Here is a 57,671-nt window from a genome sequence, read left to right on the forward strand (position 1 = left end):
CGAGTGGTCGGACCGCATCCTTCAGCGCGAGATGTCGGCGCTGTACGAGGCGTTCAGGTCCGGGGATCCGGACCCGCTGCCGCCGCTCCGGCTTCAGTACGCCGACTTCGCCGCCTGGCAGCGGACCTGGCTCTCCGGGGATGTCCTGGACAGCCAAGTCGGCTACTGGCGAGAGAAGTTGGCGGACGTCCCGGCCCTGGACCTGCCGACCGACCGGCCCCGCCGGCCCGTGCGTTCCACCGATGGCTCGGTGGCGAGGTTCAGCGTCCCGGCGGAGACCGCCGACGCCCTGCGGGCACTGTCGCGCGAACACGGCACCACGATGTTCATGACGCTGCTGGCCGCCTTCGACGTCCTCGTGGGTCGTTACGGCGGTACGGAGGACGTCGCGGTCGGTACACCGGTGGCGAACCGGAACCGGGCCGAGACGGAGGACCTGATCGGGTTCTTCGTCAACACCCTGGTCATGCGGACGGACCTGTCCGGCGACCCGTCCTTCACCGAGGTGCTGCGCCGGGTGCGCGAGACGGCGCTGGGTGCCTACGCACACCAGGACCTGCCGTTCGAGCAGCTGGTGGACGATCTGGTCGTGGAGCGCGACCGGTCGCGTACGCCGCTGTTCCAGGCACTCTTCAGCTACACCGCCGAAGAGAGGGGTGGCTCGCGCGCGACCACCGGCGCGGACGGCGGTGCGGCGTCCGTTCCCGGATCCCTGCCGGTGAAGTTCGACCTGATGCTGAACCTGGGTGAGAACGAGGGCGCGCTGGCCGGTGAGATCCAGTACAGCACCGGCCTGTTCGACGCCGCCACGATCGAGCGGATGGCGGGGCACCTGGTCACGCTGCTCCGGGCCGTCGCCACCGACGCGGACCGGAGCGTGGGCGAGCTGCCGCTGCTGACCGCGGCCGAGCAGGACCAGCTGCTGCACGAGTGGACCGACACCGTCGTCGAGCTGCCCGCGGCGGCCGGCATGCACGAGCTGATTGCCGGGCGGGCGGCCGTGACCCCGGACGCGGTGGCCGTCGTGTCGGGTGAACTGACGCTCACGTACGGCGAGTTGATGTGCCGGGCGAATCGGCTCACGCACCACCTGCGGGACGCGGGGGTGGGGACCGAGTCGGTGGTGGCGCTGTGCCTGGAGCGTGGTCCGGACATGGTGGCGGCGGTACTGGCCGTGTGGCAGGCGGGTGGCGCGTACCTCCCGCTGGATCCCGAATACCCGCGGGAGCGCCTGGAGTTCATGCTCGCCGACAGCGGCGCGTCGACACTGGTCGGTCACCGGGCGGTGGCCGCCGACCTGGCCGACGGCGCCGCGCTGGACACCGTCGTGTGGCTGGACGACCCGGGGACGCGGACGGCCCTCGCGGCGCTGCCGTCCACGTCGGCGCGGGTGCCGGTGCACCCGCAGCAACTCGCGTACGTCATCTACACCTCGGGCTCGACCGGACGTCCGAAGGGTGTCCAGATCACCCACCGGGGTGTCCTCAACCGTGTGTCGTGGATGCAGGACCGGCACCGGCTGGACGCGTCGGAGCGAGTGCTGCACAAGACGCCGCTGACGTTCGACGCGTCGGTGTGGGAGCTGTTCTGGCCGTTGGCGAACGGCGCCGAGCTGGTGATCGCCGAGCCGGGACGCCACGGTGACCTGGACTATCTGGTGGGGCTGCTGGAGGCCCGGCAGATCGCGGTGGTGCAGTTCGTGCCCTCGCTGTTCAAACTGTTCGTGTCTCATACGTGGCCGACGTCGCTGCCCTCGCTGCGTGCCGTGTTCTGCGGTGGCGAGGCGCTGTCCGCTGCCGATGTGGCCCGTTTCTACGCCAGGAACGACACGGCCGTTGTGGCGAACCTGTACGGCCCGACGGAGAACACCGTCGATGCGGCCAGCACGGTGTGCCCGCGTCCGGCTGGTACGGCGGACTGGTCGCCGGGCGGCCTGGTCCCCATCGGCCAACCCCTCACCAACGTACGGCTGCTGGTGCTGGACGACCGCCTGAACCCGGTGCCGGTCGGTGTCGCGGGAGAACTGTTCATCGCCGGGGCGAGCCTGGCCCGGGCGTACGGGGGCCGACCCGCGCTGACGGCGGAGCGGTTCGTGGCGGATCCGTTCGCCGGTGACGGGTCCCGGGCGTACCGTTCCGGCGACCAGGTGCGCTGGCGGGCCGACGGACGTCTGGAATTCCTCAGCCGCGTCGACCACCAGGTGAAGGTGCGCGGGTTCCGCATCGAGCCCGGCGAGGTCGAGGCGGTCCTCGCCGCTCACCCCGCCGTACGGTCGGCGGTCGTGACGACGTGGGGCGAGGCGGCGGACCGGGCGCTGGTGGCCCATCTGGTGCCGGACGACCCGGCCGAGGGCATCCCGGCCACCGCCGACCTGCGCGAGCACGTCCGGCGCAGCGTCCCCGAGTTCATGGTCCCGTCGGTCTTCGTCGAAGTGGCGGCCCTGCCGCTGACTCCCAACGGGAAGCTGGACCGGGCCGCCCTGCCGGCTCCGGAGACCGTCCGCACCGACGCGAACGGGTTCGTCGCTCCCTCGGGTGTGGTGGAGGAACTGCTCGCGGGGATCTGGGACCGGCTGCTGCCCGTGGACCGGGTCGGTGCCGAGGACAACTTCTTCGAACTGGGCGGGCACTCGCTGCTGGCCACCCAGATCGTCTCCCGCGTCCGGGACGTCCTCGGGGCGGAACTCCCGCTCTCCACGCTGTTCGACCACCCGACGGTGCGCGGACTGGCGACGGCGATCACGGAGTCGTCGGAGGGGGTCGACGCACGACCGGTGACGCCGGTCGTGCGGGACCGCGAACTACCGCTGTCCTTCGCCCAGCAGCGCCTGTGGTTCCTCGACCGACTGGAGCCCGGATCGCTGGAATACAGCCTTCCGATGCGGGTTCGGATGGGCCCGGACCTGGACGTCCCCGCCCTCCAGGACGCGCTGAGCGCGATCGTCGCCCGGCACGAGGTGCTGCGGACCCGGCTCGTGGCCGGTCCGGACGGAGTGGCGTACCAGCTGATCGATCCGCCGTCGGTCTTCCCGCTCCCGCTGATCGACGTCTCGACCGAGGGTGACCCCCTGCACGCGGCCGGGAAGCTGGTCGCGGCCGACGAGGCGACACCGTTCGACCTGGCCGACGGCCCGCTGATCCGAGCCATGCTCATCCGCGTGGCGCCCGACGAGCACGTGCTGGCGCTGTCGATGCACCATGTCGTGTCCGACGAATGGTCCACGCGGATCTTCCAGCGCGAACTGGCGTACCTGTACGACGAGTTGCGCGCGGGCCGGACACCGGCGCTGCCCGCACTGGCCGTGCAGTACGCGGACTTCGCGGTCTGGCAGCGACAGTGGCTGACCGGTGACGTCCTGGACCGCCAACTGTCCTACTGGCGCGACCAGTTGTCGGGTACCCCGGTACTGGAGCTGCCTTCGGACCGCCCGCGCCCCGCGGTGTGGTCACCGGCCGGGGCGTACACCCGGTTCACCGTCGCGGCGGAGACGACGGAGTCGCTGCGCGCGCTGTCCCGGCGCGGCGGTACGACGATGTTCATGACGCTGCTGGCCGCCTTCGACGTCCTGTTGAGCCGGTACGCCGGCACGGACGACGTCGTCGTGGGCACACCGGTGGCGAACCGGAACCGCGCCGAGACCGAGGAGCTGATCGGGTTCTTCGTCAACACCCTGGTGATGCGGGCCGACCTGTCCGGCGATCCGACGTTCACGGAGCTGCTCGGTCGCGTCCGTTCCATGGCGCTCGACGCGTATGCGCACCAGGATCTCCCGTTCGAGCAGCTGGTCGACGAGCTGGTCGTCGAGCGGGACCGGTCCCGCAGCCCGCTGTTCCAGGTGTTGTTCAACTACTTCACCGAGGACGGGCAGGCGCCTGCCGACGACGACCTGGACGGCGGGCCGGACGCCGACTCGTTCCTCGGTGACACCGGCAGCGGCATGACCACCCGCTTCGATCTGCGGCTGGTGCTGACGGATGCGGGCGGTGCTCTGAACGGGCAGATCGAGTACAGCACCGCGCTGTTCGACCCCGGCACGGTCGAGCGGATGGCGGCGCACCTCGGCACCTTGCTGAGCGCGGTGGCCAGGGACGCCGAACAGCGGCTCGGCGAGCTGCCGTTGCTGGACGGCCCCACGCACGACGTGCTGGTCCGCGGCTGGAACGACACGGCCCAGGACCTGCCCGCGGTGGGCGGCGTGCACGAGCTGATCGTGGCTGCCGCGGCCGAGGAGCCGGGTGCGACCGCTGTGATGTTCGGTGGGACGTCGGTCGGCTACGGCGAGCTGTTGGAACGCTCGGGGCGGCTGGCGCACTATCTGCGCGGTGCGGGCGTCGGCGACGAGACCGTGGTCGCGGTGTGCCTGCCGCGCGGCGTCGACATGATCGTGGCCGTCCTCGCGGTCTGGCAGGCAGGCGGTGCCTATCTGCCGCTGGATCCCGAATACCCGGTGGACCGGCTGGAGTTCATGCTCGCCGACAGCGGAGCGGGTGTGCTGCTGGGCACTGAAGAGGTGATCGACGACCTGCCCGTGGGCAGGCTGCGGACGGTCGTCATGGACGATCCGGCGCTGCGAAGCTCCCTGCGGGTACTGCCCTCGACCCCGCCCGAAGTGACTGTCCACACCGACCAGTCGGCGTATGTGATCTACACGTCCGGATCCACGGGGCGGCCGAAGGGCGTGCAGGTCACCCATGCGGGAGCGGTCAGTCTGGTGACGGCCCAACGGGAGGCGCTCGGCACCGGCCGGGGCGATGTGGTCCTGCAGTTCGCGCCGTTCGGGTTCGACGCGTCGGTGTGGGAGCTGCTGATGGCGCTGGCGACCGGGGGCACCCTGGTTGTCGCCGAGGCGGCGGACCGTGCCGAACCCGGCCGCCTGGCGGCGCTCGCCACCCGTACCGGAGTGAGCGTGGCCACCGTGCCTCCGTCCCTGCTGGATGCCCTGAGCCCTGCCGAGTTCAGCGGTGTGTCCACCCTGATCACGGCGGGCGAGCGGCTTGAGGGGCGGTTGGCCGCCCAGTGGGCTGCCGGCCGGCGGCTGTTCAACGCGTACGGTCCGACCGAGACGACGGTGTGCGCGACGGTCGCCCTCTGCGAGGGGGACGGCGGGCAGGCGCCGCCGATCGGCGGGCCGATCGCGAACACCCGGGTGTACGTGCTGGATTCGCGGCTGCGCCCGGTGCCGGTAGGCGTGGCGGGGGAGCTGTTCATCGCGGGTGCGCAGCTGGCGCGCGGCTACCTCGGTCGTGCGGCGCTCACCGCGGAACGCTTTCTGCCCGACCCCTTGATGGGCGACGGCACGCGGATGTACCGCTCCGGCGACCGGGTGCGGTGGCTGCCGGACGGGCAGCTGGAGTTCCTCGGCCGCGCCGACGACCAGGTCAAGGTCCGCGGCTTCCGGATCGAGCCGGGGGAGGTGGAGGCGCTGCTCGCCGCCCATCCGATGGTGCGGACGGCCGTCGTCACCGCGAGCGGTCAGGACACCGACCGGCGGCTGCTCGCCTACCTGGTCCCCGCCGACCAGTCCGACGGCATTCCCTCCGTCGAGGAACTGAGGGCCTACGCGGGCGATCGTCTGCCGGCGTTCATGGTGCCGTCGGTGTTCGTCGAACTGGCCGAGCTGCCCCTCACCACGAACGGCAAGGTGGACCGGGCGGCGCTCCCGGAGCCGGACGGCGGGCCGCGGGCCGCGACGGCACAGGCGTATGTCGCACCCCGTACCGGGACCGAGCGGATCCTCTGCGAGACGTGGACCGAACTCCTGGGCGTGGAACGCGTCGGCGTCGAGGACAACTTCTTCGACCTCGGCGGGCATTCGCTCCTGGCCACCCGGCTGGTCTCCCGCATCCGTGACGTCTTCGGAGTGGACCTGACGCTCGCCGCTGTCTTCGAAGAGCCCACCGTCGCGGCGATCGCGGCCGCCCTCGGAGCCGACGACGGCGAGGAGTACGAGGCGTTCGAACTGTAGGTGTCATCCTCAGGTAGGACTCCGCCCGTCCCTCTTGCGAGGGACGGGCGGTCCGCGCTCTGGCTCCTGTGGGTGGCGCAGAACATGGCTCTTCGCCGTGACGACCGGACCACCCCCTTCTCCCTAGGCTTCCGGTATGGAGAAAACGATCGATGGGTCGGACGCGACGATCGAAGTCACGGACGTGCGCAAGCGCTTCGGAAGCACCCAGGCGCTGGATGGAATGACGTTCAACGTCAGGCCGGGGCAGGTCACCGGCTTCGTCGGTCCGAACGGCGCCGGCAAGTCCACGACCATGCGCGTCATCCTCGGCCTGGACAAGCCCGACAAAGGGACCGCACGGGTCGGCGGACACCGATACCAGGATCTGCGGACCCCGCTCACCCACATCGGGGCGCTGCTGGACGCCGCGGCTGTGCAGCCGAGCCGTACCGCCCGCCACCATCTGCTGTGGCTGGCCCACTCCCAGGGGCTGAGCGCCGGGCGGGTCGACGAGGTGATCCGGCAGGTCGGCCTCCAGGACGTGGCTCAGCGCAAGGCGGGCGGCTTCTCGCTGGGCATGAGGCAGCGCCTCGGTATCGCGGCCGCCCTGCTCGGCAACCCCCCGGTGATCATGCTCGACGAGCCCTTCAACGGCCTGGATCCCGAGGGGTTCATGTGGATGCGCGGCTTCCTCGCCTCGCTGGCCGAACAGGGGCGGGCCGTGCTGGTCTCCAGCCATCTGATGAGCGAACTGCAGGACAGCGCCGACCACGTGGTGGTCGTCGGGCGCGGCAAGGTCGTCGCCGACATGAGCGTGCGCGACCTGCTGGCGTCCATGTCCCAGGGACGGGTGACCCTGCGGACGTCCGCGCTCGCCCAGGCCATGGAGGTCCTGGCGCGCTCGGGCGCGACCGTGAGCTCCACCGGCGCCGACACGATCAGCGTGACCGGGCTGCCCGCGGAGAATGTGGTGGCGCTGCTCAGCCAGAACGCGGTGCCGTTCTCGGAGATCTCCGAGCACCGCGCCTCGCTGGAAGAGGCGTACATGGAGCTCACCCGGGATGCCGTGCAGTACCGCGGCGTCGTTCCCGAGGAGGCCGGCCGATGACGTCCACGATGACGCCGCCTCGCGCGACCGCGCGGCCGGGACGGGGCGGTTTCGGGCAGTTGCTGCACGCGGAATGGACCAAGTTCCGTACGGTGCGGGGCTGGGTGCAGAGCACGGTCGGCGCGGTGCTCATCATCTGCCTGGTGGGCCTGCTCGCCACGGCAGCGGGCAACAAGGGCGGTGCGGACGGCAGTTCCGCGCTGCCCGTCGGCCCCGGCGGCCAAGCGGTCAACGACAGCTTCTACTTCGTACACCAGAAGCTCCAGGGCGACGGCAGCATCACCGTCTCGGTGTCCTCGCTGGCCGGTGTCGTCTCGACGAGCCCGAACGACAGCAAAGGCGGCCTCGCCCCGTGGGCGAAGGCAGGCATCATCGTGAAGGACAGCCTGGACCAAGGGTCGTCGTACGCGGCGATGATGGTCACCGGCAGCCATGGCGTGCGGATGCAGTACGACTACACGCATGACACCGCCGGGATGGCCGGCGCGACCTCCCAGGCGTCGCCGCGCTGGCTGCGCCTCCAGCGCACCGGCGACACACTCACCGGATACCAGTCGGCCGACGGGTCCAAGTGGACCGAGGTGGGCCACGCGGATCTCTCCGGGCTGTCGGAGACACCGCAGGTCGGGCTGTTCGTGACCTCGCCGTCCATCAAGGACGAGACCGGAACCGGAACGGGCTTCGCCCCGGCCGTCGCCACCGGCACCTTCGACCAGATCGCCCTGGGCGGCCAGTGGACCGGCGGCTCCTGGGCAAGCGATCAGGTCGGCAAGGACGCCGGCACCTCCGCCAGCTACAGCCAGGACACCAAGGGCGGGGCCACCCCCTCCGGCAGCGGCTTCAAGGTGACCGGCGCGGGTGACATCGCGCCCGTCGTCGGCGGCCCCGCCACCAGCGGTGTACGGACCATCGAGAACTTCCTTGTCGGCGCGTTCGCCGGGCTGATCATCATGGTCGTCGTGAGCGCGGGCTACATCACCGTCGAGTACCGGCGGGGCATGATCGGCCTGACCCTGGCGGCCAGCCCGCGCCGGGGCCGCGTCCTGGTGGCCAAGGGCCTCGTGGTCGGCTCCGTCGCCTTCGCCGTCGGAGTGGTCTCCGCCGCGATCATGGTCCCCTTGGGGGGAAGCCGGTCGGAGTCCAACGGCTTCCCCGTGCTGACGGTACCGACGGCCACCGAGCTGCGCGTCATCGTCGGTACGGGCCTGCTGCTCGCCGCCGCGAGCGTCTTCGCCCTCGCCGTCGGCACCATCCTGCGGCGCAGCGCCGTGGCCATCACCGTGGTCGTCGTCGGCATGGTGCTGCCCTACCTCCTCGCGACCGCGTCCGTACTGCCCGACGGGGCCTCGCAGTGGCTGCTGAGGGTCACTCCCGCCGCCGGATTCGCCATCCAGCAGAGCATCGCGCACTACGACCAGGTCGTCACCGTCTACTCGCCCTCGTCCGGGTACTTCCCGCTGAGCCCCTGGGCCGGCCTCGCGGTCCTGTGCGCCTATGCCGCGGTCTCGTTCGCCGCCGCCGTGGTCCTGCTCCGCCGGAGGGACGTATGAAATTCGCCGGACGTGCGGAATGGACGAAGCTGCGGACCGACGCGAGCAACACCTGGCTGACGCTCGGGGTGGTCGCGCTGACCCTCGCGGTCGGTGCCGCGGTGGCCATGACGTCCAGGTGTGACGCCAGCGGCTGCGGCGGGGACCCGACGCGGCTCAGTCTCACCGGCGTGCTGGTCGGCCAGGTCGTCGTCGCCATCGTGGCGGTGCTGATGGTCGGCAACGAGTACAGCACCGGCATGATGCACACCACGCTCACCGCGGTGCCGCGCCGGCTGACGGTCCTCTTCTCGAAGTCCGCCGTACTCACCGCGGTGATGCTGGTGGCGGGAACGGTCTCCGTCCTCGGCTCCCTGCTGATCGGAGGCCTTGTGCAGCCCGGGCGCGGCTTCACGAAGGCACACGGTTTCGCACCCCTGTCGTTGACCGACGGGGCGACGCTGCGGGCCGCGGTGGGCTCGGTCCTCTACCTCGTGCTGATCGGTCTCCTCAGCCTCGGTATCGCCCTGGTCGTACGGAACTCGGCGACCGCCATCGGCATCGTTCTCGCCCTGCTGTTCATCTTCCCGATCCTCGCCCAGGTGGTCGCCGATCCCGACTGGCAGCGCCATCTCCAGCAGATCTCCCCGATGACGGCGGGCCTTGCCGTCCAGACGACCGTCCATGTCGACGATCTGCCCATCGGCCCCTGGCAGGGCCTCGGCGTCCTGGCCCTGTGGGCGCTGGGCGCGATGGCGGCCGGAGGCTGGTTGCTCCGCGCACGGGACGCGTAAGCGACGACGAGCGAGGACCGTCGTCCGCAAACCTCCCCCGGGGCAGGATATTCGGCGGTCTGCGCGTTCAACCGGCGCACAGGCGCAGTTGAACGCGCAGACCGCCGTTCCTGTCACCGTGCACTCATAGATCAGCAGGCATGCTTGTCGTACTCTGAGAGCGCCTAATAACGCGACACCACGTTTCGCGGCATTCCGACGGACCGTTTCTGTTCGGTTCGTCCGACGCTGCACGTGGTCGATTTCGCCGTCGGCCCGCTTTCGGAGGTTCCGGTGAGGAAGTACTGCAAGTCCTACCTGCTGGGTGAATTGCGTCGCTTTCCGGGCTGGTCGGCCGGCGCGCGACCGGAAGAGCGTGAACTGACCGACAACACGACGGTGTTCCTCTGTGACGAATTCACCGTCATGATCAGTCCTGTCGGAGTCGACAAGGACAAAAGGCTGTTCACGGAGGACACTCCGGAGTGGCGGGAATTCTGCGAGACCACGCTGAAGTTCCGAATACCGGAAGACCTGGCTTTCGCGTATGCCGAGTCCGAGTAGAACCGAGCCCCCGAGAGGTGACCCATGGATGAACTGACCCAGCGGTTGAGCGACGAACAGCCGGTGGTGGTCGGCGGCCCCAAGCCCACCCTGGAGGAGCTGCGCGTCCGCCTGGAGGACATCGGGACGGTGTTCGTCAAGTTCACCGGTACCCGCGGTGGCACCGACCTGGGCATACGCCTGGACCGCGAGGCGTCCGTCTTCGCCGGGGCGGACTTCGACAAGGGCAGCGGCACCGTCCACGTGGAGGGAACGCTGATCCTCAACGACGACCCCGTTCGCTGCGTCGCCGACATTGATCTGGCGACGCTTGAGGGAACGGGCCGCCTGGTGGTCGTGGAACTGTCCGAGGTTGCCGGCTGACCGTTTTCCATCCGGCGCTTCGGGGGCCGTGAGGAGATCCGTCACGAGCACTCAAGAAGATCGGATGTGACTGGTACATGGGAGCTGCAGGCTCTCCCGGACCGATAGGAAAACCGCTCGTCAGGGAAACCCGGATCTCCGAAACCACCCCGATCGTCGATCTGTACGTCAAGGTCGGCGGAATCGACAGGCGACTGCGGCTGAAACTCGAATCCGCCAATCCCTTCGGTTCGTTGAAGGACCGGATCGCCGCCTCCCTCATCGATCGCGTGGCCGACAGGATCGACAAGGAAATCGGCATCATCGAATCGACATCGGGAAATCTCGGTGTCGCGATGTCGGCCGAGTGCGGTGCTCGTGGAATTCCCTTGAACGCTGTCGTCGACCCCCGGACGAGCTCGTTCTTCATCGACCGTATGCGCGGGCTCGGCGCCCGGGTGACGGTCGTCGACGAGCCGGATCTCTCCGGGGGTTTTCTGCTGAACCGTATTCGGTACGTGAGGGAACAGCTGCGCGCCCGCCCCGGTCTGGTCTGGACGAACCAGTACCGGAGCGAGGCGAATCCTGACGCCCACTTCAGGACCACGGCGCCCGAACTGCGCGCGCAGGTGCCCGGCCCCGCGACGGTACTGGTGCCGGTCTCCACCGGCGGCACCCTCGCCGGCCTGTCGAGATTCGTCGCGTCGACGGGTGCGCCCTGGCGGCTCGTCGGGGTCGACGTGCACGGCTCCGCGGCACTCGGCGGGGACCCCGGCCGACGGCTCCTGTCCGGGATCGGGGCCAGCTGCCCGTCCAACTTCCTTGATCCCGACACGACCGAGGCTCTGCACGTCGACGTCACCGAGGCCATCGCCACCTGTCTGTGGCTGTCCGGGCAGGCCGGGATCGGCGTCGGCGGCAGTTCCGGCGCGACCGTCGCCGCCGCGCTGCGCATGTTCCGGCAGAACCCGCGGACGGATGAACTGATCTGCCTGTGCCCCGACGGCGCGGACCGCTATCGGAGCACGATCTACCGGGCCGACTGGCGGGCGGCCCACGGCATCACGGATGCCGGGATCGGCGCCGGCGTCGAGCTGACACGCGGCCGGTGTCCCGAGCCCGCCGAACCGTACGGGAAGCGCCCTCTCCGAACGAGAACGGGGGATCATGTTCGCACCGCAGCGCGGGCTGTTGACGTTGTCCGATCTGACCAGGGAGGACCTGGAACGCCTGGCGGCCCGGTCCCGTGACCTGTACCACGACCCGAGTGCGCACGACCGGCCCCTGCGGGACAAGGTCGTCGGGGTCCTCTTCACCAAGACGTCGACCCGGACCAGGACCGCCTTCAGCGTCGGCACCGTACGACTGGGCGGATTCCCCCTGATGTACGGGCCGGGCGATCTGCAGACGGCCACGGGGGAGTCCCTCCACGACACCGGGCGCGTGTTCGGGTCCATGCTGGACGCGCTCGTCGTCCGCACCGCCGGACCCGTCGATGAACTGCGGGAGATATCCCGGGCCGGTGATCTGCCCGTCGTCAACGCGATGGCCGCGGAAGAACACCCGACCCAGGGGATCTGCGACCTGGCGACGATGCTCATGGAATTCGGCTCGCTCGACGGACTGTCGCTGCTCTATCTCGGCGAGGGAAACAACACGGCGTCGGCGCTGGCGTACGGGCTCTCCCGTATGCCGAACTGCCACCTCACCTTTGCCACCCCGCCCGGATACGGGCTCGATTCCCAGGTCCTGGACGACACCGCGAAACGGGCGGCGGCGGTGGGCGGGACCGTCACCCAGATCCACGACCTCGACGACCTGCCGGCCGAGGCGCACGTCGTCTACACGACCCGCTGGCAGACGACGGGCACCGTCAAGGCCGACCCGAACTGGCGGGAGAAGTTCCGGCCGTTCCACGTCGATGAGCGCCTCATGAGGCGCTGGCCCGACGCGAAGTTCATGCACGACCTGCCCGCACACCGCGGCGAGGAGGTGGCGGGCGCCGTACTCGAAGGGCCGCGCTCGATCGCCTGGGCGCAGGCCAGGATGAAACTCACCAGCGCCATGGCGGTCCTGGAGCGGAGCGTCGCCGACGGCCCCGGCCGCGCCTGACGTACTCCCCGGCGGATCCGGTCGTGGAACGTCCCGGCATGTCCAAGAAACCAGCACGCACAAGGAACTCCTTTTCGTTCGGAATGCCTGGAGGGGCGGAAGTCTGATGGCTGATGAGCAGTTGTTTCTGCGGCCGAAGGTCATAATCGAGCCGCTTGTGGACAGGTTCTACGTCTGGCCGCACACGCTGGCTCCGATTCAGGCGGCGATGAACCTGGCGTTCCTTCAGGTTCCGCTGCTGGAGTCGTATCTCCAGTCCCCGAAGGTGCATGTCGCGGCCAGCCACAACCCCGAACTGCGCGGCGGCTATTTCATCAACATCCCGGAGGAACGCGCCGACGAGGTGCGCGACCTGCTCGCCACGATCAAACGTGAGCGTGCCGAGATGCTGCGGTTCGCCGAAGCCATCGCCGAGGGACAGGAACTGCTGAGGGCCAACGCGTCCGGCTTCGATCTGACCCCGCTGTACTCGAAGCTGCCGCAGGAACTCGGCGGCCTGGTGGAGCTGGCGTACGACACCGACAACCAGGCGCAGATGCGCTTCCTGGAACCGCTGGCCTATCACAGCGGCATCTACCAGGAGGAGCGCCAGTCGGTGCAGCTGTCCTTCGAGACCGGCATCGAGCGCCCCTTCATCCTCAGCACCCCGCGCCTGCCCTCCCCGGACGTGCTGGAGCTGGCGATCCCCTTCCGCCACGCGGGCCTGGAAGAGCTGTTCACGTCCCGGATACGGCCCACCACCCTGTCCCACCTGCGGGAGTCCCTGGGACTCGACGACGCCCAGGCCGCACGGCTGTCCGGGATGCTGAGCGAGCAGCCGAGCCTGGCCGAGGACCGGCACATCGACGCCGGCGGCCGGATCCGCTACTTCGGACACGCCTGCCTGGTGCTGCAGACCCCCGAAGCCGCCATCGTCACCGACCCGTTCATCAGCGCGGACAACACGGCGGGCGACCGGTACACCCTGGACGACCTGCCCGACTTCATCGACCTCGTGGTGATCACCCACGGCCACCAGGACCACATCGTGCTGGAGACGCTGCTCCAGTTGCGCGGCCGCGTCGGATCGGTCGTGGTGCCGCGCGCCTCGCGCGGCAACCTGGCCGACCCGTCGATCGCGCTGATGCTCAGGCACCAGGGCTTTCCGGTCATCGAGGTCGACGACTTCGACGAGGTGGAGTTCCCCGGCGGCAAGGTCACCGCCACCCCGTTCCTCGGTGAGCACTGCGACCTCGACATCCGCGGCAAGTCCACGTACTGGGCGGAACTCGCGGGCAAGAAGATCTTCATCGGAGCGGACTCCTCGGGCATCGACCCGCTGCTCTACCGCTACGTCAAGCGACACCTGGGCACCGCCGACATCGCCTTCCTGGGCATGGAGTGCGACGGCGCCCCACTCACCTGGCTCTACCAGGCGCTGCTCACCAAGCCGGTGACGAAGAAGATGAGCAACTCCCGCAAGCTGTCCGGTTCCAACGCCGCGCAGGCCGCCGACATCATGGTCGAACTCGGTGCCAAGGAGGCGTACGTGTACGCCATGGGCGAGGAGCCCTGGCTGGGCCACGTCATGGCGACCACGTACACCGAGGACACGTACCAGATCAAGCAGATCGACGAGTTCATGACCTGGTGCAAGGACCGCGGCGTCAAGGCCGGACACCTCTACGGCCAGCAGGAATGGCGCTGGTAGCCCAACGACAGCCGGGCCGTCGGTCCTTGAGGAGGTACCCCCATGACAGTGCACGACATGGCGCACATCGAGCTGTACACCGGTCATGCTCCGCCCACCATCGACTACTTCGTCTCGGGAATGGGCTTCACGCGGGTCGCGGACCGCGTGGAGGCCGACCGGAGCTCCATCCTGCTGCGGCAGGGGGAGACCCGGCTGATCGTCACCTCGGGCCGGGGCATCTGGAAGTTTCTCGATCGGCACGGGGACGGCATCGCCGACATCGCGCTGACCTGTGACGACGTGACAGAGACCCGGGACGCGGCCCTCGCGGCGGGCGCCGAGTCGTTCGCCCCCGCCTACGGCAACCCGGTCGTGTCCGGTTTCGGCAGCGTCACCCACACACTGGTGCCGCACCCCCGGGACCCCGACGCCTGGCCCGCCGGGCGCGCCTGGGAGTCCGCACCAACGGCGCGGAACGTCGACACCGGTCGTGTCCGGCTGCTCGACCACGTCGCGGTCTGCGTCGAGGGAAGCGCGCTGAAGGACTACGCCGGCTACTACGGGGCCGCCTTCGGGATGTCCCCCTACTCCTCCGAGTACGTCGCGGTCGGCGATCAGGCGATGGACTCGATCGTCGTGCGCACCGCGTCCGGCCGGGTCACCTTCACCCTGGTCGCGCCGGACCCGACGAAGAGCCCCGGACAACTGGACGCGTTCCTCGACCGCAACGGCGGTCCCGGTGTCCAGCACCTGGCCTTCCTGGTCGACGAGATCATCCCGGCGGTACGCGAATTCCGGGACCGGGGTGTGGAGTTCCTCAGCACGCCGGACACCTACTACGAGATGCTCGCCGACCGGTTCACCGGAATGCGCGAGAGGATCGCGGAGCTGCGTGCCACCCAGATACTCGCCGACCGCGACGAATGGGGTTATCTGCTCCAGCTGTTCAGCCGGTCGCCGTACGAGCGCAACACCCTCTTCTTCGAGCTCATCCAGCGCCAGGGCTCCCGAGGCTTCGGCAGCGCCAACATCCGGGCCCTGTACGAGGCCGTCGAACGCGACAGGCTGGCCGCCGGGTGAGCGAGCGGCCGGGCGGGGGCCCGCGGGGACCGCACACCCTGGGCGACTACGCCGCCCTGGCCCGTGCGGAACTGGCGCCCGACGTCTGGGACTTCATCGAGGGCGGCGCAGGCCGGGAGCGGACCCTCGCCGCCAACGAGGAGGCCTTCGACCGGGTACGGCTGCGGCCGCGAGTACTCACCGGTGTGCACCGGCCCGAGACCGGCACCCGGATCCTGGGGCGCGACTGGGCGGCACCGGTCGGCATCGCACCCCTCGCCTACCACACGCTCGCCGACCCGGCGGGTGAGGTCGCCACCGCCCGGGCCGCGGGTCTGGCCGGCCTGCCGCTGATCGTCAGTACCTTCGCCGGGCGGACCTTCGAGGACATCGCCCGGGCCGGCACCGCCCCGCTCTGGCTCCAGGTGTACTGCTTCCGGGACCGCGCTGTGACACGAGGTCTCGTCGAGCGTGCCGAGCGGGCCGGCTTCGAGGCACTGGTCCTCACCGCCGATGCGCCCCGCCTCGGCCGTCGGCTGCGTGACATCCGTAACGGCTTCCAACTGCCGGAGGGCATCGCGCCGGCCAACTTGGCCGGGGACGGCTTCGCCTCACCCGGCGACCACGCGCTGGCCGAGTTCGATCCGGCCCTCGACTGGTCGGTGGTCGAGTGGCTGCACTCCGTCAGTTCGCTCCCGGTACTGGTCAAGGGCGTACTCACGGCGTCCGACGCGCGGCGCGCCCTGGCGGCCGGGGCCGACGGCATCGTCGTGTCGAACCATGGCGGAAGACAGCTGGACGGCGCCCCGGCCACGCTGGACGTGCTGCCCGAGATCGCGGCGGCGGTGGCCGGCGCCCGCCCGCTCCTGATGGACGGCGGGATCCGCCGCGGTGGTGACGTGCTGGCGGCCCTGGCCCTGGGCGCCGACGCGGTGTTCCTGGGCCGACCGGTGCTGCACGGCCTGGCCGTGGGACAGGCCGAGGGCGTGCGGCGGGTGCTGGGCATCGTCGTCGACGAGCTCAAGGAGGCGATGCTGCTCACCGGTACGGCGACGGTCGCGGACGCGGTCCCTCAACGGGTGGGCACGCCTCCGGGTGGCGAGCTGCCGGCGGGCGAGTTCCCGGTGGATGAGCTTCTGGTGAGTCAGTCACCGGTGGGTGAACCGCCGATGAGCGGGCATTCGGCGACCGGATCCGGGCAGACCGGGGCACCGGCCATGACACCGTCGTACACCCGGGAGACACTCGGCCGGGCGACGACAGGGGCCGACGGACCGTCGTTCCCCGTCCCGGCCACGGCATGGGACGACCGCCCTGCCTCCGCACTGCGCAAGCAGGACCTGCACGGCAGCGTGTCCGACCCCGTGCTGGACACGATGAACTTCCTGAACGAGATCACGCACCGCTACCCCGACGCGATCTCGTTCGCGCCCGGCCGCCCCTACGACGGCTTCTTCGAGACCGAGCAGATCTTCACCTACCTCCGCCGGTACATGGACCACCTGGAGGAGGGCGGTGCGTCACCGGCCGAGATCCGCTCCGCCCTCTTCCAGTACGGCCCCACCGGCGGCCAGATCCGGGAACTGATCGCCGACTCGCTGCGCAAGGACGAGAACATCGACGTGCCGGCCGAGTCCATCGTGGTCACGGTCGGCTGTCAGGAGGCGATGTTCCTCACGGTACGGGCGCTCATCTCCGGACCCGACGACGTCCTGCTGGTATCCAGCCCCTGCTACGTCGGCATCACCGGCGCGGCCCGGCTGCTGGACGTCGAGGTACGCGCGGTCGAGGAGGGCGAGAAGGGGTTCCGGTGCGCCGATCTGGAGGTGGCGCTCCTCGCCGAGAGGGCGCGCGGCAGACGCCCTCGCGCCTTCTACGTCATCCCCGACCACTCGAACCCGTCCGGCACCACCATGCCCCTGAGTACGCGGCAGGAGCTGCTCGACCTGGCGGAGCGGCACGACATCCTGATCCTGGAGGACAGCCCCTACCGGATGGTCAGCCCCGGAGACCAGCTGCCGACCCTCAAGTCCCTGGACCACGGACGCAGGGTCGTCCACCTGGGCTCGTACTCCAAGACGCTCTTCCCCGGTGCCCGTGTGGGCTTCGTCGTGGCCGACCAGCCCGTCGTCGACGGTGCGCAGGACGGCGGGCTGCTGGCGGACGAGCTCACCAAGATCAAGAGCATGGTGACCGTCAACACCTCCCCGGTCAGCCAGGCCGTCACGGCAGGCATGCTCCTGTCCGTGGACGGGCGGACCTCGGAGCTCAACACCCGTACCGCCGCGTACTACGGGGACGCGATGCGAGTCACCCTCCGTGAGCTCGAACGGAACTTCCCGGAGGACGAGCGGACCGCGCTCGGTATTCGGTGGAACGAGCCCAGCGGAGGATTCTTCCTGGCGGTCGACATGCCGTTCAGCGTCGACAACGCGGCACTGATTCGCTCGGCAGAGGAATTCGGGGTCATCTGGACACCCATGTCGTACTTCCATCTCGGGGACGGCGGCGACAACAGCCTTCGCCTGTCCGTCAGTTATCTTTCGCATCAGGAGATCGAAGAGGGGATGGAGCGGCTGGCCCGCTTTGTGAAAGCGCAGACGGGCCGGCCGTGATCACTGATCCCCGAATGTTCTGACCGTCATCACCGATCTCCAGGTGTTCAGCCTTTGTCGAGGACTTCCCATTTCTCGGCGGACAGGGTGAACATCTGGAGATCGGTCCATTCCCGTTTTCCCCGTACGAAGACGGCCCGCTGCGAATCGAACTCGAAACCGATCCGCTTCAGCAGCCGCGCGGACCGTTGATTCCGTACGTCGCACTCCGCCGACACCGTCCGCAGGCCGGCGCCGAACAGGTCCCGCAGCACAGCACGTACGGCCTCGCTCGCGTACCCGTGTCCCTGCCGGTCACGGGCGAGACTGAATCCGATCTCGGCCTCACCGCCGCCGGGCTCCCGGTGCACCGCGACATCTCCCAGCAGGCATCCGTCGGCCTTCAGCTCGACCGCGTACTGGAACCATCCGGGCCCGGCGGGATCGCTCCGGGCGTATCTGCGCACGAGTCGTCCCGCCGATTCGAGGGACAGCGGAAAGTCCCATTCCTGATAACGGGCGACCTCGGGGTCCGAGCGATAGGCCGCGAACGCCGGTATGTCGGCAGACTGGAAACGTCGAAGTCGAAGACGCGCAGTGTCAATCAGCACAGATAGAGGATCCCATGATTTCAACGTGTGCGTTCAGTCCGGGATTTCCGCAGTTGAACACTCTCCTATTTCCCTGCCGCCGGGTCATAGTTACTAGTTGCCAGTGGTGGCCCTTCAACGCACCGGAAGGAGCAGCGGTGTTCACAGCGAAATATCTCATCCACAGCAAAACCCGTATGTGGGGGTGGACTTTCCGATGACCATCACAACGATTCTTCCGGGCATCGCGGTTCTGGACCGTCCGGATCTCGCGGCGAAACCCACGACGGGCTCCGCCCGGATCGCGGGCGTCGGCACCGCGACCACGGAGCGTTCGTACAGTCAGCTGGAACTGCTCGACCTCTTCCGCATCACGGACCCCAAGGTACGCTCCGTCTTCCTCAACAGCGCCATCGAGCGGCGCCATCTCACCATCCCGCCCGAGGCCGCCGACGGCACACGTGTTCCGGAAGCCCAGGGCGCGCTCCTCGCCAAGCACAAGCGAGTCGCCCTCGACATGGGGGCCAGGGCCGTGAAGGCATGTCTGGAGAACTCCGGCATCGAGCTGTCGGACATCGACTACCTGTGCTGCGTGACCACTACGGGCTTCCTCACCCCCGGTATCAGCGCCCTGCTCATCCGGGACATGGGAATCAGCGCCGCGACCAGCCGCGTGGACGTCGTGGGCATGGGCTGCAACGCCGGACTCAACGCGCTCAACGCCACCGCCGGCTGGGCCGTCGCCAACCCCGGCAAGGTCGCCGTCATGCTCTGCACCGAGGCCTGCTCGGCGGCTTACGTCATGGACTCGACGCTGCGCACCGCCGTCGTGAACAGCCTGTTCGGCGACGGCGCGGCCGCCATCGCCCTGATCGCCGACACCCCGGACACCGCGTACGTCACCTCCGTGGCGCCCGGCGGCCCGCCCTCCGCAGCGGGCAGTCCCCGCATCCTCGGCTTCGCCAGCCACCTCATCACCGAGGCGATCGACGCGATGCGCTACGACTGGGACGACGACCAGGGGAAGTTCAGCTTCTACCTGGACCCCCAGGTCCCCTACGTCGTCGGCGCCAACGCGGAGCAGGTGGTCGACCGGTTGCTGGACGGTGCGGGACTGCGCCGCAGCGACATCGCGCACTGGCTGGTGCACTCGGGCGGCAAGAAGGTCATCGACGCCGTACGCGTCAACCTCGGCCTGACCCGCCACGACGTACGGCACACCACCGGCGTCCTGCGCGACTACGGCAACCTGTCGAGTTCCTCTTTCCTGTTCTCCTACGAACGGCTCCTCACCGAGCGGGTGACCCGGGCAGGGGAGTACGGCGTACTGATGACCATGGGCCCTGGCTCGACCATCGAGACTGCCCTGGTGCAGTGGTGACGGAGAAGCGGATGAGCAGCACCACAGGTACGGCGGACACCTCGGAGCGCGTCCTGTGCGTCGACGGACGGCGCCCCCTGTCCACCGAGACGATCGCGGCCGTCGGCGCCTTCTGCGACCGCGTCGAGGACCTCGCCGGCCACGGCAACGCGACCATCCACGTCTCCGGCGTACCCGAGGGGTCCTGGGCGCGCGAGTTGACGGTGCCGTTGGTGAACAAGTGGGAGCGGGTGCTGCGCCGCCTGGAGCGGTTGCCGGCGACCACCATCGCGGTCGCCGACGGCAACTGCGGCGGAGCGGCTCTGGACGCGCTGCTGACCACCGACTACCGCATCGCGACGCGCTCGGCGCGCCTGGTGGTGTCCGTGGAGGACGGCGCGACCTGGCCCGGCATGGCCCTCTACCGGCTCGCCCGGTACGGGGCGAGCGCCGCCGCCATCCGCCGGGCGGTGCTCTTCGGCACTCCGGTCGAGGCGGCCGACGCGCTGGCACTGCAACTCGTCGACGAACTGGCGGACGACCCGGTGGCCGCGGCGACCACCGCGGAGGAACGCGCCGGTGCCGTCTCCGGCACCGAACTCGCCATCCGCCGACAGCTGTTGCTCGACGCGCCCACGACCACCTTCGAGGAGGCCCTGGGCGTGCACCTCGCGGCCTGTGACCGAGCGCTGCGTCGTGCCGCCACTGTCGGAGCGGGCTCGTGAGCGCGGACCACGGTGCGATGGAGGCCGGGAACGACCTCCGGGACGTACGGGCCGAGCCGGCGCAGGCCCGCGAAGCGCTCGCCAAGGCCGGCGCGCGGACCGACGACCTGCTCGCCGCGCTGCCCGATCCGGCCCTCAGGACACCCGGACAACGTGTCGCCGCGGCGTCGGCGACGGACGCCGCCCGGACCCTGCGCGCCGCGTTCATGGACGCGCACGCGGACGCCGTCTACGACGAGCTCACCGATGGCCGGACCCACTACGTGCGGCTGGACCAACTCGCGTCGAGTGCGGCCACCGCCTTTCCCGGCCTGGTGCCCACCGCCGAGCGGCTGGCGACCGAGCGGGGCCGGCCGCAGGCGGAAAAGGAAGGAGACGAGATCGACCAGGGAATCTTCTTCCGGGCGATCCTGAACTCTCCGTCGGCCGGCCGGCACCTGCTCGACGCCATGCTGCGTCCCACCTCGCGCGCCCTCGGGCTGCTGCCCGGCTTCCTCGCCACCGGCACGGCCGACCTGGGCTCCGTGCGGTTGGAGCGGACCGATGGTGCGGCGCGTCTGACCATGTGCCGCACCGACTGTCTGAACGCGGAGGACGAGCGGCAGATCGACGACATGGAGACCGCCGTCGACCTCGCCCTGCTGGACCCCTCGGTGGAGGTCTGTCTGCTGCGTGGCGGCGAGATGATCCACCCCCGCTACCGGGGCCGAAGGGTCTTCAGCGCGGGAGTGAACCTCAAGTCCCTGCACGGCGGCGGCATCTCGCTGGTCGACTTCCTGCTGCGGCGTGAACTGGGCTACATCCACAAGATCCTTCGTGGGGTCCTCGTCGAGGACGGCGCGACCCGGTGGTCCCGCACGGTCGAGAAGCCCTGGGTTGCCGCGGTGGACACGTTCGCCATCGGTGGCGGTGCGCAGATCCTCCTGGTGTTCGACCAGGTGCTGGCGGCGTCGGACGCCTTCTTCAGTCTCCCGGCGGCGAAGGAGGGGATCATTCCCGGCGCCTCCGACTTCCGGCTGATCAGGGCCGTCGGCCCCCGCCTCGCCCGGCAGTTGATCCTGGGCGGGCGACGCCTGCGGGCGACCGAACCGGAGGCGCGGCTGGTGTTCGACGAGGTCCACGAGGGCGAGGAACTCGACATCGCGGTCGAACGGAGCCTCGATCGACTGCGCGGTTCCGCCGTCCTCGCCAACCGGCACATGCTGAACCTCGCCGAGGAGTCCGTCGACGACTTCCGGTGCTACATGGCGGAGTTCGCCCTCCAGCAGGCGCTCCGCCTCTACAGCCCCGACGTCATCGACAAGGTCGGCGGCTTCACCGCCGCGAAGAGGACCGCGGTGTTCAACTGAGGCAGTGCTGCGGTTGAACACCCGCACATTCGAACCAGTGCTTCAACGGCCCCGCGCGGAACCGCAGTTCACGCTTCCACGGTCCCGCGCGGGGCTTCGGCACGTGCTCCGACGGGCTGGCCGCGGCTGACGACCGGGCGTACTCTCAGCGACCCGCGCGGCTCAGGAACTGAGGGAAGCGGAACGCGCGGCATTCTCCGGCGAGGACGCCTCGGAGGGCACGAGGGTGACGGCCCACCCGTCCGCGGTCAGCAGCCGGGACAGCTCGGCGGCGGACGTCCGCCGTACGAACAGGGAGACCTCTCCGTACGGCAGCTCCTGGGCCTGCTCCAGCCGTACGTCCTCGATACGGCCCCCGAACGTGTCGACGGCGGTGAACAGCCTTGTCAGCGTGCCGGGTCGGTCCGACACGGTCACGGAGAGCCGGGCGATCTCCGCCGATGGCGTACCCGACCCGCCCGCCACTCGGGCGCGCCCGCGACTGCCGTGTTCAAGGAGCGCGTCGAGGCCGGCCTCGGCCCGCTTGCGCAGCACCGGGTCCGAACCGCCCAGTGCGCGCAGCGCATCGACGGCCAGGGTCAGATCGGTGGCGAAGGCGTCGAGGACGTCCGCCAGCGCGTCCGCGTTCGCCTCGTGGATGTTCCGCCACAGCGCGGGATCGCCGCCCGCGATGCTGGTGACGTTCCGCAGCCCCTGACCCGACACCCGGATGTCGGCCTCCGGCGCCTGTGCCAGCTGGGCCGCCATGAGGGTGGAAATCAGATGGGGGGCGTGCGAGGTGAGGGCGATCGTGCGGTCGTGGACGGCGGCGTCCATGATGACCGGCACACCCGAGCACAGGAAGACGAGCTCCAGGGCCCGGTTCAGCACGGACTGGTCGGTGCGCGCGGACGGCGTGAGGATCCACGGCCGAGCCGCGAAAAGGTCGGCGCGCCCGGCGAGCGGTCCCGAGCGTTCGGCGGACGCGAGGGGGTGGCCGCCGATGAAGGTCGACGGATCGGCACCGGCCGACTCGATCTCGGCGTACGGCTGCGCCTTCACGCTGGCGACATCGGTGTAGGCGCGGGCGAGGCCACGGCGTTGGGCGTCCGCGAGCACCGCGCCGGTGTGTGCCGGAGGCACGGCGATCAGGGCGAGATCCACCCGCCCGTCCGGCGCGCGTACCGAACCCGCTCCCATGGCTTCGGCGGTCCTGGCGGCGGTCGCGCTCACGTCTTCCAGGTGCACTGTGATGCCCCGACGGGTCAGGGCCAGTGCGACGGAGGTGCCGATGGCACCCGTTCCGATGACGCTGACAGCCTTCATCGAGTCGCGTCAGCCCTCGGTCCAGCCGTGGTTCTTGGCGAACTGCGTCAGCCCGCCACGGATCTGCAGAATCTGCTCACCGGTCAGTGACGGTGCCTCCGCCAGCAGGATCTCGGTGACCTCCCGGGCGAACTCCTCGGTGCCGAGCACATCGCACAGGGAGTCGTCCTCGTCCGCCGCGCGGGGGCTCGGCGGACCCTCGACCGGGTCCTGGACGAGCCGTACGCCGGTTGCCTTGAGGCCGCGCTCGCCGTCTTCGATTTCGAATTCAACCATCATGCCGGAACGTAGATAGGGCTCGGAAAACAGCAAGTCGTTCACGTGCAGAAAGACATCCTCCCCGCCGTGAGCGGGTGCAATGAATCCATAACCTCGCGAGCTGTCGAAGCGCACCACGCGACCAGCGACCATGCCAACCCCCTGCGGACCCGGGCCCCTTGCCCGAAAACCTGGAGCGAATCGTAGTCAGAGCCGCGCCGATCGAGCGACTGCGCAACTTCGCCGATACGGAGAATCCACCGCGCCGGTTCCGGCGGGTCATCACGGGACGCGAAGGGCCGGAGAAGCGGAAGGAATGTTAAATTCCGCTAAATATCTCAGGGGCTCCGGCCCATTGAATCAGGAGTTCCGTTACCGGCCGCGTTCCCCGCTTGTGCCGGTCCGGCCTCCATGCTCGGACGATGCGCGGTCGGACGGTTCAGGTCGCATAAGTCAAGGCTTGGTCGACACTTTTTTTCTTCGCTCGTGCGGTCGACAGCGCGCAGTGGAAACCGGACGATGTCAGAGGACCGGTGCACTGTGGCCGTGGGGATGCGGCGGGCTGTGTGAGGTGCGTGTCGTTCGGCCGCACCCGTGGACCGCGTGGGCCGGTTCTGAATGGGAGCGAACGGGACGGACGCTTGGGGGAGTGATAGGCCGAAGGTGGTGAACGCGCCCGTAGCGGGCGACAGGCATACGGCAAGCCGAAATGCAACGGGGTGAATACATTGATTCAGTCAGTCCGTGTACTGGAGTCAAATTCCGAAAGCCCTGCCGTACAAAGCGGCTCGATATGGGATCCAGTCGAACGAAAGGGGAATTCATTCCCTGTTCCGATCGAATCACTCAGGCCCGCAGATTCTCCCCGTTCTCAGGGGCAGGATGAAGAACACGTAACGCGACTCGCAGAGCTCGACTCGCCCATTCCTGCAATTCTTGTCGACCGACACACCATGAGGGTCGTCGATGGAATGCACCGATTGCTGGCCGCCCGGTTGCGCGGTCAGCACACCATAGACGTCGAGTTCTTCGACGGATCACCCGAGGACGCGTTCCTGCGCTCCGTCGCGTCGAACGTCTCGCACGGCCTTCCCCTGTCGCTGGCCGATCGACGCACCGCCGCCGCTCGGATCATCGCCTCGCATCCGCAGATGTCGGACCGCGCGATCGCCCGCGCGGCCGGCCTCGGCGCCAAGGCTGTCGCGGCGATCCGGCGCCGTACGAGCGGCATCGTCCCCCAACTCGACGCGCGCGTCGGCAGGGACGGGAAGGTGCGCCCTCTGAGCAGCGTGGAAGGCAGGCGACGGGCCGCCGAACTGATAGCCGAGCGCCCGCAGGCCTCTCTGCGCGAGGTGGCACGGTACGCGGGTATCTCGCCCGCGACGGTCAGCGACGTCCGTAAACGGCTCGAATCCGGTCGGGCCCCGGTCGCCGAGCGCCACGAGACCACCGATGGACAGGCGCGACCCGAGGCGATGGCACACATACCCAGGCCCCGGTCGGACCGTTTCCCGAACCAGGCTCCGGCGGACACCGCCTCCGTGGTGGAAAAGCTGTTGAGAGATCCTTCCCTACGGCACAAGGAGGAGGGGCGTCATCTTCTGCGCCTGCTGCAGCAGAACGAGATTGCGACGAGGGAGTGGGCGGACCTGACGGCCGCCGTACCGAGTCATTGCGGAGCCCTGGTTGTGGATCTCGCCCTGCAATACGCCGAGATCTGGGCGAATTTCGCCAAGCTGTTGGACGAGCGCGTACGCATCGAAGGTCGTCGAACGGACGATGTGATCTCTCGTGATGCCCGCGCGAGGGCGTGACTTCGTGTAGGAGCGTAGGTGCCAGGCGCGCAATGACAACGTTTGCGCGCCTGGCTTCGGTCCCCGTCGAAAGGCACTGGCCGCGATCATGACCGCCTCGATCACCGATTCCGGTAGGTCCACCGTCACCGAATCCGACGACCGATTATCGCGCCCCCGCCGGCATGTCTGGCGGTCACCCGCCGACCAGCCGCGATGGGCCCGGCCCGCATTGCTGGGCATCGCCGCTCTCGCCGCGTTCCTGTACGCCTGGAACATCACCGGCAGCGGCTATGCGAGCTACTACTCGGTCGCCGCCCGCAGTATGTCGGTGAGCTGGAAGGCCTTCCTGTTCACGGCGCTGGACCCGTCGGCCACGATCACGCTGGACAAGATCGGTGGATTCCTGTGGCCGCAGGCTCTCTCCGCCCGCGTCTTCGGCTTCCATGCCTGGGCGTTGACTCTGCCGCAGTGTGTCGAGGGCGTCGTCTCGGTGCTGGTGATGTACCGGACGGTCCGCCGTTGGCAGGGGCCCGCGGCCGGCCTGCTGGCCGCCGGTTCGCTCGCGTTGACACCGGTGGCCGTCTCGATGTTCGGGCACGCGATGCTCGACGGTATGGCTGTCATGTGCCTGACACTTGCGGTGGACCAGTACCAGAAGGCCGTCATTACCGCCCGGCTGCGCCCGCTGCTGGCCAGCGGCCTGTGGATCGGACTGGGCTTCCAGGCCAAGATGATGGAGGCCTGGATCATCGTCCCGGCGCTGCTCGTCGGCTACCTCGTGGCCGCGCCGGTCACACTGCGCCGACGGACGGGCCACGTGCTGGCGGCGGGCGCGGTGATGCTCGCGGTGTCTCTGTCCTGGGTGGCCCTGATGACCCTCACTCCGCAGGACGCACGCCCGTACGCCGATGGCTCCACCAGCAACAGTGCCTTCTCGATGGTCTTCGGCTACAACGGCTTCAACCGCTTCGATCCCGGCCTGATCAGTGGTGCGGATGATGGAACGTCAGGGGGGCCTGGGAGCGGGCCCCCGCGCGGCGGTCGGAGCGACCAGCGTGAGGAGAGCGCCGGCCAGAGCTCCAGGCAGGGGCAAGCACCTCCTTCCTCCGCCGCCGCGAGCGGATCGCACGGCCCGAACTCGGCAGTCCAGGGCCCGAGTTCGCGAGGCGGTGATGCCAAGCGGCTGGCCGAGGCCCCCGCGACCGGATCGAGTGGCCGGCTCAAGCTGCTCCGCGACGCCTCGTACACGACGCAGATCGGCTGGCTGTATCCGCTCGCACTGTTCGGCCTCATCGCCGGGCTGGTCCGGCACCGCAAGGGCTCGCGCACCGACCAGGCCCGCGCCGGTTACCTGATGTGGGGCGTCTGGCTGGCCACGACGACCGCCGTGCTCAGTTCCTTCTCCTTCGCCCACAACGCGTACCTCGCCACCCTCGCCCCCGCGATCGCTGCCCTGTCCGCCGCCGGAACCGTGGAACTCTGGCGCGCCCACCGCACCGCACGCACCGGCCGGCGTCTCTGGGCGCTGCCTGCCGTCATCGTCGCCGAGGCGGCCTGGACCGTTCATCTGGCGTCCGGCTACACCGACTTCGCGCCCTGGCTCGTCCCGGTCGTCTGTACGGCCGCGCTCATCGCCGTCGTGGCCCTGGGCCGCGCGGCCAGGAGCATACGGATCGGACGCCTACGTGTCGGAAGCGCAGGAATCGCGGTCACCGGACTGCTGGCCGGATGCGTCGCGATGTTCGCCGCGCCGACTACGTGGTCGCTCTCGGTACTGGACGAGCGGTACGCAGGATCGGCCTTCGAGGCGAACGCGGGGCCTCCCGTCGCGATCGACGCCGCCGACGGTCCCGACTCCACCTCGCTGACCGCCGGGCAGCGCAAACTCCTCGCCTACGTCGAAAAGCACAACAGCGACGCCGAGTTCACGCTCTCCGCCGACAGCTGGAGCACCGCGGCGCCCTACATCTACGCCAAGGGCCTGCCCGTCCTCCCGCTGGGCGGTTACTCCGGTACGACCAGTTCGGTCACCCTCGCCGAGTACCAGCACCTCGTGGCGGAGGGCCGTCTGCGCTTCGCCCTGCTGAGCGGCCCCCGCCCGGCAACCGGCACGCCGAGACCCAAGAGTCCCCCCGCCCTTGGGAAGGACGCCTCCGAGACCTTGAAGATCAACAGCTGGGTGTATGCGGACTGCACTGCGGTCGCCCCCGCGACCTACGGCGTCACCGCGTCCGACGACGATCCGATGCTGACCTTGTACGAGTGCGCCTGAACCGTGTCACCAGGTCCTCGACCGGCGCCGACCGGCTTTACTCGTCTTCTCTGCGATTCTCCGCGATTCTCCGCGAGATGGCAGGTCTGGGGCGCAGGTTCACATCCTGACGTCCCGACTTTTCGAAGGCGTAGGTCGGGGGCTGCTTCAGAATCGTTCCCCCGCCTCCGCCCCGCTACCCCAGCATCCACCCCTCCGCCCGTCGCGCCGTGGCGGAGGCGGTGGTCGGCGGTGGTCCGGAGCAGGACGCGGCGGGTGGTGCCGATCCGGCCGGGGGCGGCGGCCGACGCCCAACAGCTGGGCGCCGGCCCAGACTTGATAGGCGCCGGGGTTCACCGGCACGTCACCGGTGAGGGGCAGCGGGTCGATGACCGTCTCGCCGGTGACCACGACCCGGTGGTGGTGTCCGCCGAGGGGTTCCAGGGTCGGCGTCAACTCCCCTTCGGGGTACCACCAGTGGTCGACGAATTGGACGTGCTTCCCCTTGGACCGGTCCACCCCCACGTTCCGCGGCTTGCCCGGCCAGCCGTCCGAGGCGTTCGGCGGGGTCGTCCGTCGACCCGTCGTCGACTACACGACCTCGTACGCGTCGGCCCCCAGGCTCTGGTTGACCAGCGACGGCGCGCAACGGCCAATGCAGGAACCGGCGTTGTCGGACGGGCACGGCCGCCGCGTCACGCGGATTCCCTGATCACCAGCTCCGTCGGCAGGATCAGCGGCGTCGGCTCCTCGCCTGCCAGTACGCGCACCAGCATCCGGGTCATCTCGCTGCCGAGGGCCACGATGGGCTGGCGGATCGTCGTCAGGGCGGGCTGGGTGTGCCGGGCGGTGAGGATGTCGTTGAAGCCGACGACCGCGACGTCCCCGGGTACGGACCGGCCGCGCTCGCGCAGGACGTGCAGGGCGCCCGCCGCCATGGCGTCCGAGGCGACGAACACCGCGTCCAGGTCCGGGTGTTCGTCGAGGAGACGGGCGGTCGCCGTGGCCCCGCCCAGCTCGCTGAAGTCCGCGTGCGCCACCCGGTGGTCCGCCAGGCCGGCCAGCGCGACCGCCTCGCGGAAGCCCAGGTAGCGGGAGACACCGGCGTGCATGTCGAGCGGTCCGGTGACGGTGCCGATGGCGCGGCGGCCCGTCGAGATCAGGTACTCCACGGCCTCGCGGGCCCCACCCCGGTTGTCGGCGTCGACGTACCAGCGCGGTGGCCGTTCGAGCGAGCGGCCACCGTGCACGACGGGGACGTTCCCCGCCTCGGCGACCTTCGCCAGCGGGTCGTTCTCGCGCAGGGCCAGCAGCATGACGCCGTCCGCGCCCCGGGACTGAAGGATGCGGGTCAGCCGGTCCCGGCCCCGCTCGCCCGCGGCCAGGATCAGCAGGAGTTCGAGGTCGGTCTCCTCCACGACCGCGTTCACGCCGGTGATGACCTCGGCGAAGAAGAGGTTGGCGAACAGCGCCGGATCGTCGCTGGAGATCGCCAGCACCACCGCGCCGCGCCGCTGCGAGGCGAGCGAACGGGCCGCCACGTTCGGCACATAGCCCAGCTCCGCCACGGCACTCTCCACCGCCTGCCGCGCCTTCTGGCTGACGTGCCGACGGTTGTTGATCACACGCGAGACGGTTCCGACGGACACCCCGGCGCGCAGCGCCACCTCGTCGAGCGTCGGCGGCCGTGTGGTCATGGGGGGCGACTCCAGTTCGTACGGAGGGGCGGCGGGCGGTACCGGGGGTGGGTGGTAGCAGCACTGTAGGCGCTGACGGCCTCACGGGCCGCCGCGCCGGATGACCTCGGCGTACCAGTGGGCGCTGTCCTTCGGCGTGCGGCGCTGGGTCGCGTAGTCGACGTGCACGATGCCGAAGCGGGGGCCGTACCCGAAGGACCACTCGAAGTTGTCGAGGAGCGACCAGACGAAGTAGCCCTTGAGGGGAACGCCGCGCTCGATCGCCCGTGCGCAGGCGCGGAGATGGCCGTCCAGATAGGCGATCCGGTCCGCGTCGTGCACACCGTCGTCCTCCACGAGGTCGTCGAAGGCGGCACCGTTCTCCGTGATGTACAGGGGTACGGCCGGATAGTCGGCCTTGAGTCGCAGGAGGAGGTCCAGGAGCCCGCGCTCGTCGATCTCCCAGCCCATCGCCGTCCTCGGCCGGCCGCCGTCGGCGACCCGGGCCAACGGCGAGCCCACATAGGCGGATTGGACCGGTGTCGCGCTGCCCGCGACCAGCATCGGCGCGTAGTAGTTGATGCCCAGGTGGTCCAGCGGAGCGCCGATCCGCTTCAGGTCGCCGTCGCGGATGTGGCCGGTGTCGGTCACCTCGCGGAGGTCGCCGAGCACGTCGTCGGGGTACGCGCCGCGCAGCAGCGGGTCGAGGAAGAGGCGGTTCTGCATGCCGTCGACACGGCGGGCCGCGTCCAGGTCGGCGGGCTCGGTGCTGAGCGGGGTGACATGGGTGAGGTTGAGCGTGATGCCGATGTGCGAGTCGCCCTCCCGTATCGCCTCGGCCGCCAACCCGTGGGCGAGCAGCAGGTGATGGGCGGCGCGCACGGCGGCGTCCGGTTCGCGGCGGCCGGGTGCGTGGCGGCCCGTGGCGTAGCCGAGGAAGGCCGAGCACCAGGGCTCGTTGAGGGTGGTCCAGTGCGCGACGCGGTCGCCCAGCGCCTCGTGCGCGAGGGCCGCGTACTCGGCGAACCGCTCGGCCGTGTCCCGCACCGGCCAGCCGCCGGCGTCCTCCAGCGGCTGGGGCAGGTCCCAGTGGTAGAGGGTGGGCCAGGGCTGGATGCCGTGGTCCAGGAGGGTGTCCGTGAGACGGCGGTAGAAGTCGAGGCCGCGCTGGTTCGCCGGGCCGGAGCCGGCCGGCTGGATCCGGGGCCACGCGAGGGAGAACCGGTAGGCGCGCAGGCCGAGTTGGCCCATCAGCGCAATGTCCCCGTGGAAGCGGTGGTAGTGGTCCGCCGCGACGGCTCCGGTGTCACCGCCCCGGACGGCACCCGGAGTTGCCGCGAAGGTGTCCCAGATGGAGGGCCCCCGGCCGTCCTCCGCGACCGCGCCCTCGATCTGATAGCTCGACGTGGCGGCGCCCCACAGGAAGCCGGGATCGAACGTGCTCACTGACTCGACCTCACTGACTTGAACCTCCGTCTACGGGATTTTCCGAGAGCGGTGACAATCGGAGTGCTCTCGTCCTCGATGTGAATATCGCTGCTGACCTGGGATGGAACTGGGTTGACGCCACAGCCCGGCCGGTTCCTGTGCGATGCCTCCGTAAGAAACTGGAAGCGCTAACAGTCGCAGACTAAGAGCGGAACGTTCGGTCTGTGAAGGGTCCGGACGTGGAAAGACTGTGGAAGCGTCTGTGGAGGAGACTCCTGTGTGTGAAGTCTTGACAGCCTCGCCGCCCCCACCCACCATCTGGCACTGACGCCGCACCGAGCCGGGAACCCTGTCACCGAGAAGGGCCCGGTATGTTCCGTAGCACCAGATTCCGCAGGACCGAATTCCGCAGGACCAGATGGGGCGCGGTCCTCCTCGCGTCCGCCCTGACCGTCGCCACCCTGGCCGCGACCCCCGTGCTCTCTGTGACGCCCGCGCACGCCGCCGACGCGCCCTACGAACGGGTGCTCAACGGCACGTTCGACAACGGCAAGACCTCCTGGTGGAGCAGCGGCAACACGCCGTCCACCGTCACCTCGGGTCGCCTCTGCGCCGATGTCCCCGGCGGGACCGTCAACGTCTGGGACTCGATGATCGGCCAGAACGACATCCCGCTGGAGGCCGGCCAGCCCTACACGCTGCGCTTCACGGCCTCCGCCACCCGGGACGTGTCGATCCACGCCGTACTGCAGCTGCCCGCCGCCCCGTTCACGACCACCCTCAACAAAACGGCCGCCGTCACCACCACACCGAAGACCTTCCAGTTCACCGGCAACTCCACCGCCGCCAACCTGCACGCCCAGCTCTCCTTCCAACAGGGCGGCGCCGCCCAGCCGTTCACCCTCTGCCTCGACGACGTCTCCCTCACCGGCGGCGCGACAGCACCCGGCGGCGGACGCGACTTCGGCTCCCCGGTGCGGACGAACCAGTCCGGCTACGCGGTCCACGGACCCAAGAAGGCGTCGATCGTCAACTCCTCGACGAAGCCCGTGCGGTGGCGCCTGCTCGACGCCTCGGGTGAGGTCGTGAAGTCGGGCCGCACCGACGTCCAGGGCACGGACGCCGCATCCGGCGACCATGTGCACATCGCCGACTTCAGCTCGGTGCGCAAGGCCGGTACGGGATACACGCTCGTCGTCGGCGACGCGACCAGCTACCCGTTCGCCATCGCGGAGAACCCCTACACCTCCCTGCGCAAGGACGCGTTGGGCTACTTCTACGACGTCCGCAGCGGTACGCCCATCGAGGCGCAGTACGCCGGTGACGCCTACGCCCGGCCCGCCGGACACGTCGGCGTGGCCCCCAACAAGGGCGACACCAACGTGCCCTGCCTGCCCGGCACGTGCGACTACTCCCTTGACGTCCAGGGTGGTTGGTACGACGCGGGCGACCAGGGCAAGTACGTCGTCAACGGAGCGCTCGCGGACTGGCAGTTGATGGACTCCTACGAACGCTCCCGGGCCGAGGGCGACACCGCCGGGCTGCGCGACGGACTGCTGAGCATCCCCGAGAACCACAACGGTGTCCCGGACGTCCTCGACGAGTCCCGCTGGGAGACGGAGTTCCTGTTGAGCATGCAGGTCCCGGCGGGCGAACCGCTGGCCGGCATGGTCCACCACAAGGTCCACGACCTGGCCTGGACCGCCCTGCCCACCCGGCCCGACCAGGACTCCCAACCCCGTTACCTGCACGCCCCGTCCACGGCCGCGACCCTCAACCTGGCCGCCGCGGGCGCCCAGTGCGCCCGGGTCTGGGCCCGCTACGACGCCGCCTTCGCGCACACATGCCTGACCGCCGCCGAGACCGCGTGGAAGGCCGCGCTGGCCCACCCCGACGTGTACGCCCCGAGCAGCGACAGCGTCGGCGGCGGAGCGTACGCCGACACGGACGTGACCGACGAATTCTCCTGGGCCGCAACGGAGTTGTACGCCACCACGCACGACCGCGCCTACCTGTCCCGCATCGACACGGAGATCACCCCGGCCGGGTTCTCCTGGCGGGACACCGGCGCGCTGGCCGACCTCACCGTCGTCCGGCTGCCGAGCCGCTTCCCCGCCCGCATGGTCGCCGCCGCCCGCAAGCGGGTCCTTGCCGTCGCCGACGGTTTCGTACGCGACGAGCGGTCACAGGGCTACCCGAACCCCAACCTGCCCACCGACGGCGCCTACGTCTGGGGCTCCAACAGCGTCACCGCGAACAACGCCATGGTCATCGCGACCGGCTACGACCTCACCCACCGGGACAGCTACCGCAGCGCCGTCCTGGAGTCGCTGGACTACCTCCTCGGCCGCAACGCCCTGAACCAGTCGTTCGTCACCGGCTACGGCACGCAGGCCAGCCACAACCAGCACAACCGCATCTGGGCCCACCAGATCGACGCCAACCTGCCGAACCCGCCCGCCGGTTCACTGGCCGGCGGCCCCGACTCGGCCCTCCAGGACCCGGTCGCGCAACAGAACCTGGTCGGCTGCGCCCCCGCCACCTGCTACATCGACGACATCTACTCGTACTCGACCAACGAGATCGCCATCAACTGGAACTCCGCACTCGCCTGGGTGGCGACCTTCGCCGCCGACTCCGCGCGCTGAGCGCCGCGGCCTGAACGCACCAACCGCCGTGGCTCCGGCCGCGCTTGGACGAGCGCGGCCGGAGCCGAGCCGAGGGGCCCGCGGCAGCCCCGCCCCAAGAGATAGGGACGTACCATGCGCTGGAAAGCCCTGCTCAAAACCGTCTCGCTCCGAACTTCCCTGGTCTGTCTGCTCGTTGCGCCCCTGCCGCTCCTCGCGGCCGGTTCGGCGGCAGCAGCCAGCCCCGTCTCCCTGACGAGCGGGTTCTACTCCAACCCCGACTCCGGCCCGGCCGTCTGGGTGCGCGACAACCCCTCCGACTCCCGCGCCGCCCGCATCCAGTCGGCCATCGCCTCCCAGCCGATCGCCCGCTGGTTCGCCAACGAGAGCGCGGGGATCGGACCGGCCGTGTCCGGCTACGTCGGCGCCGCCGACAGCCACGACAAACTGCCGGTCCTGGTCGCGTACAACATCCCGGGCCGGGACGCGTGCGGCGGTGAGTCGTCCGGCGGCGCGGGCAGCGTGGCCGCCTACCGCACCTGGATCTCCACCTTCGCGGCAGCCGTCGGCACCCACCCCGCCGTCGTCGTCATCGAGCCGGACGCCCTGTCGGACTTCAACTGCCTGACCAGCGCACAGATCAGCGACCGCCTCGCGATGCTCTCCTACGCCACCCAGATGTTCCAGCAGAAGGCACCCAACACCTGGGCCTACCTCGACGCCGGACACACCAACTGGGTCGACCCGGCGACCATGGCGAGCCGCCTGAGGTCGGCCGGCGTGGCCAACATCCGCGGCTTCTCCCTGAACGTCTCGAACTTCTACACCACCCCGTCCTCGGAGACCTACGGCAACGCGATCAACTCCGCGCTCGGCGGCACCTCCCACTTCGCCGTCGACACCAGCCGCAACGGCAACGGCTCCAACGGCGAATGGTGCAACCCCGCCGGACGCAAACTCGGCGTCACCCCCCGCGTGGGCGGTGCCGAGGACCTGCTCCTGTGGGTCAAGACACCGGGCAACTCCGACGGGCAGTGCGGCGTCGCACCGACCGTGCCCGCCGGGCAGTTCAGTCCCGATCTCGCTGTCAGGCTCATCGACGGCACGTGACCGCGGTGTGGGGCGCGGGCCCCTGACAGCCCGCGTCCCACACTGTCCCGTTCATCAACTCGGCTGCTCCAGGCGGACGTTGTCCGACGTCCCATCGGGCCAGGTGACGGAGGCGAGGGCGGTGCCGTCAGCGTCGTAGCAGACCTCAAGGCGTACGGCTTCGGCGGCACCCGGACCCGCGACCACCCCGGAGAGACAGACCAACGCGGCGTAGACCGTGCCCAGTTGGACCTCCGCCGTCGTGGCGAGCCAGGGTGTCGCCGAGTGCGGCCCGAAGGCGTTGGCGTCGCGCGCGGTGGCGATGCCCGCCTCGTCGAATCCGCGCAGTCCGACCACCGTGCTGGACAGGCCGGTTGGGCGGCGTGCCCAGGCGGCCGGCTGTGACTCCAGGTGCATGCCCGGCGGTTCGACGTCGGCCAGGCAGTAGCCGCCGAGCCGCAGCCGCAGCGGTTCCTGCACCGTCCCGTCGACCCGAGCGAGCCGCACCTCCAGCGACCCGTTCAGCACGGACGCCGCCGTGATCCACGGACCTGTACGGAACTCGGGCGCGGGATCGTGGGCGTACGGGGCGGGCACCGGGCCGACCGGCCAGTGCGCGTGATGGCGGGAGACGGCCGTGCGCACATCCAGGTGCAGGCGGGTCAACGGGCGTCGGTGGGAAGGGCGTTCGTCGGCGTCGAGGAGCGCGATGTGCGAGTCGATCGGGTTGTTCAGGCTCAACTCCGTGCTGTCGGGGGCGGCGTGGGAGGCATAGGCGAGGCGGCTGTAGACCGGATCGTCCGCCTCGGGGGCGGTGCCGTCACCGAAGGCGTGGTCGCTGCCGTGGTTGACGACGCGTACGACACCGTCCGCCGCCGTGCCGGAGACGAGCCACCCCGGGGCGGTCAACGTCCGCCGCACGTCCCGGGTTTCGATCGGCAGCGCCTCCTCCTTCTCCGTCCACACCGGGTGGTCCGCCGACAGCACCAGCCCGGCGAAGCCCTTGCTCGACCAGTACGGCGAGCCGGGCCCCGAGTACGGCTGCCTGATGGCCGTGAACTCCCCGTGCCAGCCCAGTGGTTGGAGCCCGAGCCGGTCGAAGCAGCCGGCCTCGGTGAAATGCCGTAGGACTCCGCTCGCGAGGCGGCGGGTGCGGCCCGCCGGCAGGGGAGTGGCGTCGAAGACGGCGCCCGCCCACAGCGGGCAGAGCGTCGCGTAGCGGTAGGTGAGGGAGCGGCCCTGGAACAGCGGGGCGCCGTCGGCCGCCACCAGGTGCTGGGCGTCGTCCAAGTAGCGGTGCAGCCGGGCCCGGTAGCGGGGGAGGAGGGCGGGGTCCGCGTCGGCGCCGGAGATGCGGCAGTACCAGAGCGGGTAATAGTGCATGGCCCAGCCCGAGTAGTGGTCGAAGTGGCGCAACGGGCCGCCGGTGCCGCCTCCGTCCGAATACCAGCCCTCGCCCGCGTACCAGGCCTCCGTGCGCGCGACCGCGTGGTCGATGTCGGGCGCGCTCCACGGGGCGCCGACCGAGCGCAGGAACGCCGACGTGATCGCCCTGAACCAGACCCAGTTGTTGTCGGGCACCGCGCTGCCGAGCAGGTCCGTCATCCAGGCGACGATCCGCTGCCGTACGCCGTCGTCCAGCCGGTCCCAGATCCAGGGCCGGGTCTCGTGCAGCGCGATCGCCACCGACGCGCACTCCACCTTGGCCTGCCCGCACCCGCGCATGCTCGGCCAGCGGTCCGGGGAATGCGGGTCCGTCCCCGCGGTCAGGCCCTCGGCGTACCAACTGGCGTGGCCGTACGGGTCGTTGTCGCCGGAGTGGGCCAGGCGGAAGCCCGCGAGGAGGAAGGTGCGGGCGAAGCCTTCGAGACCGTCACTGTGCCGGCCGTTGCGACTGGCGGGGCCCGGGAGACGGAGCAGGGCGTGCCGGTCGGTGGCGTACGGGCGGACGGCGGTCAGCTGGGCGTCGGCCAGCGCCTCCCAGTGGGTGCGCGTCCAGCCGGTGTGCGGGGAGAGGAGACGGTCCTCCGGTATCAACTGTCCACCTTTCCAGCGGTGTTGAGGCGGGCCGGGGGCGCCACCGACTGGCGTACGACGACATGCGAGCCGAGCACCACACGGCGGCTCGGGGGATCCATGGGGCGGCGGTGCAGGGCGAGGCGGGTCGCGGAGCGGCCGAGCTCCTGCTGCGGGACGTGCACCGTGGTCAGCCGGGGATAGAGGTCCTCGGCGAGCGGGATGTCGTCGAAGCCGACCACGGAGAGGTCGTCCGGGACCGAGCGGCCCAGGTCGCGGGCGGCGGCGATGGCACCGGCCGCGCTCATGTCGCTCGCGCAGAAGATCGCGGTGGCGTCGGTGTCGGTGAGGAGGCGGCAGGCCGCCTCGTAGCCGGACTCGCGGGTCATGTCGCTCTCGGCGACGAGCGCCGGGTCGGGCTTGACGCCGTGTGCGCGCAGCGCCCGTTCGTACCCTTCGAGGCGCTGGCCCGCCACGCTGAACTCGTGCGGGCCCGCCAGGTGGGCCACCCGGGTGTGGCCGGCGGAGAGCAGATGGCTGGTGGCGGCGAAGGCACCGCTCTCCATGTCGCACTCCACCACGTCCACCGGCGCCTTCGCGCCGCCCTTCCACGGCCGGGCGCAGAGCACCAGACGGGAGCCCGCCCGCTCCAACCTTTCGGCTGCGGACGTCAGTTGGGCGAGATGCTCCTCGGTCTCGGCCATGCCGCCGACCAGGATGACCGCCTCCGCGCCGCGCTGGCGCATCAGGTCGATCACCGACAACTCCCGCTCCGGGACGCCCTGCGTGGAACAGACCAGGCAGACCCGGCCGTCGGCGACCGCCTGTTCCTCCACCCCGGAGGCGACGTTCATGAAGAACGGCGAGGTGATGTCGTTGACCACCATCGCGATCAGCCCCGAAGTCGTGTTCAGGGAGCGGGCGTTGGCGTTGACCACGTAGTCGAGGTCGTGCACCGCCTGCATGACCCGCTCGTGCGTCGCCGGGGGAGCGGTGTACGCCCCGCTGAGAATCCGCGAGACGGTGGCGACGGACACGCCCGCGCGCGATGCCACGTCACGGATCGTCGCCCGGCCTGCGGAACCCCGACCTTGAGCCATGCTCTGCTTCTCCTCGCCCCGGTGAACAGCCGATGTAAGTAACACCGATGAAAAAGTTACACAACTGGCGAGGGATTCTCTACGGCCCGGGTGCAGCTACCTGTCGGAACTTATCGCGGATTGCCGAACCTCTTGACGGCCGTGAGACCTCCCCTTAACGTCCCGGTTACTGAAACCGGTTCAGTGAACGTTACATGCTGCTCGGCATCCCTCTTCTCCGCCTCGGAGGAACACCAGATGACTTCGTCGAACGTCTCCAGACGCGGCCTCCTGCGCACCGCCGCACTCGGCGCCGGCACCCTCGCCCTGGGCGGCGGCCTGAGCGCGTGCGGCTCCGGCTCCCCCTCCTCGGCGGCGGACGCGCTCACCTACTGGGACTGGTACGTCACCCAGGCCCCCTGGGTCGACAGGGAGATCGAGCTCTTCGAGAAGGGCCACAGCGGCGTCAGCGTCAAGAAGACCACCCAACAGAACGCCAAGTACCCGGACTTGGTCGCGCTCGCCAACCGCAGCGGCAACCCGCCGGACGTCTTCATGATCCCGCAGGTCCCCAGCGTCGCCGAGCAGGTCGCCAAGGGCTGGCTGCACCCGCTCGACGAGTGGGCGACCCCGGCATGGCAGTCACGCTTCCCCGAGGGCACCTTCCTGGAAGGCGCCAACGTCTTCGACGGCAAGGTCTATTCGGCCCCGCTGAAGGGCTCCGGCCCGCAACTCCAGCTCTACATCCACCACGGCGTCTTCAAGTCCGCCGGCCTGACGAACCCCGACGGCAGCGTCAAGATCCCCCGCACCTGGGACGAGGTCACCAGCGCCGCCCAGACGATCACCAAGAAGAGCGGCGGAAAGTCGTACGGCTTCGGCTTCGGCAACGCCGACGGCATCGGCGTCCTCGCCTGGTGGCTGGACCTGTTCGTCCGCGGCGCCGGCGCACCCGGCGGCGCCCCCACCGTGCCCGGCACCGGCATGGACTACCGCGTCGGCAAGTGGACGTTCGGCACCGACCGGGCCTACGCCGACTTCCTGGAGCTGTTCGTCGAGTGGAAGAAGCGCGGTTTCTTCCACCCCAACTCCGTGAGCCTGTCCGACGAAGCGGCCCGCGCGTTCTTCGAGCGCGGCAAGTTCGGCATGACCGTCGGCGGCGTGTGGAACCAACCCGAGTGGACCCAGCACAAGTTCACCGACTACAGCCTGGTCACCCTGCCCTCGCCGACCGCGACACCGAAGGGCTTCTACTACGCCGACCCGGTCGGCAACGGCACCTTCGCCGCGGTCTCCGCCAAGAGCAAGAAGGCGCACGAGGGGTTCCAGTGGCTCGACGCGCTGACCTCCCCCGCCGCCGGACGCCGCTGGGTCGAGGACCTCAACGGCGTCTCGGCCCACCCCGCGGACAACAACCCGGACGGCATCGACTCCAAGCCCTTCGCCGCCTTCATCGGCATGACCGAGCAGGTACTGCGCGGCCCGGTACCCCTCGTGCGCAACCCCGAGCTGGCCGGTGTCGCGCCCGGCGTCCCCAAGCCGGACATCAGCGACGTGGTCACCGGCGTCTACACGGGCCAGATCAAGGACGTACAGGGCGCGTTGAGCAGCCTGGCCGACAAGAAGTTCCAGCTCCTGTCCGACGCGGTCACCGCCGTGGCCAAGCAGGGCAAGAAGGTCAGCACGTCCGACTACGTCTTCGCGGACTGGGACCCCACCAAGCCGTACACCACGAAGAAGAAGGCGTGAGCCGACACCATGTCACTTCTCGACACCCGCGAGCGCAAGCGAGCGTCCCCGACCCCACCACCTGCCGCCGCCCACCCCGGCCTCGGCCGCCGCATCCGCGCCGCCAAGTGGTCGTACGCGTACCTGGCGCCCATGGCCGTACTGCTACTGGCCTTTGTGGTCTACCCGATCTTCGCGTCCTTCGGCTACACCTTCTACCGCTGGAACGGCATCGGCGCACCCGGCAACTACGTGGGCCTCGCCAACTTCCGGCAGATCCTCGGCGACAGCATCTTCTGGGGCGCCGTCGAGCACACCTTCGTCTACGCCTTCGTCCTCGTCCCGGTGCAGCTCCTGCTGGCGTTGGCGCTCGCGCTGGTGCTGAACAACCCGAAGCTCAAGTTCGCGCTGTTCTTCCGGACCGTCTACTTCATCCCCGTCGTCACCTCGGCCGCGGTCGTCGGCGTCGTCATCCAGCTCATGCTCGCCAACTTCGGTGATTCGGCGGGGAGTCTGCTCGCCAAGACCGGAATGACGGACGGGCACATCGACTGGCTCGGCGACCCGCACACCGCGCTGGCCGTGATCATCGCGATCGGCATCTGGCACACCCTCGGCTACAACCTCGTCTACTTCCTCGCCGGGCTCCAGACCATCCCGGCCGAGTTGTACGAGGCGGCGAAGCTCGACGGCTGTGGACCGGTCCAGTCCTTCTTCCGCATCACCATCCCGATGCTGCGCCAAGTCGGCGTCGTCATCGTGGTGTTGGCGTTCATCGGCAGCTTCCAGGTCTTCGACCTGGTGCAGGTCCTGACCGGCGGTGGCCCGTACTTCGCCACCGAGGTCGTCAACACGTACATCTACCACCTGGCCTTCGGCGGCTCCGCCGGTGCCGCCGCCCAGCCCGACATCGGCCTGGCCTCCGCCGCCTCGTTCCTCTACGGACTGCTGCTCATCGTCTTCTCCGCGCTCCAGGTCCTCGCCCTGCGCGGGATCAGCCGCCGGCGCGCCGCCGCCAACCAGTAAGCCAACTAACCAACGGCCGCCAACCAGCAAAGGGTCACGTCGATGTCCACACTGTCCCAACGCCCGCGCCCGCGAACGCGGTTGAGCCTGCGCCGAGGCCGACGCGGGCTGCTCTATCTCGCGCTGCTCGGCGGCGGCCTCATCTGGCTCTACCCGTTCCTCTGGGCGCTCGGCAGTTCACTCAAGAGCACCGACGGCTTCTTCTCCGGCGGCCTCAACCCGATCCCGTCCGAGTTCCACTGGTCCAACTACAGCGAGGCCTGGACCCAGGCGGACTTCAGCAAGTTCTTCGTCAACACGGTCCTGTTCGCGACCGGCACGGTCATCGTCACCCTGCTCGCCACCTCCATGGCCGGCTACGTCCTCGCCCGTACCGACTTCCCCGGCAAGAAGATCTGGCTCGGCCTGGTCGGCGTGACGCTGTTCCTGCCGCACGGCTACACGATCATCCCGGTCTTCGACCTCATCCAGCGCCTCCATCTCCTCAACACCCTCTGGTCGGTGGTCATCGTCCAGTCGGCGGGCGGGATGGTCTTCGGCACCTTCCTCTTCATGGGCTACTTCACGACGATCGACCGGGGGCTGGAGGACGCGGCCCGCGTGGACGGCGCGAACTTCCACCAGATCTTCTGGCGGATCATGCTCCCGCTGTCCGGACCGATGCTGGCGACCGTCGGCCTGTTCGCCTGCATCAACGCCTGGAACAGCTTCTTCATCCCGCTGGTCTTCACCCTCTCCCGCCCCGAACTGCACACCCTGTCCGTGGGCATGTTCAACTTCATCGGGCAGAACTCCACCGCGTGGACCCTGGTGTGCGCGGGCTCGGTCATCACGCTGCTGCCCATCGTCCTGATCTTCATCGTGCTCCAGCGCTTCTTCATCAACGGGCTGGCGGGCGCGGTCAAGCAGTAACGAGCGGCAGCCGTCGAGGAGTTGAGAGCTGCGGCCGTCGGATCACCCGCCGCCGTCGAGGTCGGTGCGCTGCCGCAGCACCCGCACCTCATCACCGACGATCTCCATCTCGTACACCTTCCCCCGCGCGTTCTCGAACGGCCGGTGCAGGATCATCATCAACCGGCCCTCGAACGTCCGGAACAGCATCCCGTGTCCGCTGTCCTCCCGCACCAACGGCCGCCGTTGCAACCAAGGCCCCTGTATCTCACCGGACTTGGAGACGGCGTAGGTCTGGACGTAGCCCCCGGTGAGGCTGCCGTCCGCGCCGAGCACGTTCTTCTCGTACGTCGACCACAGCATGAGCAGCGAACCGTCGGGGGCGCGGTACAGCTGCGGGCCGTCCGTGACGTAGGGCGGGAGTTGGTGCGGTACGCCGGCCGGGATCTCCTCGCCGATCCAGGGCGCGTCCGAGGCCTTGAAGAGGAAGACCGGGTCGCCGATCGTTCCGGTCAGGTCCGGGGTCAGCCGGATGGCCTCCATCGTGCCGTCGACGGTCTGCAGCCACTCGTGCGCGTACACCATCCACGGCTGCCCGGACGGGTCGACGTACAGCGTGCCGTCCAGAGTCATGAGGTGCTCGGGCGGGGTGGGGCGCGCGGGGTCGACCGGAGTGAAGGGGCCCAGCAGGGATTCGGACACGGCCGTGATCGTGCCCCGCCGGTGGTTCGCGAGCTGAAACGGCGTGCCCCATCGGCCGGTTGGGGGTACGGGAAGCGGACTGTCCTCGTCGTGCAGCGTGGTGAACAGGTAGTACCTGCCGTCCCAGGCGTGCACCTCAGGCGCCCAACCACCGTCGCCCGCCCAGAGCTTGGGCTGCTCCGCCGCCAGGAACACCACCACGGGACGCGTCCAGTCGCGCAGGTCATCGCTGCGGTAGACCATCGTGCCGACGCCCTCCACACCCGACACCGAAGGGTCGTTGGACGTGTAGAGGTGATAGGCGCGGGTCGCGTCGTCGGCGACGACGAACGGATCGTGCAACGGCATGTCGGGAAGCCGCATCGGCTCGCCCACGGGATCGGTCGGCATGGTGTCACCGTAGAGCCCGCAAACCTCGTGCGCATCACAGCTGTTGAGGGAAAAACGCTTGGACCGCACGGGTGCCGACGCGGGACACTGCCACTTCCGGCCTGCCCCTTCACCGGGCTGCCGTCGACACCACGGGGTGGGAATGGGATCGCCTGAATCGCGCGACGTCGGGCCGCGCAAAGGCTCGGTGTTACTCGCACTTCGCTACTACGGACGGGAGTTGGCCCGCCTCCGCCGCTGGACCGCGCCCGCCACCCTGCTGCCCGCGGTGGGCAACATCGGTATCAACTACATCGCGCCGCTGATCGTCGCCAAGCTCGTCGGCCGGATCGCCGGCGACGCGGACATCAGCGTCCGCGCGACGCTGCCGTACGTCCTCGGGTTCGCCGGAGTGCTGCTGCTCGCCGAGGTGTTCTGGCGCCTCGGACTGCACTGTCTGAACCGGCTCGACGCGCTCGGCATCGAGCACCTGTATGTGATCGGCATGGACGAACTCTTCGCCAAGGACGCCGCGTTCTTCCACGACAACTTCGCCGGGTCGCTCACCAAGCGGGTGCTGAGCTTCGCCTCCCGCTTCGAGGAGTTCGTCGACACGATGACGTTCCAGGTGGTGGGCAGCCTGGTCCCGCTGCTGTTCGGCTCCGTCGTACTGTGGCGCTACGAACCGCTGCTCGTCGTGGGCCTGTTGGCGATGATCGCGCTCACCGGCCTGGTCGTCGCGCCCCTCATCCGGCGCCGCCAGGCACTCGTCGACCTGCGCGAGGAGGCCATCGCCCGGGTGTCCGGCCATGTCGCCGACAGCCTGATGAACATGGACACGGTCCGCGCGTTCGCCGCCGAGGAACGCGAGGCCGCCGAACACCGCTCCCGCGTCGCACTGTCGAGGCGGCTCACCCTGCGCTCCTGGGACTACGGCAACCTGCGCATCGACACCCTCGTCGCGCCGCTCTCCGTGCTCACCAACGCGCTGGGACTGCTCCTCGCGGTGGCCCTCGGCGGCGGCGAACACGGCGTCGAGGCGGTCGTGGTCGCCTTCACGTACTACACGAACGCGACCCGGATCATGTTCGAGTTCAACCAGATCTACCGGCGCCTGGAAAGCTCGATGACCGAAGCCGCCCAGTTCACCGAGCTGTTGATGGCTCCGCCCAGCGTGGTCGACCCGGCCTCGCCGGAGCCGTTGCTGCCCCGTCCCGCGTCCGTCCGCTTCGAGAACGTGACCTTCGCCCACGCGGGCGCGGACACCCTCTTCGACGGGCTCGACCTGACCGTGCCCAGCGGCACGAAGATCGGCCTCGTCGGCCGGTCCGGCGGCGGCAAGACCACCCTCAGCCGGCTGCTGCTGCGGATGACGGACATCGACGCCGGCCGCATCCTGATCGGCGGCCAGGACATCAGCAGGCTGCGCCAGGCCGACCTGCGCAGCCTGATCGCCTACGTACCGCAGGACCCGGCGATGTTCCACCGCACCCTGCGCGAGAACCTCACCTTCGCCCGGCCCGACGCCACCGACGCCGAGGTCCGCCGGGCCGCCGAGGCCGCGCACGTCACCGAGTTCGCCGACGCGCTGCCGGACGGCTTCGAGACGATGGTGGGGGAGCGCGGGATCAAGCTCTCCGGCGGACAGCGCCAACGCGTCGCCCTCGCCCGGGCGATCCTGCGCGACGCCCCGATCCTGCTGCTCGACGAGGCCACGAGCGCCCTCGACTCCGAGAGCGAGATCCTCGTCCAGGAAGCGCTGTGGCGGCTCATGGAGGGCCGGACCGCACTCGTCGTCGCCCACCGGCTGAGCACCGTCGCCGGCATGGACCGGCTCGTCGTCCTCGACCACGGCCGGATCGTCGAACAGGGCACGCACCAGGAGCTGTTGGCGGCCGAGGGCGCCTACGCGAAGCTGTGGCAGCACCAGTCGGGCGGCTTCCTCGACGAGAGCCCCGAACAGGCCGCCGACCTGCGCTGACGGCCCGAACAGCGGCCGGATTCCCGGGACTTCGCCCATCGGGTTCCCGGGAATCCGGTCGAGCGGGACGGACAACCGGTTTCCGGTCGACCACGTTCCAGCGCCGTCTCGCCGAGGTTGCCCAGTCTTTTCGAAAGTTCACCCAAGGTCTTGACGCCCTTTCCGAGCCGGAAGAAGCTCTGCCCCAACGCGTGACAACCGGTTTCTATCGGAGGTGGTGCGGTCATGCCCCCACATGCTGGTGCACTCCTGAGCCACGGACGATTCCTCGCCCTCTCGGCAACCGGTGCGGGGGTCGGCGCGGCGGTGCTCAACGGCTGCGCGCTCCAGGTGTCGACCGGGGTGAGCGGCGCGGGCGAGACCGTCATGCCGCTGCTGCTCGCAGCCGACGGCACCACGGGCGACGTCACCGCGAACCCGCAGTCCAACCACCGCTAAGCGCCGCCAGCCCGTTCGCGAGGTCCCCGGTCCGCGTGCGGGTCAACCGCCTGGTCCTCGCCGGGATGTCGACGAGCGGCCTCAAGTAGCCCTACTTCTCACCCTGTTGCAAGGAGTACTAGGCATGAACACGCCCCTGTCCCGTCGTACGGCCCTCCAAGCCGCCGGTGCCACCGCGCTCGCTGCCGGACTGTCCGGACTGACCGCCACCGCGGCGCACGCCGGCGGCCACAACTCCCGCCCCGAGCTGGTCACTTACCCACGTCCGACGACCATGCCGACCAACACCGGCTTCCAGGTACGGGTCCGCAGCACCCCCGACGGCACCTGGCAGACCCTCGACATCTACCGTCCGCAGTTCGAGGAGATCAACGCGTCCACCGGGTCGGGCAAGGTCTACAGCTCGTCGATGGTGTACTTCGACTTCAACGGCTCGGTCGAGATCGAGGTGACCTACCTCAAGGGCGGCACCACCAAGGCCCGGGTGAGACCGGACTCGTACGGCATCACGCCCGAACTCCTCGGCGACACCCTGCGGTTCACCCTCGCCGAGCCCAGGGACGTCGTCGTACAGATCAACGACGAGACCTTCGACGCCCTGCACCTCATCACCAACCGCGTCGAGCACCACGCCCCGTCCGCAGACGACCCGAACGTCCTCTACTTCGGCCCCGGCGTCCACACCGTCACCGGCAACATCCTCACCGTCCCCAGCGGCAAGACCGTCTACCTCGCGGGCGGCGCCGTCCTCACCGCGCAGGTCTACTTCAAGGACGTGGAACGGTCCCGCCTCATCGGGCGCGGGGTGCTCTACAACAACCCCGGCGGCGCCATCCTCTGCGAGGGCGGCAAGAACATCCGGATCGAGGACGTCATCATCCTCAACCCGGCCGGCTACGCGGGCACGTTCGGCGAGAGCGAGAACGTCCGCGTCACCAAGGCACGCGCGTTCAGTTCGAAGGGCAACGGCGACGGCTTCGACGTCTTCTCCTCCACCGGGATCACCTTCGACGGCTGCTTCATGCGCAACTCCGACGACTGCATCGCCATTTACTGCCACCGCTGGGACTACTACGGCGACACCCGCGACATCACCGTCAAGAACTGCACCCTGTGGGCCGACGTCGCCCACCCGATCAACGTCGGCACGCACGGCAACACCGACGCGCCCGAGACGATCGAGAACCTCGTCATCAAGAACATCGACATCCTCGACCACCGCGAACCCCAGATGAACTACCAGGGCTGCATCGCCCTCAACCCCGGCGACTCCAACCTCATCAAGAACGTGCGCATCGAGGACGTCCGGATCGAGGACTTCCGCTGGGGTCAGGTCATCTACATGAAGGTCATGTACAACACGAAGTACAACACCTCGGTCGGCCGCGGCATCGAGGACGTGTACGTCAAGAACCTCAGCTACACGGGCACCCGCGCCAACCCGTCCCTCTTCCTCGGCTACGACGCCGAACACGCCATCAACAACGTCACGTTCGAGAACCTGGTGATCAACGGGCTGGTCGTCGCCGACTCGATGAAGAAGCCGACCTGGTACTACACCACGGACGAGATCCAGTGGTTCTACAACGAGCACGTGACGAACCTGAAGTTCCTCACGACCGCCGAGGCCGAGGCGGCTGCGGCCTCATGACGACCCCCGCGTCGCGCTCCGCTGGAAGTACGGGGAAGGGGTGTCGGTCGGCTGCGGCGCCGTCGTGGCTGGTCGCGCCCCGCGGCGGAGCCGCTGATGAATACAGTCCCGCGCCCCTTGAGGGTGTTGCCGAACCGCAGTCGATTACATCGGGTCCGCTCAGCCGCCGGGGCTTCCTCGGGGGCACCGCGGCCCTGCTGCTGGCTACGGGTGCGAGCGGACTGCTCGTGCCCGGCCGGGCGGCGGCGGCCCCGGACGACTCCGAGGTGACCTTCTCCCACCCCGGCCTGCTGCACACCGCCGACGACCTCGCCCGCATGAAGGCTGCCGTCGACGCCAAGCAATCCCCGGTCTACGACGGCTACTTGGCGCTCGCGGCCCACGCCCGCTCCTCCGCGTCGTACGCCGTGCAGAACACCGGCCAGATCACCACCTGGGGACGCGGCCCCGCCAACTACCAGAGCCAGGCTGTCGCCGACTCGGCCGCCGCCTACCAGAACGCCCTCATCTGGTCCGTCACCGGCGACACCGCACACGCCGACAAGGCCCGCGACATCCTCAACGCCTGGTCCGCCTCCCTCACCGCCATCACCGGAGCCGACGGCCCCCTCGGCGCGGGCCTCCAGGCCTTCAAGTTCGTCAACGCCGCCGAACTGCTCCGCCACACCGGCTACGACGGCTGGGCCGCCGCCGACATCGCCCGCTGCGAGGAGTCCTTCCTCCGCGTCTGGTACCCGGCCCTGTCCTGCTACATGCTCTACGCCAACGGCAACTGGGACCTGACGTCCCTTCAATCCCTGCTGGCCATAGGCGTGTTCTGCGAGGAACCCACCCTCTTCTACGACGCGCTCCGCTTCGCCGCGGCCGGCGCCGGCAACGGCAGCGTCCTCCACCGCATCGTCACCGACGCCGGTCAGGGCCAGGAGAGCGGTCGGGACCAGGGCCACGAACAGCTCGCGGTCGGCCTGTTGGCGGACGCCGCGCAGGTCGCCTGGAACCAGGGCGTCGACCTCTGGGGCTTCGACGACAACCGCATCCTCGCCAACGTCGAGTACGCCGCCCGCTACAACCTCGGCGGCGACGTCCCCTTCGTCCCCGACCTCGACCGCACCGGCAAGTACATCAAGCTGACCGTCTCGGCCACGTCACGCGGCAGCCTTCCGCCCATCTACGAGATGGCGTACGGGCATTACGCGGGTGTGCGCGGCCTCGACACCCCCTACACGAAGAGCGCCGTCTTCCGCGGCACCGACGGCACCCGCGTCGTCGAGGGCGGCAACGACGACCTGCCGAGCTGGGGCACCTTCGCCTACGCCGGTGCCACGGCCCCCTCGCCCACCGTGCCGACACCACCGGCCGGCGTCACGGCGATCGGCAACGACCTTTCTGTGACGGTGAGTTGGCTGCCGTCGACGTGGGCCGACACCTACACGGTCCTCCGGGCGACCGACGTGGACGGCCGCTACGAGAAGATCGCGTCCGGCGTCGCCCGGCCTACGTACACCGACCGGAAGGTGCACGCCGGACGGACGTACTACTACACGGTCGCTGCCTCGAACGCCCTTGGCAGGAGCGGCAGTTCGGCATGGTCGGCCGCCTCCGCCGGTCTCCCCTCGCCCTGGTCGACCCGGGACGTGGGAGACGTGAAGATCCCCGGTTCCGCCGCCTTCGACGGCGAGCGCTTCGTTCTGGAAGCGAGCGGCAGCGCCGACACCTACCGTCTCGTCCACCTCCCGCTGCGCGGCGACGGCACGGTCACCGCGCGGATCGTGTGGCCGCTCAGCTCGCAGTACTCCAAGATCGGCGTCACCGTCCGGGCCTCGCTCGACCCGGACGCGGCGCACGCCTCGATGCTGATCCAGGGGCTGCCGCTGCACACGTGGAGCGGGGTGTGGACGGTACGCCCGTCGACCGGCGCTGAGATCTCCGCTACCGGCAGCACGCCCGTACCGCCCTCCCAGCAGCAGGCGATCACGGTGAACGCCGCCTTCCCGATCTCCGACCTCGGCACGCTGCCCGAGTCGGCGACCCCGTTGGAAGCGCCGTACGTCGAAGGCGCGGGCGACGGTTACCGACTGCGGAAGCCCTACTGGGTACGCGTGACCCGCAAGGGCTCACGCTGCACCGGCGCCATCTCCCCGGACGGCACCCGCTGGACCGAAGTCGGCTCCACGGACGTCGAGTTGGGCCGCACCGCATACGCCGGGCTAGCCCTCACCTCCTGCCTCGGCGTCGACGAGGACTACGCCGAGACCGGCACCGGCGCCTTCGACAACGTCAGCGTGACCTCCTCGTCCGGCACGGTCCGGCGCGTACCCCGCCCGGCCCGCACCGCGACCGACCTGCGGGCCGAAACCGCCCCCGACGCGGTCGAGTTGGCCTGGACCGACCCGGACCTCTCCGCCGAGTACACGGTGCTGCGCGCCACCCGGACGAGCGGACCGTACGAGACCCTCGCCACCCGCGTCGGCCCCGTCGGCTTCGGCACCCGCATCCGCTACACCGACGCGACCGGTACGCCGGGAACGACGTACCACTACACGGTCACGAAGACCAACGTCGCTGGACGCGGGCCGCGTTCGACGCCGTCGCAGGCCGTGATGCCAACCCCGGTACAGCCCCAACTCGCCTCTGCGGCAACCGTGTTCACGAACCAGGGCGCCGCCTTCCGGTATCTGCTGCGCGCCAAGCACGAGCCCGTGCGGTTCACGGCGGACGGGCTGCCCGTCGGCCTCCGCATCGACCGGCGCACCGGGTTCGTTTCCGGAACCCCCACGGAGACAGGCGAGTTCACGGTCGCGACGACCGCCGCCAACGCCTCCGGAACCGCGACCGGAACCCTCGCCCTCACGGTCGGCACCGCGCCACCCGCGCCGTGGACGTACGGCGATCTCGGCGACACCGTGCTCGACGACCGTGCCTTCGGGACGCTGGGCGTGGTGGCGATCACGACGCCCGGGAGCACGTCGTACGACGGCGGCACCTTCACCGTGCGGGGCGCGGGTCTCGATCTCAACGCCAACGGCCAAGGAATGACAGGGCAGTTCGTACGGCGGCCCGTCAGTGGTGACTGCGAGGTCGTCGCGCGGATCGTCTCCCGCAGTGGCGCGAGCACCGACCGGGTCGGGCTGCTCATGGCGAAGTCGCTGTCGCCGTTCGACCAGGCCGCCGGAGCGATCGTCACCGGCGGGACGAGTGCTCAGTTCATGCTCCGTAGGACCGTGGCCGGTGCCTCCGCCTTCACCGGCGGAGCCGCTGTCACCCTTCCCGCCCTGCTGCGGCTGAAGCGCGCCGGGACCGTCTTCAGCGCGGCGCTGTCCACCGATGACGGTGTCACCTGGACCCCCCTCGCCGACGGAGAGATCCCCGGCTTCGGTGACGCCCCCTACTACGTCGGGCTGGTGGTCTGCTCGCGCAGCCAACTGGTCCGCTGCACCACCGAGTTCGACGAGGTGAGCATCACGCCCACCTGATCCGTCATGGATTGGAGATGCACCGCAATGAGCCGCACGTCCCCCCACGAGCACTTCCGCAGAACAGAGTTGAGCCGCCGCGGTCTTCTGAAGACCGCCGGTGGGCTCACCGCAGCCGTCGCCCTCGGCGGCGCCACGGTGGCCCCGACCGCGCACGCGGCCCCGGCCACGTTCACCCACCCCGGCATGCTGCACAACGCCGGAGACATCAACCGGGCGAAGGTCAAGGCCGCGGCGGGCACCGACCCCTGGCTGTCCGGCTGGAACAGGCTGACCGCCAACTCGCACTCGCAGTCGACCTGGACCCCCAACCCCCAGGCGACGATCATCCGAGGCGGCACCGGCGAGAACTACGGCACGCTGTACAACGACATCGCCGCCGCCTACCAGAACGCCCTGCGCTGGCGGGTCGGCGGCACCGAGGCGAACGCCGCGTGCGCAGCGAAGATCCTCAACGCCTGGTCGTCGAAGCTGACCACGGTCACCGGCAACGCCGACCGGTTCCTCGCCGCCGGCATCTACGGCTGGGAGTTCGCCAACGCGGCCGAACTCATGCGGGACTACGACGCGTTCGACCTCGCCGCGTTCCAGCAGATGATGGTCGACGTCTTCTACCCGATCAACAACAGCTTCCTGACCGTCCACAACGGCGCGTGCATCACCAACTACTGGGCCAACTGGGACCTGTGCACCATGGCCTCGATCATGGCCATCGGCATCCTCTGCGACGACGGCGCCAAGTACGACCAGGCCGTCACGTACTTCAAGTCCGGTGCGGGCAACGGCTCCATCGCGCACGCGGTGCCGTTCCTCTACACCGACCCGGACGGCTACGCGCTGGGCCAGTGGCAGGAGTCCGGCCGCGACCAGGGCCACACCATGATGGGCATGGGCCAGCTGGGCGCGATCTGCGAGATGGCCTGGAACCAGGGCGACGACCTGTACTCGTACGACAGCCGACGGTTCATGAAGGCCGCCCAGTACGTCGCGAAGTACAACCTCGGCAGCGACGTGCCCTACACCACCTACAGCTGGGGGACCGGCCAGACCTGTTCCTACAGCGAGCAGACCGTCATCGCCTCCGGCTCCCGGGGCCAGGTCCGCCCGGTGTGGGCGATGCTCCACTACCACTACAACCGGCGCCTGTACCTCGACGACAAGTACATCTCCGCGATGGCCTACTCGGTCGCTCCCGAGGGCGGAGGGGGTGACTACGGCTCCACCAGCGGCGGCTACGACCAGCTCGGCTTCGGCACCCTGATGTACGCGAAGTAGCGGCCAGGCGCGTCCACGGGTTGGGCATCGGTGACCGACCCGTGGACGCCCTCTTGACCCCGGGCGACGGCGGATCGACACTCCAGTAGGGAATCCTAGTGAACAGGTAGGGAAACAATGGGGCGCCTTGAGCCGGTCACCACCAGCCGCGTGGACCGTTCGCCTCTTCTGACCTCCCGCCGTCACATCGACCTGCTGCGGGTCTGCAGCGCGCTGAACCCCCCGCGCTGAGCCCCCGTCCTCCGCTCGACGACGCTTCCGCCGCGCGTACGTCCACGCGCCCGTACCCGGGGAGTCCCATGTCCAGCACGCCTCTCGCCGCCATCCCCGCACCCCGTTCCGCCCCCGTGTTCCGGGGCCGGATCGGACGCGACGCGCGCAGCGGGCACTACGCCGTGCCGCGCCGCTACCGCCTCCATCTGTCCACCGCCTGCGCCGACGGCCTGCGCATCGCCGTCACCCACAGCCTGCTCGGCCTCGACGAGAGCTGTCCGGCCGTGTTCCTGTCCGCCGTGCCCGACTGTCCGGGTGGTGGACACTCCGCGCTGCGCCCGCTCTACGAGGCGAGCGCGCACCGCTACTCCGGACCGGCCGCCGCGCCCGTGCTCAGCGACGACTGGTCCGGCCGGATCGTCAGCACCCACGCCCCCGACATCATGCGCGACCTCGCCCGGCACTTCGGCGCGGGCGGACCCCAGTTGTACCCGTGCGGTGCCGAGTCGGAGATCGAGGCCGTCGAGCGGCTGTGCGCCGAAGGCATCGAGGACGCCGCGCAGCGCGCCGGCGCGGCCGGTGTCGAACAGGAGGAGCGCGACGCGGCGGTCGCCCGGCTGCTGGAGACCCTGGGTTCGCTGGACCGCTGGCTGGACGGCCGCGAGCACATGATCCGTGACGAACTCACCGCCGCCGACGTCGAGTTGTGGGTGTCACTGGTCCAACTCGACACCGTGCACCGCAACCACCTGGACGCCGCCGCCGTACAGCGGATCGCCGACCACCCCCACCTGTGGGCCTATGCCCGCCGTCTGGCCGCCCACCCGGCCTTCGGCACCCACCTCGACCTCGACGGCATCGCCCGCCGCCACCACGCCCACTGCCGGGGCCTGGAGGCCGCCGGCGCGGCTGTCCAGATCCTGGACTGGGAGGCCCACGCGGCGGACGAAACGGGAGCTTGCCGCAGCTGAGCGCGTTCTGTGACGTCCAGTTGATGGACGGCCATTGACATACGTTCGGACAATTGTCTTAACTTGCGACCTAGAACGGTCATGAGCGTCAGCGACAAGCCCTGGCTTGCTGACCGGCAACCCTCGCACGCGGTGGGGTGCCCCAGGTGACGACCGGACCGGATGACGTTTTCGGTAAGCGCGAGGCCCCCAGGGCCACAACAGTGATGGGTGACGGACATGTACGCAGCTCTCCGGACGGCGCCGCGCCGCCCCGCGGGCTGCGTACTGCCGTGTGTGAACCCTCTCGTCGCGGACCGTGCCGTCGATCTGCTGCGCGTCAACAGCGCACTGTGTACCGCGTGTACCGCCCCGGGCTTCGCCCGCTGTCGAGGCTGACGACTTCTCCCAGCCCTCGCGTTCCGCGTTCCTGACGAACACCGCCCGTGCGGTGTGCCGTTGTCCGCCCAGCCCCCGGTCCTGTGTGTTCCTCACCTCGTGCGACGCGTCAGCCTCGCCCGGGTGTCGCGACCCGGGGTGTCCGACTTCCGCCGGAGCCCTCCATGACTGAACCCCCGGGCACCACCGTGTCCCTGGCCGCCGCGCCGTCCGCCGACGCACCGTCAAAACCCCTGACAGCACAGCGAGTTCAGCCGCTGCGCCGGCCCGGCCGGTGGATCGTCACCCTGGTCGTGCTGGTGCTGGTCGCCCAGTTCATCCACGGACTGGTCACCAACTCCTTCTACCAGTGGGACCGCTTCGGCTACTGGTTCCTGCGCCCGACGATCCTCGACGGACTCGTCATCACCCTCGAAGTAGCCGCGCTGAGCGCCGTGTTGGGCCTTCTCGGGGGCATCCTGCTCGCCCTGGCCCGGCTCTCGAGGAGCCCGGTACTGCGCGCGGCGAGCTGGACCTATGTATGGGCCCTGCGCTCGATCCCGCTCATCGTGGTGCTGATCTTCCTCTACAACTTCAGCGCCCTGTACCAGACCCTCAGCATCGGCGTCCCCTTCGGCCCCGCCTTCTTCTCCTTCGACGAGTCGAAGCTCGCCACCGACATGGCCGTCGCCGTCGTCGGCCTCAGCCTCAACGAGGCGGCCTACGCGGCGGAAGTGGTCCGCGGCGGCATCCTCTCCGTCGACCAGGGCCAGCACGAGGCGGCCTCCGCCCTCGGCCTCCCCAAGGGCTACCAGTTCAGGAAGATCGTCTTCCCACAGGCGCTGCGCTCCATCACCCCGAACTACGTCAACCAGCTGATCGGCCTGATCAAGAGCACCTCCCTGGTCTTCTACGTCTCGCTGCTCGACCTGTTCGGCTCCGCGCAGACGATGGGCTCCACCTACCCCGGCGACATCGTGCCGCTGCTCCTGGTCGTCACCGTCTGGTACCTGATCCTCACCAGCGTCGTGTCCGTCATCCAGTTCTACGTCGAGCGGCACTACGCCCGGGGCGCCACCCGCTCCCTGCCGCCGACCCCGATCCAGAAACTCCGCACCGGTGTCACCGACCTGCGGGCCCGCATCCGCAGGGAGGCCGCCGTATGACCACCAACACCGTCGAACCGCTGGCGGACATCACACCCGCCGCCGTAGAGGTGCACGACGTCCACAAGTGGTACGGCGCCCACCGGGTGCTGGACGGCGTCGACCTGACCGTGCGGCCCGGCGAGGTCACCGTGATCCTCGGCCCGTCCGGCTCCGGCAAGTCCACGCTGCTACGGGTCATCAACCACCTGGAGAAGCCCGAGATCGGCTACGTCAGCGTCAACGGCGAGCTGATCGGAGTGCGGCAACAGGGCGGCAGGCTCAAGGAGTTGAGCGAGCGGGCCATCCTCGCGCAGCGCGGCCGGATCGGGTTCGTCTTCCAGAACTTCAACCTCTTCCCGCACCTGACCGTCCTCGACAACGTCGCCGCCGCCCCGGTCGCCACCGGCCGGCTCGGCAAGCCCGAAGCCCTCGAACTGGCTAGGGAGTTGCTCGGCCGCGTCGGGCTCGCCGAGAAGACCGGCGCCTACCCCAGGCAGCTCTCCGGCGGCCAGCAGCAGCGCGTGGCCATCGCACGCGCCCTCGCCCTGCGCCCCGGCGTCATCCTCTTCGACGAACCGACCTCCGCCCTCGACCCCGAACTCGTCGGCGAAGTCCTCGCCGTCATCAAGGACTTGGCGACCAGCGGTACCACCCTCGTCATCGTCACCCACGAGATCGGCTTCGCCCGCGAGGTCGCCGACCGGGTCGTCTTCATCGACGGCGGGAAGATCGTCGAGCAGGGCCCGCCCCACGAGGTCCTCGACAAGCCACAGCACGAACGGACCAGGGACTTCCTCAGCAAGGTCCTCTGAGCCCCACCCGCACGTCCCCCTTCAGAACCCCCGCACTTCCACCTTCAGCAGCCCTCAACACCGAGCCTAGGAACAGCCATGTCTACGCCCAGCCTTCGCAGCAGACTCACTCGCGGACTCACCGCGGGAACCGTCCTCGCCTCCCTCGCCGGCGGTCTCGCGGCCTGCGGCGGCGACAGCGACGCGGCCACCACGTCCGGCAGCGCCGCCTCCGGCACTGTCACCGTGGGGGCTCTCTCCAACGGCGCCGCCAAGGAGACGACACTCAAGGTCGCCGAAGTGAAGTCGATCAGCGCCGAGTTGCCCAAGTCCGTGGCGAAGAGCGGCACGTTGGAGATCGGCGTCGGCTTCCTGCCCGCGGGCTCCCCGCCGCTCGGCTACGTCGGTTCGGACCAGAAGACCCTCACCGGTTCGGAGACCGACATCGCCCGCCTGGTCGCCGCCGTCCTCGGCCTCAAGCCCGAGCTGAAGAACTCCACTTGGGAGAACCTCTTCATCGGCCTGGACAGCGGCAAGGTCGACGTCGCCTTCTCCAACGTCACCGACACCGAGGAGCGCAAGGCGAAGTACGAGTTCGCCTCCTACCGCGAGGACAACCTCGGCTTCGCGGTGAAGGCGAGCAACACCTGGAACTTCGGCGGCAGTTACGAGAACCTCGCCGGCAAGACCGTCGCCGTGGGCGCGGGCACCAACCAGGAGCGGATCCTCCTGGAGTGGAAGAAGAAGCTGGCCGCCGAAGGCAAGAAGGCGCTCACCGTCAAGTACTTCCAGGACAACAACAGCACCTACCTCGCGCTGGCCTCCGGGAAGATCGACGCCTACCTCGCCCCGAACCCCTCGGTCGCCTACCAGGTCTCCTCGACCAAGGGCACGGCGAAGGCCGTCCGCAACGCGGGCACGTACTCCGGCGCCGGATCCTCCCTCCAGGGCCTGATCGCGGCCACCGCGAAGAAGAACAGCGGCCTCGCCAAGCCGCTCGCGGACGCCATCAACTACCTGATCAAGAACGGCCAGTACGCCAAGTGGCTGGCCGCCTGGAACCTCTCCAACGAGGCCGTCGCCAAGTCCGAGGTCAACCCGCCCGGACTGCCGCTCAGCGACTCCTGACCCACCCTCTCGGCCAGGGGACCCCGCCACGTCACGGCGGGGTCCCCACCCGCGCGACCAGTACTGGAGCCGTCACCCGATGTCTTCCACCGCCAGTATCGAAACCACCACGTCCACGTCCCACGTCCTGGACAACCCGGCCTGGGCCGCGCTCACCGGCCCGCACGCCCACTTCGCCGAGCGCGTCGGCCGCGCCGCCCGCTACCCCGTCGACGTGGCCGGCTTCAACGCCATCACCGACAACGACGACCCGCGCGCCTGGGCCGACCTGGCCACCCTCGTCGGCCCCGGCGGCACCGCCGCGGTGCGCGGGGTGAGCGAGACCCCGGACGGCTGGGAGATCGTCCGTTCCGGACAGGGTGTCCAACTCGTGGACACCGGGCTGCGGGCCGAGCCCGACCCCGAGGCCGTACGCCTCGGCCCCGACGACGTACCCGAGATCCTCGACCTGGTCGCCCGCACCGAACCCGGCCCCTACCTGCCCCGCACCGTCGAACTGGGCACTTATCTCGGCATCCGGCACGAGGGACGCCTGATCGCGCTGGCCGGCGAACGCCTCCACCCGCCCGGCTGGACCGAGATCAGCGCCGTGTGCACCGACCCCGACCACCGCGGCCGGGGCCTGGCCACCCGCCTGGTCCGCGCGGTCGCCGCCGGCGTCAAGGAACGCGGCGAGCACCCCTTCCTGCACGCCGCGGCCACCAACACCGGCGCGATCCGGCTGTACGAGTCGATCGGCTTCACGCTGCGCGCCCGCACGGTCTTCTCGCTCGTCCGGCGCACCGGTCCGATTGCCGCCGCCGATCCGGAAGAAACGGCATAGCCGTGCCGTTGCCCCTTATGAAGCCGGATTCCATGGAGGTGGAGCACATGTGTGGCGCGTCCATCGTCCATGTGCGTCTCACCACGCGGCCCCACATCGACCTGCTGCGCACGGCCGGCGCGCTCTGTTGCTCCTGACCCGTTGCCCCAGCCGCTGTATCCGTCACTGAACGGTCGGCGATCTCGTACGGATCTCCAGGAAGGCACCACCGTGTCCCCAACCAGCTCCACCCCCCTGCATCTCGCCGTCGCCCTCGACGGCACCGGCTGGCACCCGGCCTCCTGGCGCGAGCCGGTGGCCCGGCCCCGGGACCTGTTCACCGCCGCGTACTGGGCCGACCTGGTCGCCGAGGCGGAGCGCGGGCTGCTCGACTTCGTGACCTTCGAGGACGGCCTCGGCCTCCAGACCTCGCACTACGGCGAGCTGGACGGCCGCACCGACCAGGTCCGCGGCCGCCTCGACGCCGTACTCGTCGCGGCCCGCATCGCACCGCTCACCAGCCACATAGGCCTGGTCCCGACGGTGGTGTCCACGCACACGGAGCCGTTCCACATATCCAAGGCGATCGCCACCCTCGACTACGTCAGCACCGGCCGCGCGGGCCTGCGCGTGCAGCTCTCCGCCCGCCCGCACGAGGCCGACCACTTCGGACGGCGCACCTTCGAGCCGATCAGCCTGGAGAGCCTGCGCACCGAGGCCGGACAGGAGCGGCTCACCGAGCACTTCGACGAGGCCGCCGACTACATCGAGGTCGTCCGCCGCCTCTGGGACAGCTGGGAGGACGACGCCGAGATCCGGGACATCGCCACCGGCCGTTTCGTCGACCGCGACAAGCTGCACTACATCGACTTCGAGGGCCGCCACTTCAGCGTCAAGGGCCCCTCCATCACGCCCCGGCCGCCGCAGGGCCAGCCGGTCGTCAGCTCCCTGGCCCACCAGACGATCCCGTACCGGCTGGTCGCCCGCGCCACCGACGTCGGCTACGTCACCCCGCACGACACCGACGACGCGCGCGCGATCGTCGCGGAGATCCGCGCCGAGCAGCAGACCGCGGGCCGCGCCGGCGAACTCCTCCACATCTTCGGCGACTTGGTGGTCTTCCTCGACGACGACGAGGCCACGGCGGTTGTCCGCCGCGAACGCCTCGACGCCCTCGCGGGCGAGCCGTACACCAGCGACGCCCGCATCTTCACCGGCACCCCCGCCCAACTCGCCGACCTGCTCCAGGAGTTGCAGACGGCAGGCCTGACCGGCTTCCGGCTGCGGCCCGCCGTCGCAGGACACGACCTCCCGGCGATCACACAGAAGCTGGTCCCCGAACTCCAGCGCCGGGGCGCCTTCCGCCAGGCCTACGAGGCCGACACCCTGCGCGGACTGCTGGGGCTCGCCCGCCCCGCCAACCGCTACGCCGCTGCCGCAGCCACCGCCTGAGCCGGAGGGACCGTACGACATGAGCA

General features: G+C 69.6%; 45 protein-coding genes and 1 riboswitch (2 of these 46 cut by a window edge). Of the genes, 36 read left to right on the top strand and 9 right to left on the bottom strand.

All coding sequences use genetic code 11. The features are described 5' to 3' along the window. The 11 genes from OG407_RS42955 to OG407_RS43005 form a co-directional block, all read left to right on the top strand. A protein-coding gene (locus OG407_RS42955; RefSeq protein WP_405865905.1) for a non-ribosomal peptide synthase/polyketide synthase crosses the window boundary here: on the top strand, nt 1–5,965 show its 3' portion. It extends 27,023 nt beyond the left edge of the window; the window shows 5,965 of its 32,988 coding nt (coding positions 27,024–32,988); the start codon falls outside the window, past its left edge; it ends in the stop codon at nt 5,963–5,965. A gap of 136 nt (nt 5,966–6,101) precedes the next feature. Next, a complete protein-coding gene (locus OG407_RS42960; RefSeq protein WP_403586093.1) occupies nt 6,102–7,055 on the top strand; it encodes an ATP-binding cassette domain-containing protein in 954 nt (317 codons plus the stop codon). Next, nucleotides 7,052–8,605: an ABC transporter permease subunit gene (locus tag OG407_RS42965; protein ID WP_403586095.1), complete on the top strand. Its 1,554-nt coding sequence runs from the start codon at nt 7,052–7,054 to the stop codon at nt 8,603–8,605. Before OG407_RS42960 ends, OG407_RS42965 begins: the two co-directional genes overlap by 4 nt. After that, nucleotides 8,602–9,378 (top strand): ABC transporter permease, encoded by a 777-nt coding sequence (locus tag OG407_RS42970; RefSeq protein ID WP_405865908.1) that lies wholly within the window; start codon nt 8,602–8,604, stop codon nt 9,376–9,378. The genes OG407_RS42965 and OG407_RS42970 overlap by 4 nt, the downstream gene beginning before the upstream one ends. 234 nt (nt 9,379–9,612) lie before the next feature. Further along, complete coding sequence (locus OG407_RS42975) at nt 9,613–9,921, top strand: hypothetical protein (RefSeq protein ID WP_403586098.1); 309 nt, start codon at nt 9,613–9,615, stop codon at nt 9,919–9,921. A gap of 24 nt (nt 9,922–9,945) precedes the next feature. Further along, on the top strand, nt 9,946–10,284 hold the full coding sequence (locus tag OG407_RS42980) for a hypothetical protein (protein ID WP_403586100.1): 339 nt from the start codon (nt 9,946–9,948) through the stop codon (nt 10,282–10,284). 77 nt (nt 10,285–10,361) lie between these two features. After that, nucleotides 10,362–11,513, top strand: a complete 1,152-nt coding sequence (locus tag OG407_RS42985) for a pyridoxal-phosphate dependent enzyme (protein ID WP_405865910.1) — start codon at nt 10,362–10,364, stop codon at nt 11,511–11,513. Further along, nucleotides 11,431–12,375, top strand: coding sequence for an ornithine carbamoyltransferase (locus OG407_RS42990; RefSeq protein ID WP_405865912.1), 945 nt, complete (start codon nt 11,431–11,433; stop codon nt 12,373–12,375). The genes OG407_RS42985 and OG407_RS42990 overlap by 83 nt, the downstream gene beginning before the upstream one ends. Before the next feature lie 106 nt (nt 12,376–12,481). Next, nucleotides 12,482–14,065 (top strand): MBL fold metallo-hydrolase, encoded by a 1,584-nt coding sequence (locus OG407_RS42995; protein ID WP_405865914.1) that lies wholly within the window; start codon nt 12,482–12,484, stop codon nt 14,063–14,065. A gap of 42 nt (nt 14,066–14,107) precedes the next feature. Then, a complete protein-coding gene (gene hppD / locus OG407_RS43000) occupies nt 14,108–15,127 on the top strand; it encodes a 4-hydroxyphenylpyruvate dioxygenase (RefSeq protein ID WP_405865916.1) in 1,020 nt (339 codons plus the stop codon). Beyond that, nucleotides 15,124–17,721, top strand: coding sequence for an aminotransferase class I/II-fold pyridoxal phosphate-dependent enzyme (locus tag OG407_RS43005; protein WP_405865918.1), 2,598 nt, complete (start codon nt 15,124–15,126; stop codon nt 17,719–17,721). Before hppD ends, OG407_RS43005 begins: the two co-directional genes overlap by 4 nt. Nucleotides 17,722–17,768: 47 nt before the next feature. On the opposite strand, the gene OG407_RS43010 is transcribed toward OG407_RS43005, so the two are convergent. Then, complete coding sequence (locus OG407_RS43010) at nt 17,769–18,311, bottom strand: GNAT family N-acetyltransferase (protein WP_405865920.1); 543 nt, start codon at nt 18,309–18,311, stop codon at nt 17,769–17,771. Between the two features lie 202 nt (nt 18,312–18,513). On the opposite strand from OG407_RS43010, the gene dpgA reads away from it, so the two are divergent. The 3 genes from dpgA to dpgC are packed head-to-tail and all read left to right on the top strand — an operon-like array spanning nt 18,514 to nt 21,724. Then, nucleotides 18,514–19,671: a 3,5-dihydroxyphenylacetyl-CoA synthase DpgA gene (gene dpgA / locus OG407_RS43015; RefSeq protein WP_405868900.1), complete on the top strand. Its 1,158-nt coding sequence runs from the start codon at nt 18,514–18,516 to the stop codon at nt 19,669–19,671. A gap of 11 nt (nt 19,672–19,682) precedes the next feature. Next, complete coding sequence (gene dpgB / locus OG407_RS43020; RefSeq protein WP_405865922.1) at nt 19,683–20,375, top strand: enoyl-CoA-hydratase DpgB; 693 nt, start codon at nt 19,683–19,685, stop codon at nt 20,373–20,375. Nucleotides 20,376–20,392: 17 nt separating this feature from the next. After that, nucleotides 20,393–21,724, top strand: coding sequence for a (3,5-dihydroxyphenyl)acetyl-CoA 1,2-dioxygenase DpgC (gene dpgC, locus OG407_RS43025; RefSeq protein WP_405868902.1), 1,332 nt, complete (start codon nt 20,393–20,395; stop codon nt 21,722–21,724). 162 nt (nt 21,725–21,886) lie between these two features. Here the strand turns inward: dpgC and OG407_RS43030 are convergent, their stop codons facing one another. Together OG407_RS43030 and OG407_RS43035 are read right to left on the bottom strand one after the other, a co-directional pair. After that, the gene (locus OG407_RS43030) at nt 21,887–23,029 is read right to left on the bottom strand and encodes a prephenate dehydrogenase (RefSeq protein ID WP_405865924.1); all 1,143 of its coding nucleotides are present in this window, start codon (nt 23,027–23,029) and stop codon (nt 21,887–21,889) included. A gap of 9 nt (nt 23,030–23,038) precedes the next feature. Further along, the gene (locus tag OG407_RS43035; protein WP_405865926.1) at nt 23,039–23,440 is read right to left on the bottom strand and encodes a cold-shock protein; all 402 of its coding nucleotides are present in this window, start codon (nt 23,438–23,440) and stop codon (nt 23,039–23,041) included. A gap of 818 nt (nt 23,441–24,258) precedes the next feature. Here OG407_RS43035 and OG407_RS43040 point away from each other — a divergent pair. After that, the gene (locus OG407_RS43040; RefSeq protein WP_405868904.1) at nt 24,259–25,101 is read left to right on the top strand and encodes a transcriptional regulator; all 843 of its coding nucleotides are present in this window, start codon (nt 24,259–24,261) and stop codon (nt 25,099–25,101) included. 88 nt (nt 25,102–25,189) lie between these two features. Continuing rightward, a complete protein-coding gene (locus OG407_RS43045; protein WP_405865928.1) occupies nt 25,190–27,355 on the top strand; it encodes an ArnT family glycosyltransferase in 2,166 nt (721 codons plus the stop codon). 147 nt (nt 27,356–27,502) lie between these two features. Here the strand turns inward: OG407_RS43045 and OG407_RS43050 are convergent, their stop codons facing one another. Further along, on the bottom strand, nt 27,503–27,853 hold the full coding sequence (locus OG407_RS43050) for a hypothetical protein (protein ID WP_405865930.1): 351 nt from the start codon (nt 27,851–27,853) through the stop codon (nt 27,503–27,505). Between the two features lie 16 nt (nt 27,854–27,869). Here OG407_RS43050 and OG407_RS43055 point away from each other — a divergent pair, with 16 nt between their 5' ends. Beyond that, nucleotides 27,870–28,046 carry a hypothetical protein gene (locus OG407_RS43055; RefSeq protein WP_405865932.1) on the top strand — a complete coding sequence of 59 codons (177 nt, stop codon included), beginning with the start codon at nt 27,870–27,872 and terminating at the stop codon, nt 28,044–28,046. Here the strand turns inward: OG407_RS43055 and OG407_RS43060 are convergent. Together OG407_RS43060 and OG407_RS43065 are read right to left on the bottom strand one after the other, a co-directional pair. Further along, entirely contained in the window at nt 28,030–29,031 is a 1,002-nt protein-coding gene (locus OG407_RS43060; protein ID WP_405865934.1) for a LacI family DNA-binding transcriptional regulator, read from the bottom strand. The genes OG407_RS43055 and OG407_RS43060 overlap by 17 nt on opposite strands. 81 nt (nt 29,032–29,112) lie before the next feature. After that, entirely contained in the window at nt 29,113–30,456 is a 1,344-nt protein-coding gene (locus OG407_RS43065) for a GH1 family beta-glucosidase (protein WP_405865936.1), read from the bottom strand. A 353-nt stretch (nt 30,457–30,809) separates the two neighbouring features. Between OG407_RS43065 and OG407_RS43070 the strand changes: the two genes are divergently transcribed. Further along, a complete protein-coding gene (locus OG407_RS43070; protein ID WP_405865938.1) occupies nt 30,810–33,086 on the top strand; it encodes a glycoside hydrolase family 9 protein in 2,277 nt (758 codons plus the stop codon). 114 nt (nt 33,087–33,200) lie between these two features. Further along, a complete protein-coding gene (locus OG407_RS43075; RefSeq protein ID WP_405865940.1) occupies nt 33,201–34,175 on the top strand; it encodes a glycoside hydrolase family 6 protein in 975 nt (324 codons plus the stop codon). 54 nt (nt 34,176–34,229) lie between these two features. Here the strand turns inward: OG407_RS43075 and OG407_RS43080 are convergent, their stop codons facing one another. Together OG407_RS43080 and OG407_RS43085 are read right to left on the bottom strand one after the other, a co-directional pair. Beyond that, on the bottom strand, nt 34,230–36,191 hold the full coding sequence (locus OG407_RS43080) for a DUF2264 domain-containing protein (RefSeq protein WP_405865942.1): 1,962 nt from the start codon (nt 36,189–36,191) through the stop codon (nt 34,230–34,232). Then, nucleotides 36,188–37,270, bottom strand: a complete 1,083-nt coding sequence (locus OG407_RS43085) for a LacI family DNA-binding transcriptional regulator (protein ID WP_405865944.1) — start codon at nt 37,268–37,270, stop codon at nt 36,188–36,190. The genes OG407_RS43080 and OG407_RS43085 overlap by 4 nt, the downstream gene beginning before the upstream one ends. A gap of 237 nt (nt 37,271–37,507) precedes the next feature. Between OG407_RS43085 and OG407_RS43090 the strand changes: the two genes are divergently transcribed. Genes OG407_RS43090 through OG407_RS43100 form a run of 3 tightly spaced genes read left to right on the top strand, consistent with a single transcriptional unit; the run spans nt 37,508 to nt 40,915 of the window. Further along, on the top strand, nt 37,508–38,998 hold the full coding sequence (locus OG407_RS43090) for an ABC transporter substrate-binding protein (protein ID WP_405865946.1): 1,491 nt from the start codon (nt 37,508–37,510) through the stop codon (nt 38,996–38,998). A gap of 9 nt (nt 38,999–39,007) precedes the next feature. After that, the gene (locus tag OG407_RS43095) at nt 39,008–40,003 is read left to right on the top strand and encodes a carbohydrate ABC transporter permease (protein WP_405865948.1); all 996 of its coding nucleotides are present in this window, start codon (nt 39,008–39,010) and stop codon (nt 40,001–40,003) included. Between the two features lie 42 nt (nt 40,004–40,045). After that, on the top strand, nt 40,046–40,915 hold the full coding sequence (locus tag OG407_RS43100) for a carbohydrate ABC transporter permease (protein ID WP_405865950.1): 870 nt from the start codon (nt 40,046–40,048) through the stop codon (nt 40,913–40,915). A 42-nt stretch (nt 40,916–40,957) separates the two neighbouring features. On the opposite strand, the gene OG407_RS43105 is transcribed toward OG407_RS43100, so the two are convergent. Then, entirely contained in the window at nt 40,958–41,986 is a 1,029-nt protein-coding gene (locus OG407_RS43105; RefSeq protein ID WP_405865952.1) for a glycoside hydrolase family 43 protein, read from the bottom strand. 142 nt (nt 41,987–42,128) lie between these two features. Between OG407_RS43105 and OG407_RS43110 the strand changes: the two genes are divergently transcribed. The 14 genes from OG407_RS43110 to OG407_RS43175 all read left to right on the top strand — a co-directional run. Further along, nucleotides 42,129–43,946 carry an ABC transporter ATP-binding protein gene (locus tag OG407_RS43110; protein ID WP_405865954.1) on the top strand — a complete coding sequence of 606 codons (1,818 nt, stop codon included), beginning with the start codon at nt 42,129–42,131 and terminating at the stop codon, nt 43,944–43,946. 225 nt (nt 43,947–44,171) lie between these two features. Then, complete coding sequence (locus OG407_RS43115; protein WP_405865956.1) at nt 44,172–44,384, top strand: hypothetical protein; 213 nt, start codon at nt 44,172–44,174, stop codon at nt 44,382–44,384. Between the two features lie 124 nt (nt 44,385–44,508). Next, entirely contained in the window at nt 44,509–46,035 is a 1,527-nt protein-coding gene (locus OG407_RS43120) for a glycosyl hydrolase family 28 protein (protein ID WP_405865958.1), read from the top strand. A 227-nt stretch (nt 46,036–46,262) separates the two neighbouring features. After that, nucleotides 46,263–49,508, top strand: a complete 3,246-nt coding sequence (locus tag OG407_RS43125; RefSeq protein ID WP_405865960.1) for an alginate lyase family protein — start codon at nt 46,263–46,265, stop codon at nt 49,506–49,508. 27 nt (nt 49,509–49,535) lie between these two features. Continuing rightward, nucleotides 49,536–50,783, top strand: coding sequence for an alginate lyase family protein (locus tag OG407_RS43130; protein ID WP_405865962.1), 1,248 nt, complete (start codon nt 49,536–49,538; stop codon nt 50,781–50,783). Between the two features lie 117 nt (nt 50,784–50,900). Further along, nucleotides 50,901–51,014 (top strand): putative leader peptide, encoded by a 114-nt coding sequence (locus tag OG407_RS43135; RefSeq protein ID WP_366491860.1) that lies wholly within the window; start codon nt 50,901–50,903, stop codon nt 51,012–51,014. Nucleotides 51,015–51,082: 68 nt separating this feature from the next. Then, complete coding sequence (locus tag OG407_RS43140; protein WP_403586147.1) at nt 51,083–51,967, top strand: glutathione S-transferase C-terminal domain-containing protein; 885 nt, start codon at nt 51,083–51,085, stop codon at nt 51,965–51,967. Nucleotides 51,968–52,044: 77 nt separating this feature from the next. Then, a riboswitch (SAM riboswitch) is annotated at nt 52,045–52,154 on the top strand. Between the two features lie 355 nt (nt 52,155–52,509). After that, nucleotides 52,510–53,490: an amino acid ABC transporter permease gene (locus OG407_RS43145; protein ID WP_405865964.1), complete on the top strand. Its 981-nt coding sequence runs from the start codon at nt 52,510–52,512 to the stop codon at nt 53,488–53,490. After that, entirely contained in the window at nt 53,487–54,284 is a 798-nt protein-coding gene (locus tag OG407_RS43150; protein ID WP_390164917.1) for an amino acid ABC transporter ATP-binding protein, read from the top strand. The genes OG407_RS43145 and OG407_RS43150 overlap by 4 nt, the downstream gene beginning before the upstream one ends. A 78-nt stretch (nt 54,285–54,362) precedes the next feature. After that, the gene (locus OG407_RS43155; RefSeq protein ID WP_405865967.1) at nt 54,363–55,391 is read left to right on the top strand and encodes an ABC transporter substrate-binding protein; all 1,029 of its coding nucleotides are present in this window, start codon (nt 54,363–54,365) and stop codon (nt 55,389–55,391) included. Nucleotides 55,392–55,470: 79 nt separating this feature from the next. Further along, nucleotides 55,471–56,214, top strand: a complete 744-nt coding sequence (locus tag OG407_RS43160; protein WP_405865969.1) for a GNAT family N-acetyltransferase — start codon at nt 55,471–55,473, stop codon at nt 56,212–56,214. A 47-nt stretch (nt 56,215–56,261) separates the two neighbouring features. Further along, nucleotides 56,262–56,351, top strand: a complete 90-nt coding sequence (locus OG407_RS43165; protein WP_403586951.1) for a putative leader peptide — start codon at nt 56,262–56,264, stop codon at nt 56,349–56,351. A gap of 73 nt (nt 56,352–56,424) precedes the next feature. Further along, nucleotides 56,425–57,645 (top strand): LLM class flavin-dependent oxidoreductase, encoded by a 1,221-nt coding sequence (locus OG407_RS43170; protein ID WP_405865971.1) that lies wholly within the window; start codon nt 56,425–56,427, stop codon nt 57,643–57,645. Nucleotides 57,646–57,664: 19 nt separating this feature from the next. Further along, nucleotides 57,665–57,671 carry the beginning of an NtaA/DmoA family FMN-dependent monooxygenase gene (locus OG407_RS43175; RefSeq protein WP_405865973.1) on the top strand. Its footprint extends 1,367 nt past the window's final position, so the window shows 7 of its 1,374 coding nt (coding positions 1–7); the start codon lies at nt 57,665–57,667; the stop codon falls past the right edge of the window.

It is taken from the genome of Streptomyces sp. NBC_01515 (assembly GCF_045040345.1).
Taxonomy (GTDB): Bacteria; Actinomycetota; Actinomycetes; order Streptomycetales; family Streptomycetaceae; genus Streptomyces.

Coding starts and splice junctions, on each gene's coding strand:
- OG407_RS43130 (WP_405865962.1), top strand. CDS start 49,536: ATGAGCCGCACGTCCCCCCACGAGCACTTCCGCAGAACAGAGTTGAGC.
- OG407_RS43030 (WP_405865924.1), bottom strand. CDS start 23,029: ATGAAGGCTGTCAGCGTCATCGGAACGGGTGCCATCGGCACCTCCGTC.
- OG407_RS42965 (WP_403586095.1), top strand. CDS start 7,052: ATGACGTCCACGATGACGCCGCCTCGCGCGACCGCGCGGCCGGGACGG.
- OG407_RS43160 (WP_405865969.1), top strand. CDS start 55,471: ATGTCTTCCACCGCCAGTATCGAAACCACCACGTCCACGTCCCACGTC.
- OG407_RS43040 (WP_405868904.1), top strand. CDS start 24,259: ATGCACCGATTGCTGGCCGCCCGGTTGCGCGGTCAGCACACCATAGAC.
- OG407_RS43075 (WP_405865940.1), top strand. CDS start 33,201: ATGCGCTGGAAAGCCCTGCTCAAAACCGTCTCGCTCCGAACTTCCCTG.
- OG407_RS43105 (WP_405865952.1), bottom strand. CDS start 41,986: ATGCCGACCGATCCCGTGGGCGAGCCGATGCGGCTTCCCGACATGCCG.
- hppD (WP_405865916.1), top strand. CDS start 14,108: ATGACAGTGCACGACATGGCGCACATCGAGCTGTACACCGGTCATGCT.
- OG407_RS43110 (WP_405865954.1), top strand. CDS start 42,129: ATGGGATCGCCTGAATCGCGCGACGTCGGGCCGCGCAAAGGCTCGGTG.
- OG407_RS42980 (WP_403586100.1), top strand. CDS start 9,946: ATGGATGAACTGACCCAGCGGTTGAGCGACGAACAGCCGGTGGTGGTC.
- OG407_RS43090 (WP_405865946.1), top strand. CDS start 37,508: ATGACTTCGTCGAACGTCTCCAGACGCGGCCTCCTGCGCACCGCCGCA.
- OG407_RS43045 (WP_405865928.1), top strand. CDS start 25,190: ATGACCGCCTCGATCACCGATTCCGGTAGGTCCACCGTCACCGAATCC.
- OG407_RS42960 (WP_403586093.1), top strand. CDS start 6,102: ATGGAGAAAACGATCGATGGGTCGGACGCGACGATCGAAGTCACGGAC.
- OG407_RS42995 (WP_405865914.1), top strand. CDS start 12,482: ATGGCTGATGAGCAGTTGTTTCTGCGGCCGAAGGTCATAATCGAGCCG.
- OG407_RS42985 (WP_405865910.1), top strand. CDS start 10,362: ATGGGAGCTGCAGGCTCTCCCGGACCGATAGGAAAACCGCTCGTCAGG.
- OG407_RS43035 (WP_405865926.1), bottom strand. CDS start 23,440: ATGGTCGCTGGTCGCGTGGTGCGCTTCGACAGCTCGCGAGGTTATGGA.
- OG407_RS43145 (WP_405865964.1), top strand. CDS start 52,510: ATGACTGAACCCCCGGGCACCACCGTGTCCCTGGCCGCCGCGCCGTCC.
- OG407_RS43140 (WP_403586147.1), top strand. CDS start 51,083: ATGTCCAGCACGCCTCTCGCCGCCATCCCCGCACCCCGTTCCGCCCCC.
- OG407_RS43135 (WP_366491860.1), top strand. CDS start 50,901: ATGGGGCGCCTTGAGCCGGTCACCACCAGCCGCGTGGACCGTTCGCCT.
- OG407_RS43085 (WP_405865944.1), bottom strand. CDS start 37,270: ATGGCTCAAGGTCGGGGTTCCGCAGGCCGGGCGACGATCCGTGACGTG.
- OG407_RS43120 (WP_405865958.1), top strand. CDS start 44,509: ATGAACACGCCCCTGTCCCGTCGTACGGCCCTCCAAGCCGCCGGTGCC.
- OG407_RS42990 (WP_405865912.1), top strand. CDS start 11,431: ATGTTCGCACCGCAGCGCGGGCTGTTGACGTTGTCCGATCTGACCAGG.
- OG407_RS43070 (WP_405865938.1), top strand. CDS start 30,810: ATGTTCCGTAGCACCAGATTCCGCAGGACCGAATTCCGCAGGACCAGA.
- OG407_RS43060 (WP_405865934.1), bottom strand. CDS start 29,031: ATGACCACACGGCCGCCGACGCTCGACGAGGTGGCGCTGCGCGCCGGG.
- dpgB (WP_405865922.1), top strand. CDS start 19,683: ATGAGCAGCACCACAGGTACGGCGGACACCTCGGAGCGCGTCCTGTGC.
- dpgC (WP_405868902.1), top strand. CDS start 20,393: ATGGAGGCCGGGAACGACCTCCGGGACGTACGGGCCGAGCCGGCGCAG.
- OG407_RS43100 (WP_405865950.1), top strand. CDS start 40,046: ATGTCCACACTGTCCCAACGCCCGCGCCCGCGAACGCGGTTGAGCCTG.
- OG407_RS42970 (WP_405865908.1), top strand. CDS start 8,602: ATGAAATTCGCCGGACGTGCGGAATGGACGAAGCTGCGGACCGACGCG.
- OG407_RS43165 (WP_403586951.1), top strand. CDS start 56,262: ATGTGTGGCGCGTCCATCGTCCATGTGCGTCTCACCACGCGGCCCCAC.
- OG407_RS43150 (WP_390164917.1), top strand. CDS start 53,487: ATGACCACCAACACCGTCGAACCGCTGGCGGACATCACACCCGCCGCC.
- OG407_RS43115 (WP_405865956.1), top strand. CDS start 44,172: ATGCCCCCACATGCTGGTGCACTCCTGAGCCACGGACGATTCCTCGCC.
- OG407_RS43095 (WP_405865948.1), top strand. CDS start 39,008: ATGTCACTTCTCGACACCCGCGAGCGCAAGCGAGCGTCCCCGACCCCA.
- OG407_RS43155 (WP_405865967.1), top strand. CDS start 54,363: ATGTCTACGCCCAGCCTTCGCAGCAGACTCACTCGCGGACTCACCGCG.